Raw genomic sequence first — 54214 nt, forward strand, 5'->3', positions numbered from 1 at the left:
GATTCCGGCCACGGATCATCACCGTATCGGCGTGCATATCGGCTCGCCCGTGCGCGCCGATTGCGTGTGCGACGGTGAACGCGTGTCGCGCATCCAGGCGCACGGCGACATCGACGTGATTCCAGCCGGCCTTCCGGGCCAATGGACCGACAGTGCCGACTGCCGGATCCTGCACGTCATGCTCAGCGATGCGTTCGTGCGGCGCACGTTCGAGCAACTCGAGCTGAAGCCGTCGCAGGCGCAGATCCGTCGGCGGCTGCAGGTGCGCGATCCGCGCCTGCAGCACATCGCATGGGCGATGGCCGCCGAACTCGAAGCGGAAGACGCATCGGACCCGCTCTATGCGGAGAGCCTGTGCACGGCGCTCGTCGCGCGACTGGTCGACGGCCAGCCCATGTTCCGCGAGCGCCGGCGTACGCTCGCGCCGAAGGCGGCGGCGCGCGTGATCGACTACGTCGAGGCCAATCTCGAACGCCGCATGACGCTTGCCGAGCTCGCGGCGCTCGTGTCGATCAGCGTGCCGCATTTCAAGGTGCTGTTTCGCGAGACGCTCGGGATGCCGGTGCATCAGTACGTGGTGCGGCGCCGGGTCGAGCGCGCGAAGGCGTTGCTGCTAGAAGGGCGGCTGAGCATCACCCAGATCGCGCTCGAAGCCGGATTTGCGCATCAGAGCCATATGGCGAACTGGATGAATCGCGTGCTGGGCGCGACGCCGACGGAGGTCGCGCGGTCCGGGGCGCGGGGCGGGCTGCGGCTCGCTTACGACGGCGAAGACGATACGGCGTCGTCGGGCCGATAGCCGCTGACGAACCGGTGGGCCGCGCGATCCGTGCGCGGCCCCGCATCCGGTCATCCTTTCCTGTTCACATCATCCACTCCTGCGCGCCTTCCCGTTCGCGCTCGCCGACAATCGCCGCACCTTCATCGTCCAGGAGCGGATCGTGTTCGTGATTTTCGGAGCATCAGGCAACGTCGGCTCGTCGACCGTGACGACCCTGCGCCACGCAGGCCATCCCGTGCGCGCGGTGCTGCGCGACACGCGCCATCGCGAACGTTTCGTGCAACTTGGCTGCGAAGTGGCGATCGCCGACTTGACGGACGCAAGTGCGATCGCAGCGGCTATCGACGGTGCGCAAGCCGTGCAGATGCTGTGTCCGGTGCCCGTCGCCGACAGCGACCCGGCCGCGACGATGGCGCGCACGCTCGACATCGTGACCGGCGCACTCGTCGCGAATCCGCCGCCGGCACTGCTTGCGTTATCGGACTACGGCGCCGAGCTCGACGGCAACACGGGCATCACGCGGCTCTTTCATCGTCTGGAAGAAAAGTTGAAGACGGTTCCGACCACGCTCACGCTGCTGCGCTCGGCCGAACACCTGCAGAACTGGACGCGCGTGCTGCCGGTGGCGCTTGCAACCGGTGTGCTGCCGAGTTTTCATCATCCGGTCGACAAGGTGTTTCCGACGGTGTGGGCACCCGACGTGGGTGTCGCGGCGGCGCGGCTGCTGCTTGAACCCGCCGAATTCGGCAACGGGCCGCGCATCGTCAGCATCGAGGGGCCGCGGCGCGTGAGCGTGCGGGATATCGCGCAGACGCTCGGCGCGGCCGCGGACCACGAGATCGTCGCGCGCGAACTGCCGCGCGACGCGTGGACCGCGACGCTGCTGCGCGCGGGGCTCAGCGAGCGTCATGCGCAACTGATCGTCGATCTGTACGACGTGCACAACGCGGGGCGGATCGACGTCGAGGCCGGCGTGTCGGAGCGGGTGCATGGCACGACGACACCGGAAGAGGCGCTCGCTGCGCTGGTGCGCGGGCACGCGCGGTGAGCGGCGCGACGGCGCGAAGCGCGCGATGCGTGCTATGCCGGCCGCCGCACCCTGCTCAACACCGCATACGCGACCGACCCGATCACGATTCCCCAGAACGCGGACCCGAGCCCGAGCCACGTCATTCCCGACGCGGTTGCAAGGAACGTGATCACCGACGCTTCGCGATGGTCCTCGTCCTCGAAGATCCCGTGCACGTTCGCGCCAATCGCACCGATCAGCGCGAGCCCGGCGAGAATCGCGACGAACGCTTTCGGCAGTGCAAAGAACAGCGTGACGATCGTTCCCGCGAAGAGTCCGCCGATCAGGTAGATGACGCCGTTCGCGATGCCCGCGATGTAGCGCCGGTCCGGATCCTCGTGCGAATCCTTGCCGGTGCACAGCGCCGCGGTGATCGCCGCGACGACGATCGTGATCCCGCCGAAGCACGCGACGGCGAGCGACATCACGCTGGTCGCGGTGATGATCGGCCGCGCCGGTGTGTGATAGCCCGATACGCGCAGAATCGTCATGCCTGGCAGGAACTGGCCGGTGAGACTCACGACGACGAGCGGCAGGGCGAGGCTGAGCGTGGTGCCGAGCGTCCATTCCGGGGCGATGAAGATCGGCCGCGCGATGCTCGGCGACACGTTGCCGAGATGCGCCATTCCGAGCAGCGTCGCGAGCGCGGCGCCCGTGAGCAGCACGAGCACGATGCTGTAGCGCGGCAGCACGCGCTTGAAGATTACGTACGCGGCGATCATCCCGAACCCGAGCACTGGCTGCGCGGTCGCGGCGGAGAACGCACGCATGCCGAACGGCAGCAGGATGCCGGCCATCATCCCGCACGCGATGCCGCGCGGAATGTGGCGCACGAGCCGGTCGAAATAGCCGGTGATGCCGATCACGAGGATGATCAGCGCGGCCGTGATGTACGCGCCGACGGCCTGGTTCAGCGTCAGTTGCGGAAAGAGGCCGACGAGGAGCGCGGTGCCGGGCGCCGACCATGCGGTCACGATCGGCACCTTCAGTTTCCAGCTCGCGAACAGCCCCGACACGCCCGCACCGATCGAGATCGCCCAGACCCAGGACGCCACCATCTCGTTGGATACATGCGCGGCCTGCGATGCCTGGAAGAAAATCGCGAGCGGGCCCGCATAGGAAATCAGCACCGCGAGAAAACCCGCGGTGATCGCGGAGACGGACCAGTCATTGCCGATCGAGCGGATCGCGCCGGGCGAGGTGTTCGGTTGCATCGTCGTAGGGGAAGTGCGGCGCGCGGCCGGTAGACTGAGCCGGGGCGGATGATTGTTGGAGGCCCCGGACGATCCGTCATTCTGGGCATTGCCGCCGAAATTGGCAATTTGCCGATGGAGATCGGCGTTGTTGGTTTTTTGTAAGGAATGTGCGTCGGCGCCGCCGTGCGGCCTTGCGCGCGCGTCGCTGCATGGAGCGGCTTCGAGGCGAAGCACGGCTCGCTCGGGCGTTACGTACTGATCTGAAGATATCCGTCGACCGCGGCGATCTTCGCACCACTGCCCGTCGACAGCGACGCCGTGCCGCGATCGAACGGATGTACGGGCGTGTCGGTCGGCGTCCATGCGTGGCGCGCCAGCAGTTCGCGATACCCGCCGCGGATCACGAAGCCGCCGCATTTGTCCGCATATGCGTCACGCCGCATCCGGTACGCGCGCGGCAGGTCGTACCACGGCAGCCTCGGCAGGTCGTGATGCACGAGGTGATAGTTGTTGTTCAGGTACAGCAGCCGCATCGCGAAGCCGGCCTCGTTGATCGCGATGCGCGCTTTCGGATGCCGTGCGGCGCGGTGCTCGAACAGTGAGCGGATCATTGCGAGCGATAGCGCGGGCCACGTGACCGCCAGCAGGTAGTACCACCACGGCACGCCGATCGCCCATTGCAGCCATGCGAGTAGCGCGCCCACGCACACGCCGTGCGTCACCCACATCCGCAGATAGCGGAAGTCGGCGCGCCGGAACGCGGCGAATGCGTCGGCGAACATCGCGGCGACGCTCGTCGGCGGCCCGAACACGAGACGTCCGACGAAAGTGGTGCGCGCAACGGTCAGTGCGCGACGCCAGCGCGGCAGCCGCGCCCACTGTGCGCGCGACACGTAGTTCGTTTCCGGGTCGACGCCCGGCACGGTCAGGTCCTCGTCGCGGTGATGGTCGAGGTGCGTGTCGCGATAAAGCGTGTACGGATACCAGATCGTCAACGGCGGATAGCCGAGCAATCGATTCACGAACGCGGAACGCGTCGGATGGCCGTGCAGAAGCTCATGCTGCAGCGACATGTGCCACGCGCCGAGGAGGATCAGCGGCGGCGTCGCGGCCGCGAGCGACACGCGCTCGGCGCGCACGAGCAGCAGCACGGCGAGCCAGCCGCCGTAGATCGCGACGACCAGCAGCCACGTCGGCCACTCGGTGCGTGCGGTGAAGCGGGCATCGAGCGCGGCGATCGCGCGCGCGTGGTCGACGTCGAAGTATTCGGCCATGGTGCTGGGGCGGAATGAAGCGGGTGAGACGGGGGCTGCGCGCGTAACGGATAGCGGACGATCGCGCCGGCGCGGGCCGCGATGCAGTTGGCCGACATGGGTCACGGCTCGCCGTGCGCCACGATGAACAGCGACTTGCGACGGTGTCGCGACATCGGAACGCTAACCGGATCGCGTAGTCAGGCCAACCAAGCAATTCGCATTTGCTTATCGCTGCGTGACCGATAAGCATTGACTGCCCCGCCGCGTGCCGGATCCGCGCGAAACGCGAGCGAACGGGCTTTCGCCAATGCACCGCCGATGCGTAGAATGCGCGCATGAGCTCATGGATCGCCGGACTGCCGATGTACAACGTGACGCCGCGCCACGCTACCCTGTGGCGCGCGTTGCTGCGTGACGCGCTCGATGCGTTCGCGCATGCCGGCGGGCCGGCCGGCGTCGCGCTGCTCGACGAGCCGTTCGGGGATCTTCACGGGCTGTGGCGCCACGACGGCTTGCTGTTGTCGCAGACATGCGGTTATCCGTACCGGATGCTCGGATTGCGCGATGCCGTGCACCTGATCGCGACACCGGCATTCGACGCGCCAGGCTGCGACGGCGCGCGCTACAGCAGTGTGCTGGTGGTGTCGGCGCGTGTGCATTCGGGCGGTGCGACGACGCTGGCGGCCTGTCGCGGGTTGCGGGCCGCATACAACGGCGCGGATTCACACAGCGGGATGAACGCGTTCCGGCATGCGGTCGCGCCGCACGCACATGACGGGCGTTTCTTCGGTTCGGTCGTGTCGTTCGGCTCGCATCTGAACGTGTTGCGCGCGCTGGCCGCAGGCGTTGCCGATTGCGCGGCGATCGACTGCGTGACGTTCGCGTACGTGCGTGATGCACTGCCGGAGCTGTTGAAGGACATCCGGATCATCGGCATGACGGCGTCGGCGCCAGGTTTGCCGTTGATTGCATCGAAGACGCTGGAAGCGCGGCTCGTGGCGGCGCTGCAGGATGCGCTCGATCACGCGGTTACGGCCGATGCGCAGCGGGCGAGCACATTGCGGCTCAACCGGTTCGAGCGCCTCCCGCCGAGTGCATACGACACGATTGCCGATCTCGCGCGGGACGCGGCCGCGCACGGGTATCCCGAGCTGGCGTGAGTGCACCCTGCCCGGCGATGCCTAGAACGGCAAGGTGCCGGGCGGCGCGTTGCGTACCACGGCGAGCGTCGTGCCGATATGGTCCTCGAGCGCGAGTGCGGCGCGCGCATCGGCGCGGCGCATCGCGGCCTCGAACAGGCACGTGTGTTCCGCATGCACGTCGCGCTTCGAATCGCCGAGCCCGATGCACACGCGCCGATAGCGCTCGCTTTGCTGCGACAGCATGCGCAGGATCAGGTACGTCCACGGCGTGGCGGCCGCCGAGATCAGCGCTTCGTGAAAGCGCCGGTTGCATGCTTCCCATGCGGCGCGGTTTTCGATGGACACCGGCTGCTCCCACGCCGACAGCATGTCGAAACTCTGCCGCACGCGCTGCGCCCATGCGTCGTCGCCGCGCCGCACGGAATCGCGCAACGCATCGACCTCGATATGAATGCGCAGCCGCGTGATCGCTTCGAGATCGTCGACCGACATCGGCGTCACGCGAAACCCGCGCTGCCCTTCGGCCACGACCAGCGCATCGCTGACGAGCCGCGTGAGCGCCTCGCGCAGCGTGCCCGCGCCGACGCCGTACACGTCCTTCAGATGCTCCACGCGCAGCTTCGTGCCAGGCGGGTAATGTCCTTCGATGATGTGTTGCCGGAGCTGGTGGTACGCATGTTCGCTGAGTGTGCGGGCATGCGGCTCGGCGGCGTCGTCGGCGGCCGGTTCGAGTGCCGGCGGCGGGGAGTCGAGCGCATGGGCGGGCAGGATGGTGTTCATGTCACGCGTCCTCCTGGTCCTGTTTGCGGTTGAGCCGATAGCTGAGCTGTGCGCGCGTCAGGCCGAGCAGGCGCGCGGCGGCCGACAGGTTGCCGTTCGCGCGGTCGACGGCCTCGTGCAGCAGCGCGCGCTCGAGGCCGTCGAGCCCGCCGCCGCCCTGCAACCGGTCGAGGATGGCGCCGCAGTCGATCGACATCGCGGCCGCCGGCCGGATCTGCCCGGCCCGGTCGACCGTCGCGCCGCCGGGCGAGCCGACGCCGGGGAACAGGTCCTTCGCATCGACCGGACGGTTCGGGCGCGACAGGATCACCGCGCGCTCGATCAGGTTCTCGAGCTCGCGCACGTTGCCGGGCCAGCGATACCCGCGCAGCGTATCGTACGCATAGTCGGTCAGCGTCGGCGCCGGCTTGCCGTGCACGGCCGCGAAGCGTTCGAGCATGGCGTCCGCGAGCGGCGCGATGTCGTCCTGCCGGTCGCGCAGCGGTGGAATCAGCACCGGGTAGACGTTGATCCGGTAATAGAGATCGGCGCGAAAGGTGCCGTCGCGCACGGCCCCCTCGAGATCGCGGTTGGTCGCCGCGACGACGCGGACATCCACCTTCCGGCCGTCGGTTGCGCCGAGCCGCTCGACCTCGCCCTCCTGAAGCACGCGCAGCAGCTTCGCCTGCACGTCGAGCGGCAGCTCGCCGATTTCGTCGAGAAACAGCGTGCCGCCGTCCGCGCGCTCGAAGCGGCCAGCGCGCACTGCTTGCGAGCCGGTGAATGCGCCTTTCTCCGCACCGAACAGTTCGGACTCGATCAGCGCATGCGGGATGGCCGCACAGTTGATCGCGACGAACGGTTTCTGCGCGCGCGGGCTGAGGCTGTGCAGCGCACGCGCGAAGCGTTCCTTGCCGACGCCCGTTTCGCCGGTGAGCAACACGGCGACCTTGGTCGGCGCGGCGGTCTCAAGCAGCGCATACGCGGCACGGAACGCGTCGGAACGTCCGACGAGCCGGGTCCGGCCGTCGTCGGGCGTCATCTCGAGGCGCAGCGATTCGACTTCGGTCTGCAGATCGCGGATCGTGTTGATCAGCGAGTCGGCCTTGAACCACGACGAGATCTCTTCCGCGTCTGGCCATTCCTCGGCCGGCTTGCCGACGATCGTGCAGTGTGGATCGTGCATGCCGACACAGGTCGTTTCCTTGAACAGGATCGTCCGGCCGATGAACGCGCTGGTGTAACCGGTCGCATAGCCGATCAGCATCCAGCACACCGGCTCGGGCTGCGGCCCGAACGTGCGGCGGTGCACGTCGGCCTCCCATGAATGCTCCCAGCGGTATTCGCAGTAGAACGCGCCCGTCGCGGGATCGGCCTCGAACCGCAACGGCGTGACCTGCACGGCGCCTTCAAGCATGTGCAGTTGCGGGCCGACATGGAACATGTCGAACAGCGACGCGCCGCTTCGAATCTCGCGCGCGAGCGCGGCGTCCCGTTCGCCGGCGGCGAAGCCGACCCGCGTGAAGAAGCGTCGCGTCTGCGCCGGCCCGACACTCTCCATCAGTTCCTGGCGCAGCGTCGCCAGTGCGCCGGCATGCAGCAGCACCATTCGCTGACCGGCCAGCCAGATGCGACCGTCGCTTGCCGAAAAGTGGATCAGCTTGCGCAGGTCGGTGTCCGGCGGCAATGGGGGCAGGCTGGGCCGCGTCATGTCTCCTCCGTCGAGATTTCTCGTGATTTTCAAGGTTTTCGCCAGCGGCGTCGCGGCGGGCGGATCGATTTGATCATTTCATCAAATGCGCGCGACCGGGTTGCTCAAATGATGAAAAGTGCCGCCGGATATGGCTTCAGGCGTGGTCGCAGTCGGGCGGTTTCCGTTCTGGTTAACCGCCATTGTGGATCGCGAATTTGAACTTCGCGTCAGGGCTTTCCCTGAATTATCGAGATTTTTTCGGTGTGTGGCCGGACGTGGCACGGATGCTGCATTGAAGTCCGGCATGGAGGCGACACCGATCATGAATCAGCATCCGACCGATCTTTCCCCGCTCGATCCCGGCCGCAAGTGTGTTCGCGTGACCGGCACGAACGTGCGCGGTTTCGTCGAATTCGAGTTTTCGCTCGGCGGCGCGCCGGATCTGTTCGTCGAGCTGACGTTGTCTCCTGCCGCCTTCGACGCGTTCTGCCGCGAACAGCAGGTCACGCGGCTCGACGTCGAAGCGAACCCATGACCTTGAGGAGCAAGAAGTGACCATCGAGCTGAAGACAGTCGACATCAAGCCGCTCCGGCACACCTTCGCGCATGTCGCGCAGAACATCGGCGGCGACAAGACGGCGACGCGCTACCAGGAAGGCATGATGGGCGCGCAGCCCCAGGCGAACTTCCATTACCGGCCGACCTGGGATCCGGACCACGAGATCTTCGATGCGTCGCGCTCGGCGATCCGGATGGCGAACTGGTACGCGTTGAAGGATCCGCGCCAGTTCTACTACGCGTCGTGGGCGACGACGCGGGCTCGCCAGCAGGACGCGATGGAGTCGAACTTCGAGTTCGTCGAATCGCGCCGGATGATCGGCCTGATGCCAGACGACGTGGCCGCGCACGCACTCGACGTACTGGTGCCGCTGCGCCATGCCGCGTGGGGCGCGAACATGAACAACGCGCAGATCTGCGCGCTCGGATACGGCACGGCGTTCACGGCGCCCGCGATGTTTCATGCGATGGACAACCTCGGCGTCGCGCAGTACCTGACGCGCGTCGCGCTCGCGATGGCCGAACCCGACGTGCTCGATACGGCCAAGGCGAGCTGGACGAACGACGCCGCATGGCAGCCGCTGCGCCGCTACGTCGAGGACACGCTGGTCGTGACCGACCCCGTCGAGCTGTTCATCGCGCAGAACCTGGCGCTCGACGGCATGCTGTATCCGCTCGTCTACGACCGCTTCGTCGACGAACGTATCGCGCTCGCGGGCGGCTCGGCGGTCGCGATGCTCACCGCGTTCATGCCGGAATGGCACGCCGAGTCGAACCGCTGGATCGACGCGGTGGTGAAGACCATGGCCGCCGAATCCGACGACAACCGCGCGTTGCTCGCCCGCTGGACCCGCGACTGGTCCGCACGGGCCGACGCGGCGCTCGCACCGGTCGCGGCGCGTGCGCTGCGGGACGCAGGCCGCGCGGCGCTCGACGAAGTGCGCGAGCAGTTTCATGCACGCGTCGCAAAGCTCGGCCTCGCGCTCTGACGCCGCGCCAATTCCATCAACCCAAGGAAAGCCAGCATGTCGAACGTATTCATCGCCTTTCAGGCCAATGAGGACTCCAGATCGATCGTCGACGCGATCGTCGCCGACAACCCGCGCGCGGTGGTGGTCGAGTCGCCGGGGATGGTCAAGATCGATGCGCCGGACCGGCTGACGATCCGTCGCGAAACGATCGAGGAACTGACCGGCGCGCGCTTCGACCTGCAGCAACTGCAGGTGAACCTGATCACGCTGTCCGGCCACCTCGACGAGGACGACGACCAGTTCACGCTGAGCTGGTCGCACTGAACGCCGCGCTACACGCACCGACAACACCGGAGACACGAATGGACACGCCAACGCTCAAGAAAAAGCTCGGCCTGAAGGACCGCTACGCGGCGATGACGCGCGGCCTCGGCTGGGAGACGACCTATCAGCCGATGGAGAAGGTCTTCCCGTACGACCGTTACGAAGGCATCAAGATCCACGACTGGGACAAGTGGGTCGACCCATTCCGCCTGACGATGGATGCGTACTGGAAATACCAGGGCGAGAAGGAGAAGAAGCTGTACGCGGTGATCGACGCGTTCACGCAGAACAACGCGTTCCTCGGCGTGACCGACGCGCGCTACATCAATGCGCTGAAGCTGTTCCTCCAGGGCGTGACGCCGCTCGAATATCTCGCGCATCGCGGCTTCGCGCACGTCGGCCGGCACTTCACCGGCGAGGGCGCGCGCATTGCATGCCAGATGCAGTCGATCGACGAGCTGCGGCACTACCAGACCGAAACGCACGCGATGTCGACGTACAACAAGTTCTTCAACGGCTTCCATCATTCGAACCACTGGTTCGACCGCGTCTGGTACCTGTCGGTGCCGAAGTCGTTCTTCGAGGACGCATATTCCGCGGGGCCGTTCGAGTTCCTGACCGCGGTCAGCTTCTCGTTCGAATACGTGCTGACGAACCTGCTGTTCGTGCCGTTCATGTCGGGCGCCGCGTACAACGGTGACATGTCGACGGTCACGTTCGGCTTTTCCGCGCAGTCGGACGAATCGCGGCATATGACGCTCGGCATCGAGTGCATCAAGTTCATGCTCGAGCAGGACCCGGACAACGTGCCGATCGTGCAGCGCTGGATCGACAAGTGGTTCTGGCGCGGCTATCGGCTGCTCACGCTGGTCGCGATGATGATGGACTACATGCAGCCGAAGCGCGTGATGAGCTGGCGCGAGTCCTGGGAGATGTACGCGGAGCAGAACGGCGGCGCGCTGTTCAAGGATCTCGCGCGCTACGGCATTCGCGAGCCGAAGGGCTGGCAGGACGCGTGCGAAGGCAAGGACCACATCAGCCACCAGGCATGGTCGACGTTCTACGGCTTCAACGCGGCCTCGGCATTCCACACCTGGGTGCCGACCGAAGACGAGATGGCGTGGCTGTCAGCGAAGTATCCCGATTCGTTCGACCGCTACTACCGCCCGCGCTTCGACTATTGGGGCGAGCAGGCAAAGGCCGGCAACCGCTTCTACATGAAGACGCTGCCGATGCTGTGCCAGACCTGCCAGATCCCGATGCTGTTCACCGAGCCCGGCAACCCGACGAAGATCGGCGCGCGCGAGTCGAATTACCTCGGCAACAAGTTCCATTTCTGCAGCGATCACTGCAAGGAAATCTTCGACCACGAGCCGCAGAAATACGTGCAGGCGTGGCTTCCCGTGCACCAGATCCATCAGGGCAACTGCTTCCCGGCCGATGCGGACCCGAGCGCCGAAGGTTTCGATCCGCTCGCCGCGGTGCTCGATTACTACGAAGTGCAGATGGGCCGCGACAACCTCGATTTCGACGGTTCGGAAGACCAGAAGAATTTCGCGGCCTGGCGCGGGCAGGCCACGCGCAACTGACAAGCAACCGATCAGCAACCTTGAAGAAGGCCCGCGCGCGCTGCCGCGCGAACGCGGGCCGACAGGAGACAAACATGGCCGTCATCGCGCTCAAACCCTACGACTTCCCGGTGAAGGATGCGGTCGGGAAGTTTCCGGCGCCGCTGCTTTACGTGTGCTGGGAAAACCACCTGATGTTTCCGGCGCCGTTCTGCCTGCCGCTGCCGCCCGACATGCCGTTCGGCGCGCTCGCCGACAGGGTGCTGCCGCCGGTCTACGGCTATCACCCGGATTTCGCGAAGATCGACTGGAACCGCGTCGAGTGGTTTCGCTCCGGCGAGCCGTGGGCGCCGGATGCGGCGAAGAGCCTGGCCGACAACGGACTCGGGCACAAGGACCTGATCAGCTTCCGCACGCCGGGCCTCGACGGCCTTGGCGGCGCGAGCTTCTGACCGCTACGCGGACGAGCGAACCATCATGAGCCACCAACTTACCATCGAGCCGCTGGGCGTGACGATCGAGGTCGAGGAAGGACAGACGATGCTCGATGCCGCGCTGCGCCAGGGCATCTACATTCCGCATGCGTGCTGTCACGGCCTGTGCGGCACCTGCAAGGTCGCAGTGCTCGACGGCGAAATCGATCTCGGCGACGCGAACCCGTTCGCGCTGATGGATTTCGAGCGCGAGGAGGGCAAGGCGCTCGCGTGCTGCGCGACGCTGCAGGCAGACACCGTGATCGAGGCCGACGTCGACGAGGAGCCGGACGCGGAAATCATTCCGGTCAAGGACTTCGCGGCCGACGTGACGCGCATCGAGCAGCTCACGCCGACCATCAAGTCGATCCGGCTGAAGCTGTCGCAGCCGATCCATTTCCAGGCGGGCCAGTACGTGCAGCTGGAGATTCCCGGGCTCGGGCAGAGTCGCGCGTTCTCGATCGCGAACGCGCCGGCCGACGTCGCGGCGACCGGCGAGATCGAGCTGAACGTGCGCCAGGTGCCGGGCGGGCTCGGCACCGGCTATCTGCACGAGCAACTGGCAACCGGCGACCGCATGCGCCTGTCGGGCCCGTACGGCCGCTTCTTCGTGCGCCGCTCGGCGGCGCGGCCGATGATCTTCATGGCAGGCGGGTCGGGGCTGTCGAGCCCGCGCTCGATGATCGCGGACCTGCTCGCGAGCGGCGTCACAGCGCCGATCACGCTCGTCTACGGCCAGCGCAACGCGAAGGAGCTGTACTACCACGACGAATTCCGCGCGCTGGCCGAACGTTACCCGAACTTCACGTACGTGCCGGCGCTGTCCGAAGGCGCGCCGGATGCAGGCGGTGACGTCGCGCAAGGGTTCGTGCACGACGTCGCGAAGGCGCATTTCGATGGCGACTTCTCGGGGCATCAGGCGTACCTGTGCGGACCGCCCGCGATGATCGACGCGTGCATCACGACGCTGATGCAGGGCCGCCTGTTCGAGCGCGACATCTATCACGAGAAGTTCATCTCGGCGGCCGACGCGCAACAGACGCGCAGCCCGCTGTTCCGGCGGGTGTGACATGGACGCGGGCCGCGTATGCGGGACGGTCACGATCGCGCAGACCGACGAGCGCTATGCGTGCGTGTCCGGCGAATCGTTGCTGGCCGGCATGGCGAAGCTCGGCCGGCGCGGCATTCCGGTCGGCTGCCTGAACGGCGGGTGCGGCGTATGCAAGGTGCGCGTGCTGCGCGGCGCGGTACGCAAGCTCGGACCGATCAGCCGCGCACACGTCAGCGCGGAGGAAGAGTACGACGGCTATGCGCTCGCATGCCGTGTGGTGCCGGACGGCGACGTCGAACTCGAAGTGGCGGGCCGGCTGAAAAAGCCGTTCTTCTGCGGCGCGGCCCGTGCCGGCGCGCCGGCGATCGACAAGTAACCAGGAAACCAGGAGGAGACACATCATGGGTGTGATGCGTATTGGTCATGTCAGTCTGAAGGTGATGGACATGGAAGCGGCGTTGCGTCATTACGTGCGCGTGCTCGGCATGCAGGAGACGATGCGCGACGCGGCGGGCAACGTTTATCTGAAATGCTGGGACGAGTGGGACAAGTATTCGCTGATCCTGTCGCCGTCCGACCAGGCGGGGCTCAAGCACGCCGCATACAAGGTCGAGCACGATGCCGATCTGGACGCGTTGCAGCAGCGTATCGAGGCATACGGGATCGCAACCGAGATGCTGCCCGAGGGTGCGCTGCCGGCGGTCGGCCGTCAATTGCGGTTCCTGCTGCCGAGCGGGCACGAGTTGCGGCTGTTCGCGAAGAAGGCGCTGGTGGGCACCGCGGTCGGCTCGCTGAACCCCGATCCGTGGCCCGACGACGTTCCGGGCTCGGCCGTGCACTGGCTCGACCACTGCCTGCTGATGTGCGAACTGAACCCCGAAACCGGCGTGAACCGTGTCGAGGAGAACACGCGCTTCATGGCCGAGTGTCTCGACTTCCATCTGGCGGAACAGGTGATGGTCGGCCCCGGCAACACGATCCAGGCCGCGACGTGGATGTTCCGCAGCACGACGCCGCACGACATCGCGTTCGTCGGCGGCCCGAGCAACGGCCTGCATCACATCGCGTTCTTCCTCGACGACTGGGCCGACGTGCTGAAGTCGGCCGACGTGATGGCGAAGAACAAGGTGAAGATCGACGTCGCGCCGACGCGCCACGGCATCACGCGCGGCACCACCATCTATTTCTTCGATCCGAGCGGCAACCGCAACGAGACCTTCGCAGGGCTCGGCTACCTCGCGCAACCCGACCGCCCGGTCACGACGTGGACCGAGGAGGAGCTCGGGCGCGGGATCTTCTTCCACTCCGGCGAGCTGAACGAAGCGTTCACGACCGTCTACACCTGAGCCGCGAGGAGTCCAGCGTCATGGATCGAAACGACACGAACCGGAGCATCGACACGCGCACGATCGACTGGCCGGCCGCGGCGCGTGCGGCGCACGCTGCGGCCGACGCCGCCGAACGGCTCGGCGTGCGCGTGAACGTCGCGGTCGTCGATGCGGCCGGGCTGCTCGCGGCATTCGTGCGCATGCCCGGCGCACCGCTGCATTCGATCGATATCGCGATCGACAAGGCGTACACGGCCGCGAGCTTCGGCCTGGCCACCGACGCATGGCACGTCGCGCTGGCATCGCACTCGGATGCGGTGCGGCAGGGCCTCGTGCTGCGGCCGCGCTTCGTCGCGTTCGGCGGCGGGCTGCCGATCGTCGAGGGCGGCGCGTTGATCGGCGGCATCGGCGTATCGGGTGGCAGCGAGGCGCAGGACGCGCAATGCGCGCACGCGGGGCTCGACGCGGCCGGCTTCGGCGGGCCATGACGCACGGCACTTGAACGCGCTCCACGAACCCACGGATTCACGACTATCGGCACACACATCATGTACGACACCGAACCCATCGCCGCGACGCGCGGCCCCGCCGGCGGGCAGCCGGACCCGCGGCTCGTCCGCAACTTCATCGACGGCGGCTATCGCGCGAGCGAACGCTGGTTCGACAAGCGCTCGCCGCTCGACAACGCGCTGATCGCGCGCGTGGCCGAAGCGAGCCGCGCGGATGTCGACGCGGCCGTGCAGGCCGCACGGGCGGCGCTGGCCGGCCCGTGGGGCGACCTGACGGTCGCGCAGCGCGTCGAGCTCCTGTATGCGGTGGCCGACGGCATCACGCGCCGCTTCGACGATTTCCTCGCAGCGGAAGTGGCCGACACCGGCAAGCCGGTGAGCCTCGCGAGCCATATCGACATCCCGCGCGGCGCGGCGAACTTCAAGGTGTTCGCCGACGTGGTGAAGAACGTGCCCGGCGAAACCTTCGAGATGGCGACGCCGGACGGCGCGGGCGCGCTCAACTACGCGATCCGCCGGCCGGTCGGCGTGGTCGGTGTGATCTGCCCGTGGAACCTGCCGCTGCTGCTGATGACGTGGAAGGTCGGGCCCGCGCTCGCCTGCGGCAACACGGTGGTCGTGAAACCGTCGGAGGAGACGCCGCAGACGGCCGCGCTGCTCGGCGAAGTCATGAACGCGGCGGGCGTGCCGCATGGCGTCTACAACGTCGTGCACGGCTTCGGGCCGGGTTCGGCCGGCGAATTCCTGACGACGCACCCGGGCGTGAACGCGATCACGTTCACCGGCGAGACGCGCACCGGCGCGGCGATCATGAAGGCGGCCGCCGACGGTGCGCGGCCCGTCAGCCTCGAGATGGGCGGCAAGAACGCGGCGATCGTGTTCGCCGATTGCGATTTCGACGCGGCTGTCGAAGGCACGTTGCGCTCGTGCTTCGCGAACGCGGGGCAGGTTTGCCTCGGCACCGAGCGCGTGTATGTCGAGCGTCCGCTGTTCGAGCGTTTCGTCGCCGCGCTGAAGGCCGGTGCCGAACGCCTGCGGCCCGGCCGTCCGGAAGCGGAGTCGACCGGTCTCGGCCCGCTCATCAGCCAGGAGCATCGCGACAAGGTGCTGTCGTATTACCGCAAGGCGGCCGAACTCGGCGCGACGGTCGTGACGGGCGGCGGCGTGCCCGACATGCCCGAGGACCTGCGCGGCGGCGCGTGGGTGCAGCCGACGATCTGGACCGGCCTCGGCGACGATTCGCCGATCGCGCGCGAAGAGATCTTCGGGCCGTGCACGCTGGTGATGCCGTTCGACTCCGAAGCCGAGGTGATCGACCGCGCGAACGCGAACGCGTACGGGCTGTCGACGGCGATCTGGACGACCAACCTGTCGCGTGCGCACCGCGTCGCGGCATCGATCGACGTCGGCATCGCGTGGGTCAATTCATGGTTCCTGCGTGACCTGCGTACCGCGTTCGGCGGCGCGAAGCAATCGGGCATCGGTCGCGAGGGCGGCGTGCATTCGCTCGAGTTCTACACGGAGCTGCGCAATGTGTGCATCAAGCTCTGATCCACCCGTAAATGACCGGAAAACTCTTATGGACTCCACGTTGATTACCACGCTGGGCGACCGGCTGTACGACGCGATGACCTCGCGCGAGCCCATCGCGCCGCTGACGTCGCAGCACGAGGACCTGTCGGTCGACGACGCGTACCGGATCCAGCAGCGCTTCGTGCAGCGCCGCCTGGATGCCGGCGAAACCGTCATCGGCAAGAAGATCGGCGTCACGTCGAAGGCGGTGATGGACATGCTCGGCGTCTACCAGCCCGACTTCGGTTACCTGCTGTCGGGCATGGTGTACGGCGAGGGCGAGTGCATCGCGCTCGATACGCTGATCCAGCCGAAGGCCGAAGGCGAGATCGCGTTCGTGCTGAAGCGCGACCTGCTCGGCCCGGGCGTGACGAACGCGATGGTGCTCGCCGCCACCGAATGCGTGATGCCGTGCTTCGAGATCGTCGACTCGCGCATCCGCGACTGGAAGATTCGCATCGGCGACACGGTGGCCGACAACGCGTCGTGCGGCGTGTTCGTGCTCGGCGACCGGGCGGTGAGCACGCGCAGCGTCGATCTGTCGACGTGCGGGATGGTGCTCGAGAAGAACGGCGACGTGATCGGCACCGGCGCCGGCGCGGCCGCGCTCGGCTCGCCGGTGAACGCGGTCGCATGGCTCGCCAATACGCTCGGCCGCCTCGGCATTCCGCTGAAGGCGGGCGAAGTGATCCTGTCCGGCGCGCTCGCCGCTATGGCGCCCGCGGCGCGCGGCGACAACTTTCGTGTGTCGATTGGCGGGATCGGCGCGTGTTCGGTGCGGTTCGCGTAAGCGTCGCCCGTTCCCTTTTTCAAGCAAACGAGGAATTCCCCATGACCCGAAAGATCCGTTGCGCGCTGATCGGCCCCGGCAACATCGGCACCGACCTGCTCGCCAAGCTGATGCGCAGCCCCCTGCTCGAACCCGTGTGGATGGTCGGCATCGATCCCGATTCCGATGGCCTGAAGCGCGCGCGAGAACTCGGCCTCAAGACCACCGCGGACGGCGTCGACGGCCTGCTGCCGCACGTGCAGGCGGACGGCGTGCAGATCGCGTTCGACGCGACGAGCGCATACGTCCACGCGGAAAACAGCCGCAAGCTGAAAGCGCTCGGCGTGCTGATGATCGACCTGACGCCGGCGGCGATCGGTCCGTATTGCGTGCCGCCGGTCAACCTTAAGGATCACATCGGCTCTGGCGAGATGAACGTGAACATGGTCACGTGCGGCGGCCAGGCGACGATTCCGATGGTGCGCGCGATCTCGCGCGTGCAGCCGGTCGCGTACGGCGAGATCGTCGCGACCGTGTCGTCGCGCTCGGTCGGCCCGGGCACCCGCAAGAACATCGACGAATTCACGCGCACGACGGCCGCGGCCGTCGCGCAGGTCGGCGGCGCGAACGAGGGCAAGGCAATCATCGTGATCAACCCGGCGGATCCGCCGCTGATCATGCGCGACACCGTGCATTGCCTGACGGAAAGCGCGCCCGACGAAGCGCGCATCGTCGAATCGGTGCACGCGATGATCGCCGACGTGCAGCGTTACGTGCCCGGCTACCGGCTCGTCAACGGGCCGGTGTTCGACGGCAATCGCGTGTCGGTCTATCTCGAGGTCGAAGGCCTCGGCGACTACCTGCCGAAATACGCGGGCAACCTCGACATCATGACGGCCGCCGCCGCGCGCACGGCCGAGATGTTCGCCGAGGAAATGCTGGCCGGCCGCCTCACGCTCGCATCGGCCGCACAGGCGGCCTGACGCCCGCAGACGCGCCCCCCACGACCGGACGAAAGGAACGGAAATGAATCTCAAAGGCAAACGAATCACCGTCCACGACATGACGTTGCGCGACGGCATGCACCCGAAGCGTCACCAGATGACGCTCGACCAGATGCGCGCGATCGCGAGCGGGCTCGACGCGGCCGGCGTGCCGTTGATCGAAGTCACGCACGGCGACGGCCTCGGCGGCTCGTCGGTCAACTACGGCTTTCCCGCGCATACCGACGCGGAATATCTCGGCGCGGTGATCCCGCTGCTGAAGCGCGCGAAGGTGTCCGCGCTGCTGCTGCCGGGCATCGGCACGGTCGATCACCTGAAGGAAGCGCACGCGCTCGGCGTGCATACGATCCGCGTCGCCACGCACTGCACCGAGGCGGACGTCTCCGAACAGCACATCGCGATGGCGCGCAAGCTCGACATGGACACCGTCGGCTTCCTGATGATGAGCCACATGAACAGCCCCGACGGGCTGGTGAAGCAGGCGAAGCTGATGGAGTCGTACGGTGCGAACTGCATCTACATCACCGATTCGGCCGGCTACATGCTGCCCGACGACGTGAAGGCGCGCCTGGGGGCCGTGCGGGACGCGCTTAAACCCGAAACGGAACTGGGCTTCCACGGTCACCACAACCTCGCCATGGGCGTCGCGAACTCGATCGCGGCGATCGAGGCCGGTGCGAACCGGATCGATGGCGCGGCGGCGGGGCTCGGCGCCGGCGCCGGCAATACGCCGCTCGAAGTGTTCGTCGCCGTCTGCGAGCGGATGGGCATCGAGACCGGCGTCGACGTGTGGAAGATCCAGGACGTCGCCGAGGATCTCGTCGTGCCGATGATGGACTTCCCGATCCGCATCGACCGCGACGCGCTGACGCTCGGTTACGCGGGCGTGTACGGCTCGTTTCTGCTGTTCGCGAAGCGCGCGGGCGAGAAGTACGGGATTCCCGCGCGCGACATCCTCGTCGAGCTCGGCCGGCGCGGGATGGTCGGCGGACAGGAGGACATGATCGAGGACACCGCGCTGACGCTCGCGAAGGCGCGCTCGGCGCAACCGAAGCGGGAGGCCGCATGAACCTGACGACCGACATGATCGAGTCGCTGGCCGCGCATCTCGACGACTGCATGCGCGACGCGCGCGACACGCCGAAGATCACCGACCGTCATCCGGAGATGGACTGGGACGACGCCTACGCGGTGCAGGATGCGATCCGCCGCCGGCAGCTTGCGCGCGGCGCGCGGATCGTCGGCTACAAGGCCGGCCTGACGTCGCACGCGAAGATGCGGCAGATGGGTGTGGACGCGCCCGTGTTCGGCTTCCTGACCGACGTCCATGACTTGCCCGATGGCGGCGAGTGCGATACGTCCGCGCTGATTCATCCGAAGGTGGAGCCGGAGATCGCGTTCGTGACGAAGGCCGAACTGAAGGGGCCCGGCTGCCATGTCGGCGCGGTGCTTGCCGCGACGGACTTCGTCGTCGCCGGGATCGAGGTGATCGACAGCCGCTACCGCGACTTCAAGTTCGACCTGAAGAGCGTGGTGGCCGACAACACGTCGGCCGCGCGCTTCGTCGCGGGCGGCCGGCCGCTGGCCGTGGACGGCGTCGACCTGCGCACGCTCGGCATCGTGCTCGAGAAGAACGGCTTGCCGGTCGCATTCGGCGCCGGCGCGGCCGTGCTCGGCCACCCGGCGGCCGCGATCGCGATGCTCGCGAACCACCTCGGCGCGCGCGGCGAATCGATTCCGGCGGGCAGCCTGATCCTGTCGGGCGGCATCACGGAGGCGGTGGCCGTCGCGGCCGGCGACAACGTGACGCTGCGCGTGCAGGACATCGGGTCGGTCGGCCTGCGATTCATCTGAACGTTCGAGACGCAAAGGGAGGCCATCGTGCCGATAGCACATCTGTACATCCTGGAAGGCCGCGACGACGACAAGAAGGAACGCCTGATCGCCGAAGTCACCGAAGCCATCCATCGCTCGCTCGACGCACCGCTCGAATCGGTGCGCGTCATCATCACCGAGATGCCGAAGGCACACTTCGGCATCGGCGGGCAGAGCGCGAAGAAGCGCGGGCGCTGACGCGCCGCGCACCACCGAAATCGACTGGAGGAGCGTCATGTCAGCCAATCCCGAACTGGGCCGCCGGATCGTCGCGGGCGGTCTCGACACCAACTATCACGACCTCGGCGACGGGCCGCCCGTGCTGCTGATCCACGGCTCGGGGCCGGGCGTCACGGCCTACGCGAACTGGCGGCTCACGATGCCGGCGCTCGCCGGGCAGTTTCGCGTGATCGCGCCGGACATGGCCGGATTCGGCGAAACCGAGCGGCCGCGCGATTACGTGTATTCGATGGACCACTGGGTCGACCACGCGCTGGGCCTGCTCGATGCGCTTGGCGTCGAACGTGCGCACGTGATCGGCAATTCGTTCGGCGGCGCGCTCGCGCTCGCGCTGGCCATCCGCGCACCCGACCGGGTCGGCCGCCTCGTGCTGATGGGCGCGGCAGGCACGCGCTTCGCGCTGACCGAGGGGCTCGATGCCGTGTGGGGCTATACGCCGTCGATCGCGAACATGCGCGCCCTGCTGGACATCTTCGCGTTCGATCGCACGCTGGTGAACGACGAGCTCGCGAAGCTGCGCTACGACGCGAGCGTGCGACCCGGCTATCAGGAGGCGTTCGCCAACATGTTTCCGGCGCCGCGCCAGCGCTGGGTCGATGCGCTCGCGAGCGACGAGGCGAAACTGCGCGCGTTGCCGCACGACACGCTGATCGTCCATGGCCGCGAGGACCGCGTGATTCCGCTCGACAGCTCGATGAGGCTGCTGGAACTGCTGCCGAATGCGCAGCTGCACGTGTTCGGTCGCTGCGGACACTGGACGCAGATCGAGCATGCGGCACGCTTCAACCGGCTCGTGATCGAGCACTTCAACGAATAGACGGGCTGACAGCTGTGCCGCACGACCATAAAAAATCAATTCAGTAGAACGAATATTGAAGACATCGATGAAACGAAAGGCTGCATTCGGACTGGTCTCGCTCGCAGCGTGCGCGGGCATGGCGCTGAGCACCGGCGCATCGGCAACGGAGGGCGGCGGCGACACGATCGGCGAGGGCGCGGAGGCGTTCTTCGCCGGCGCGCTGCCGCCGGCGGGGCTGTACGGACTGTTGTACTACACGCATTACCATGCGTCGCGCTTCAACGATTCGCACGGCAACGGCTCGGTGCCGGGTTTCAAGCTCGATGCCGACGTGCTGATTCCGCGCGTCGTGTGGATGTCGAACCTGTCGGTGCTCGGCGGGCGCTACGGCGCGTATGCGGTGCTGCCGATGGAGCACCTGGCGCTGGATGCGGGCGGCGCGTCGTTCGACCGCACCAATCTCGGTGACCTGATCGTCAGCCCCGCGCTGATCGCATGGGGATCGGGGGCGCTGCGCACCGTCGCGGCGATCGAGTTCGTGTTTCCGACCGGACAGTACGATGCACACGCGGCGTTGAACACCGGGAAGAACTATTACACCGCGCGGCCCGTGTTCGGCGTGTCGTGGTTGCCGAACGACAAGATCGAGGTATCCGCGAAGATGACCTACAGCTTCAACTCGCCGAACAACGACACCCATTACCACTCGGGGAACCTGTTCCACATCGATTACTCGGCGAGCTATGCGATCACGCCGAAGGCGCGCGTCGGACTGTCCGGGTACTTTGTCAAGCAGACCACCGACGACATGCAGAACGGGCAGCCGGTCGCGGGCGACGGCTTTCGCGGACAGACGTTCGCGATCGGGCCTGGTTTCCGTTACCAGTTCGGCAAGATCAGCGTGGAGGCGCGCGTCGTGAAGGAGTTCTTCGTGCGCAACCGGCCCGCCGGCGAGGCCGTGTGGGCGAAGGCCGTCATTCCGTTCTGACGGCGCCGCACAGCGCGGAGGGCCGCGGGCCGATCGAGCGCGTGACGCCGCCATCGCGTGGCGTCACGCTGCACGCCGTCGTGCGTTACCGCGCGAGGGCGGCGAGGCGCGGGAACAGCGGCAGCGCGTTTGCCCGGTTGATCGCGGCGTGACGGTCTGCGTCAAGTGCCGCATACGCATCCTGCGCGTGGGTGAAGGACGTCCCGACGGCGGCTGGCGCATACGGGAAGTCGCTGCCGTACAACACGCGATCGGGTTGCGCGAACGCCGTGAGGCTCGGCAGCGCGGACGGCGACGACAGCGCGGTGTCGAAGTAGAACGTGCGCAGCAGGTCGAGCAGCCCGTCGCGATCCGGCACATCGTTGCGCACGCCCGGCGCGAGTTCGGCAAAGCGGTATGCCGCATACGGCAGAAAGCCGCCGGCGTGCGACAGGATGATGCGCACGTTCCGGTAGCGCGCGACCACGCCGTTGAGCACGAGCTGCAGCGCGGTGCGTGTCGTATCGAACGGATAGTCGAGCAGCGGGCCGGGCATGCCGGCCAGGACGTCGATCGCGGGCTTGGCCGGATGAATGAACACCACCGCGTGACGGCGATCGAGTGCGGCCCAGATGGCTTCGAATGCCGCATCGCCGAGATAGACGCCGCCGTAGTTGCTGAGCAGCACGACCCCGTCGGCGCTCAGCGTGTCGAACGCATGGTCGATTTCAGCGAGCGCGCCGTCGACGTCGGGCAGCGGCAGCGTCGCGAAGTTGCCGAAGCGGGTCGGCCGTTTCGCGACGAGGCCGGCCACGTATTCGTTGACCTGACGTGCCATGTCGCGTTTTGCGTGGCCGTTCCAGCCGTGCACGCCGGGCGCGGTCAGCGACAGCACGCCGGTCTGGATCTCCAGTGAATCCATGAACGCGAGCGCCGCGTCAGGGCTCCAGACGGGGCTGCGCCAGCCCGACGGGTCGCCGCCGTGCGCGGGCAAGGCGTCGGCCCAGAACGGCGGGACGACATGTTGATGAACGTCGATACGGTTGCGGTCCGACATGGTTGGGGCTCCTGTGAAGGTCCGACGGGCTGCAGCGGATAGTCATCAGGATGCGCGCGGTTGATTTTTCATTCCAATAGATTAAATTTCGGGATTAATCGTTACGCGTGATCAATCGACTTCATGGACCTTCGCCATTTGCGCTACTTTCTCGCGGTTGCCGAAGAAGGGCATTTCGGCCGTGCGGCGGAACGGCTGCATATCGTGCAGCCCGCGTTGAGCGCGCAGATCCGCGCGCTCGAGGAGGAACTGGGCGTAACGCTGTTCGAGCGCACGACCCGCAAGGTGCTGCTGACCGACGCGGGCCGGTTGCTCGTCACTGAAGCGCGACAGACGCTCGAGCAGGCCGAGCGCGCGAAGACGGTGGTGCAGCGCGCGGCACGCGGCGAAACGGGCGTGGTGCGGATCGGCTTCGTCGGCAATGCGGTCGCGACGGGGCGGCTGTCCGACGATCTGACCGCGTTTCACGCGGCCTGGCCGGAGGTGACGCTCGACCTGCACGAAATGGCGCCGGCCGCGCAGCAGGACGCCATCCTGGCGGGCCGCCTCGACATCGGCTATTGCCCGGCCTTCGGCGTGGCATTCGATCCGAAACTGGCCGTGCGGACGGTCGGCAGCTGGGCCTGGGACGTGATGATGAGCGACCGGCACGCGCTCGCGAAGCGGCGCTCGGTGAGCGTCGCGGCGCTGACGGACGAACCGTTCATTTTCTATGCGGCCGACGGCGACGACGAAGGGCAGCTTGCGATCCTGCGGCGGGTGCTCGGCCGGACGCCGCGCATCGCGCACAAGGTGAGCAGCACGCTGTCCGTGCTCGCGTTGACGGGGGCCGGTCTCGGCGTGGCGCTGGTGCCGGCGCCGCTCAGCCGGATCGCGGCGCCGAATGTCGTGTATCGGAAACTCGCGGGCGACGTGCCGGGCTCCGAACTCGTCGCGCTCAGCCGGATCGGCGGGGAATGGGGAGCGGTACGGGAGTATCTGGCGATGCTGGGCGGGCGCGCCGCGTAAGCGTTGCGGCCCGCGCCGGCATCACTGCGTCATTCCTCGTCCATCAACCGGACCTTGACCCGCTTGCCCTTGATCTTCCCCGCATTGAGCTTGCGCAGCGCATCGCGCGCGACGCCGCGCTCGATCGCGACGTAGGTCGAGAACTCGGTCACGTTGATCTTGCCGATCTGCTTGCCGTCGAATCCGGCGTCGCCGGTCAGCGCGCCGAGCACATCGCCCGGACGGATCTTGTCCTTGCGCCCGCCGAGGATCTGCAGCGTTTCCATTGGCGGCAGCAGCGTGTCGTTGCTGGCCGGCTTCAGTTCCGCGAGCGGATGCCATTCGACCTCGCGCTTCTGCGCCTGCTCGATCGCGCCGACGCGCCCCATCTCGTCCATGCTGGCGAGGCTCAGCGCCCAGCCTTCCTGATCGGCGCGGCCGGTGCGGCCGATGCGGTGCACGTGCACTTCGGGGTCAGGCGTCACGTCGACGTTGATCACCGCCTCGAGCTGGGCGATGTCGAGCCCGCGTGCGGCGACATCGGTCGCGACCAGCACCGAGCAGCTGCGGTTCGCGAACTGGATCAGCACCTGGTCGCGTTCGCGCTGTTCGAGTTCGCCGTGCAGCGCGAGCGCGTGGAAGCCCTGTGCGTGCAGCACGTCGAGCAGGTCGCGGCATTGCTGCTTGGTGTTGCAGAACGCGATCGTGCTCACCGGCCGATAGTGGTTCAGCAACTGGCCTACTGCGTGCAGCCGCTCGGTTTCCGTCACTTCGTAGAAGCGCTGGCGGATCTTGCTGTCGTCGTGCCGCTCCTCGAGCTTCACTTCCTTCGGATTGCGCAGGAACTGCTGGCTCAGCTTCGCGATGCCGTCCGGATAGGTCGCCGAGAACAGCAGCGTCTGGCGCGTCGTCGGGCACATCCGCGCGACCTTCGCGATGTCGTCGAAGAAGCCCATGTCGAGCATCCGGTCGGCTTCGTCGAGCACGAGCGTGTTCAGCGCATCGAGCTTCAGGTTGCCACGGTCGAGGTGATCCATGATGCGGCCCGGCGTGCCCACGACGATGTGCGCGCCGTGCTCGAGGCTCTGCGCCTGCGGGCGCATCGGCGTGCCGCCGCACAGCGTCAGCACCTTCACGTTTTCCTCCGCGCGCGCGAGGCGACGCACTTCCTGCGCGACCTGGTCGGCGAGCTCGCGCGTCGGGCACAGGATCATCGCCTGCACGTCGAAGCGGCGCGCGTCGAGGCGCGCGAGCAGCGCGAGCGAGAACGCCGCGGTCTTGCCGCTGCCCGTCTTCGCCTGCGCGATGAGGTCCTGGCCGGCCAGCGCGATCGGCAGGCTCGCGGCCTGGATCGGCGTCATGTCGACATAGCCGAGCTGCGCGAGGTTCGCGAGCGTGGCGGGCGTCAGCGGCAGTGCGCTGAACGGCGTGGCGGTCGATTGAGTCATGTCAGGAGAGATCTCCGAGGTAAGGGCGGCCTTCCATCTGTTCGTAGAGGACGTTGCCTTCATCGTCCTCGAAGCGTTCGAGATAGTTGCGTGCGCCGCACAGCGGGCAGCGGAACAGCAGCCCCTGGCCTTCGTCCTTGATGACGACGTCGGACGTTTCCCACTGCGTGCCGCAGCTCTGGTTTCGGCAGGTAAACACGGTCTTTCTCCAGCTGAATTCGGTTGGTGGCGCGCCCGGCGGGCGCGGCAACGGCGTGCGGCGCTCGCGCGGCTGGGCGCGGGCCGCACCGGCGGTCGCTTGGACCGCGTCGATGCGGATGGTGGATCGGGTGGCGACGGCGTCGCGCGTGCCCGCAATTCTAGCGGATGCGGGGGGCCGGCAGTGGGCGATGCGGCGCGCGCCGGCCGGCTTCGGACGAGCGTCCTTGCGGGGCCGGTGGAGGCGCCACCGGCGAGTGCGCGCGGCACCGCCCGCGCCCGCCATGAAAAACGGCCGCCCCGAAGGGCGGCCGTGCGATGCGAAACGGGGCCGGACGCGTTACAGCGCCATGTCGGCCGATGCCTTCGCGGGGCGCGCCGGGGCGGTGCCCGTCGCCTGCGACGGCGCCGTCAGGTCGATCTTCGGCGGCGGCGAGAGCTGCAGCACGTCGCTCGTGTAGGTCCATTCCTCGACGACCTTCGCCGGGCTGTCGTTCAGCTTCGTGCCGTAGCTCGGCACGATCTGGCGGATCTTCTGCTGCCATTCGGGCGTCGCGACCTTGTCCTTGAATACCTTCTGCATCAGGTTCAGCATGATCGGCGCGGCCGTCGACGCGCCCGGCGATGCGCCGAGCAGGCCCGCGATGCTGCCGTCCTGCGAGCTGACGATCTCGGTGCCGAGCTTCAGCACGCCGCCCTTCTTCGGGTCGCGCTTGATGATCTGCACGCGCTGGCCGGCTTGCCACAGGCGCCAGTCTTCCTTCTTCGCGTCGGGGAAATATTCCTTGAGTGCGTTGAAGCGGTCGTCGTCGGACAGCATCAGCTGGCCGGCGAGGTACTGGACGAGCGGAAACTCGTCGATGCCGACCCGCATCATCGGGGCGACGTTGTGCACGTTGGTGCTCTTCGCGAGGTCGAAGTACGAGCCGTTCTTCAGGAACTTGGTCGAGAACGTCGCGAACGGCCCGAACAGGATGATCTTCTTGCCGTCGATGATCCGCGTATCGAGGTGCGGCACCGACATCGGCGGCGAGCCGACCGACGCCTTGCCGTACGCCTTCGCGAGGTGGCGCTTCACGACCTCGGGGTTGTCGGTCACGAGGAACGAACCGCCGACCGGGAACGCGCCGTAGTCCTTCGCCTCGGGGATGCCCGAGGCCTGCAGCAGGTGCAGCGCACCGCCGCCCGCGCCGATGAACACGAATTTCGCGTCGACGGCCTGCGGCGGTTCATCCGAATGCAGCTTCACCCACGACACGTGCCACGTGCCGTCCGCGTTGCGCGAGATCTCGCGCACTTCGCTCGACAGCGACAGCGTGAAGTTCGGCTGCGTCTTCAGATAGCCGACGAACTGGCGCGTGATCTCGCCGAAGTTGACGTCGGTGCCGATCGGCGTCCACGTTGCCGCGACCTTCTGGTTGCGGTCGCGGCCTTCCATCATCAGCGGCACCCACTGCTTGATCTGGTCGTAGTCTTCCGAATACTGCATCCCCCGGAACAGCGGGCTCGCCTGCAGCGCGTCGTAGCGCTTCTTCAGGAAGCGGACGTTGTCGTCGCCCCACACGAAGCTCATGTGCGGCGTCGAGTTGATGAACGAGCGCGGGTTCTTCAGCACGCCCTGCCGGACCTGCCAGGCCCAGAACTGGCGCGAGATCTGGAACGACTCGTTGATCTCGATCGCCTTCGAGATGTCGATCCTGCCGTCCGCCTTCTCCGGCGTGTAGTTCAGTTCCGCGAGCGCCGAGTGGCCGGTGCCCGCGTTGTTCCAGCCGTTCGAGCTTTCCAGCGCGACGCCGTCGAGGCGTTCGACCATCGTCATCGACCAGTCGGGCTGAAGCTCGTGCAGCCACACGCCGAGCGTCGAGCTCATGATGCCGCCGCCCACCAGCAGGACGTCGACCTTCTTCGTATCGGCGGCATTCGCGGACGACGCCGCGACGCACAGCGCGAGCGCCGACAGTATTACCCGTAACGTTTTGATCACAGCAGATCCCTTTTTCAACTTGGATGCATCGGTTTGCCATGCCGCCCGGCCGATGCGGATTCGCGTTCGGCCCGCGCATCCGGAGATCCGGACCGCGAATCCGGAATTCCGGACCGGCCGCGTTCGCCGTTGCATTTGCGCACGCGACGCCGTTGCGAAGGACACCTTCGGATCGGCTTCATGCGGTGGCGCAATCGCGTGCTTCACGGTCGTGCCGCGCGCGCGGGCCCGTGCCGCAGGCCTCGCCGGACGCGGCTTCAGGCTGCGTCGAAAGAGGCTGCGCGCGATACGTTCCACGAGGGCGGGATGGCAAGGGGCGCGTAATATAACCGAACTCGATTGCCGTGTCCCACACGCGGAATATCCTTGTTTTCGTGGGGTTTTTTACGTGTCCGGGTTTCCGGAACGACGGTGCGCGGAACGGGAAAAAGGCGGGGGCAGGAGGGGCGCGACGCGCGCGAAATCGATACTTCATCCGGACCGCGGCGTTGCACCGCGATCCGGTTCCGGTCACGGCATCAGTTCGACGCACCGCTCCGGCAGAATTGCGCGTATCCCTGCGCCGAATTCGCGAAGCCATGCGCCTTCGCGAGTTCCCACGGGCGCTCGCATTGCTGCGTTCGTTCGCACCATGCGTAGCCTGCCGAACCGATGCAGCCGTGCGCATCGCGATCGCCGCCGACGAGCGGCGGCGCGGCTTGTCCGGCTTGCGCGGTCTGCGAGGCCGGGGTGTTCTGACCGGCGACATCGGGCGGAAGCGGGGAAGCAGGCTCAGTCGCGCACGCGCCCAATGCAAGCGCGCAGGCGACCATCGCGGCAATCGCTGCGGAACAAGTGAAAGGCTTCATACGGTAGCGCTCCATGGGATGAGGTTCGACGGCGGATGCCCGCGAACGGGTCCTTGAACGATTCGATCACGCATCCGGCACCGGCACGCGCGACGAGAACTTGACCTCGCGCAGCGCGAGGCTCGACTGGATCGACGACACGCCGGCCTGCTTCCTCAGCACGCGTTCGACGAAGTCCGCATACGTGTCGAGATCGGCGGCGACGACCTGCAGGATGTAGTCGGCCGCGCCGGTGATCTTGTGGCACGACGTCACTTCGTCGTGACGCCGCATCACGTCTTCGAAGTGGTCCGAATCCTGGTCCGAATGCATGTTGAACGTGACCTGCACGAACGCGAATACGTTCATCCCGAGCGCGCGGCGGTCGAGGTTCGCCTGGTAGCCGGTGATCACGCCTTCGTCCTCGAGTCGCTTGCGCCGCCGCCAGCACGGCGTGACGCTCAGCGACAGCCGTTCGCCGAGCGTCGCGTTGGACAGCGCGCCGTCGTCCTGCAGCAGGCGGAGCATCGCGCGGTCGACGCCGTCCAGTTCCACCGAAGCGCGATTTTTGCTCATTCCAGGGTCTCCGTAGGCTGTTTTCTCAAAATTGTATGAAACGGAGAAGTGAAAAGCAAAGCAATTGCCGGCTGGCGTCAATAGACTGTTGCCACCCCCTTGAAGCGCTCACTGCAACGGTCAACCATGCTCACGGTCTACAGCAGCGATCACCATCTGCATCGCGGCGTCGAACTGAAGGACGGCGCGATCACCGATTCGTTCGAGAACCCCCTTCGCGCCGAGACGGTGCTCGCGCAGGTCCGCGCGGCCGGCCTCGGCGACGTGATCGCGCCGCGTGCGTTCGACCGCGCGTGCTATGCCGGCGCGCACAGCGCGCGCTATGTCGAGTTCCTCGCCGGCGCCTGGGACGAATGGGCCGCGACCGGCCGCACCTGCCAGGCGCTGCCGCTCGTATGGCCGGTGCGCGCGATGCCGTCGGCCGCGACGCTGCCCGACTTCATCGACGGCAAGCTCGGCTTCTTCGCGATGGATGCCGGCGCGCCGATCAACGCCGGCACGTGGGGCGCGGTGAGCGCGAGCGCGAATTCGGCGCTCACCGGCGCCGATCTGCTGTCGAACGGCGGCGCGCGCGCGGCGTTCGCGCTGTGCCGCCCGCCCGGCCACCATGCGGGCCGCGAGTACATGGGCGGCTACTGCTACCTGAACAACGCGGCGATCGCCGCGCAGCACGGCATTGCGAGCGGTGCCGCGCGCGTCGCGGTACTCGACGTCGATTTCCACCACGGCAACGGCACGCAGGACATCTTCTACGAGCGGCCGGACGTGCTGTTCGCGTCGCTGCACGGCGAGCCGGCCGCATCGTACCCGTACTTCTCCGGTTACGCACACGAGCGCGGCGCGGGCGCGGGCGAAGGTTTCAACCTGAACCTGCCGCTGCCGAAGGGCACGCAGTGGGACACCTACGCGGCGGCGCTCGGCAACGCCGCTGCCGCGATCGTGAAGCACGCGCCCGACCTGCTTGTCGTGTCGCTCGGCGTCGACACGTTCGAACACGATCCGATCAGCCATTTCAAGCTGCGTTCGCCCGACTACCTTCGAATCGGCGAGGCGCTCGCGCGCCTGAACCTGCCGACGCTGTTCGTGATGGAGGGCGGCTACATGGTCGAGGAAATCGGCATCAACGCGGTGAACGTGCTGCTCGGCTTCGAAGGGCGCGTGTGACGGCATCGCTTCGCCTGCAATCAACGACGGTTTGGACCACGAACCAACAGCGACGAGGAAGGAGACGAACATGAGTCGACATCGGAAGAAAACGGCATGCGCGACCGCGGCCGTGCTGGCATGCACATTGCCTGCGTTGTCCGCGCACGCGGACGACATCGTGCGCATCGGGCACGTCGCGCCGCTGACCGGCGCGATCGCGCACCTCGGCAAGGACAGCGAGAACGGCGCACGGCTCGCGGTCGAGGAGATCAACGCGAAGGGGCTCGTGATCGGCGGCAGGAAGATCACGCTGCAACTCGACGCGCAGGACGACGCGGGCGACCCGCGCACCGCGACGCAGGTCGCGCAGCGGCTCGTGGACGACAAGGTGGTCGGCGTCGTCGGCCATCACAACTCGGGCACGTCGATTCCGGCGTCGCGCGTCTATCGCGATGGCGGCGTCGTGCAGATCTCGCAGGCCGCGACCAACCCGACGTATACGCAGCAGGGCTTCAGGACGACCTACCGCGTGGTCGCGACCGACGCACAGCAGGGGCCCGCGCTGGCGATGTATGCGGCCAGGTACATGGGCATCCGGACGGTGGCCGTGGTCGACGATTCGACCGCATACGGGCAGGGTCTCGCGACCGAGTTCGAGAAGGCGGCGAAGTCGGCCGGAATGAAGGTCATCTCGCGCGACGCGACCAACGACAAGGCGATCGACTTCCGCGCGATCCTCACGAAGATCAAGGGCGCGAACCCCGACGCGATCATGTACGGCGGGATGGACGCGACCGGCGGCCCGCTCGCGAAGCAGGCGCGCCAGCTCGGCATGCGCGCGAAGATCCTCGCCGGCGACGGCGTGTGCTCGACCGACCTGCCGAAGCTCGCCGGCCCGGCATCGGACAACGTCGTGTGCTCGGAAGCCGGCATCGCGCTCGAGAAGATGCCGGGCGGCGCGGCGTTCGTGAAGCGTTACGAGGCGCGCTATCACCAGCCGATGCAGGTGTATGCGCCGTTCTCGTATGACGCTGTGTACATCATCGTCGACGCGATGAAGCGCGCGAACTCGACGGAGCCGGCGAAGGTGCTGGCCGCGATGCCGGCGACCGACTATCGCGGCGTGATCGGCGAAACGAGCTTCACCCCGCAGGGCGATCTGAAGCACGGCGCGATCTCGGTGTTCACGTACAAGAGCGGCAAGAAGGCGCTGCTCGATATCGTCAGGATGTGACGCAGGCGGGGCGCACGGCGCGGTTCGCGCGACCGTGCGCCGGGTTGCGTCGTGACGCGCGTCACGACACTTGAATACGGCGAATGCGGTCGCGCCGCCCCGCGCCGTCGGCCAGCGTCGATGCGGATCGCCACGCCGGACGGCGTGGCGACGATCGACAGGATAGCGCCGCCTAGCCCAGCGGCCAGTTCAGGATCGCGATGCCGTCGTTGTAGTCACCGTCCGTGCCGTCTTCCGAGCCGACCAGCCCGAAATAGGTTTTCTTGAAGATGTCGACCTGGCGCGAGCCGATCTTCGATGGCTTGCCGTTGGCCGTCACGACCACGCGCACCTTTCCCTTGCCCGAGTTCACGATCTGCGTGTTCAGGTTCGCGTCCTGCGTGCCGGCGCCCTGGAAAGTCGCGGCCGGCTTCGGGTTGTCGTCGACATAGACGTCGATCGTCTGCTGCGCCGACGAATTGACCAGCGCCGTCACGCCGAACGCGATGTTCGGCGGCAGGTTGAAGATGCCGTCGCGCTCGCCGCCGGTCGTCGCGGGTTTCGGCTGCGCGGGTTGCGGCGTCGCCTTCGAGAAGTAATTGACCACCGCGCCGACGCCGAACTTCGCCGCCGCGCCGGGCAGCACACCGGGCGCGCCGGCCCACGTCACCGTGCACGCGATTACCTGGCCAGCCGCGTCGGCCTTCACCTTGTTCTGCCAGCTGCCGACGTCGAAGCTGTACGGAATGGTCGCGATGTCGACGAACACATCGTATTGCGGCAGTTTTTCCACGAGCTGCGCGGTCATGAACTGACGCATGCGGTCGAGCACCGCCTGGTCGCCGTTCGCCTGTACGGCGGTTGCGTCGTTGCCGGCGAGCTGCAGCAGCGCATACAGGTCGTCGTGGGTAAAGGGTTGTGTCATGTCGTCCTCGTCTTGATGGATGGTCTTGCGTGACGCGGCCGGCGATCGGATTTCGCCGTGTCGCGCGTGGTGCGGCGCGCGGGACAGCCGATGGAGGCCCGCACGGATCGCAATGCGCGGTTGGCGCCGTCGTCAATGCGATCCGGACCGCGGCGCGCTCGGCATGCCGCGCCGCGAATCTCCGTCAGCGTTCATTCGTCAGCCGATCGGCCATTGCAGCACGACGATGCCGTCGTTGTAGTCGCTGTCGTGCCCGTCTTCCGACACGACGATTCCGAAGTTGACCGTGAACGGCGAGCCGTCCGATTTCTTGCCGTTGATCGGCGCGAGGCGTGCATCGGTGGCCGACGTCTTGCCGTTCACCGTCACTTCGAAGCGGAGCTTGCCGTTGCCGGAATTCAGCGTGGCTTCGCGCGGGCCGTCGCGCGTGGTCAGCTTGTGATAGGCGGCGGGTTCCTTGCTGTCGCCGATGAACAGCTTGATGTGCTGCTGCTCGGCGGCATTCGCGAAGAAAATCGCGCGGAAGTCGGTGTTCGGCGGAATCGAAAACTCGCCGGCGCGATTCGAGGACGTTTGAGAGTCGGCCATGCTTGCCTCCTGAAGTTTGGTGGATAAGGCGTTTTGTGCGTCGCGCAAACGTTTGCTGTTTCAAACGCGACGCGGCCAGCATGGCGAAAAATAAATAAGAAAATATTCGACCAGGAATGGAAATTGTCCAGAAAATCGGAGATCGAAACAGTTCGATTTAATGATGAATGTTTAATTGAATATGATTGAAAATATCCGTGAAATGATATCGCGGCGCGTCGCGATTTTTTGAATAATGAATGCGATGCGCGGGCGGGCCGGGCTACGGCGCGTGTCGGCGCGGACTGATCGCATTCGATATCGCGGCGCGCGCCTGATACACCTGACAGGCGATCAATTTCGAGATTAGCGGTATCGTGCACGGAGCGCGCGCGCTCGATATTCGGCGGCTTTTATTCAATCGGCCCGTTGGACGGGCCCTCACGAGGACAGTGCGATGACGAAACCCGATATTCTGAAAGGCGAGATCAAGGGGCAGGCTCAGGACGCAGACCGTCACAACCTGGCGCGGCCGGCGGTGAATGGCGCGTTGTGGGCGCGCGGCCTGACGACGCAGCGCGTGGCCGACCTGTTCAGAACCCTGCCGGGCCTGCCGGGGCACTGGATGCAGCTGCAAAACGAAGTCAACGCAGGGAACCGCTATTTCTACGGTGTCCAGAACGGTCACCAGACGACCGACGAAGGAAAGGAACTGATCCGCTGGATCGCCGACGCGGTGGTCAGCGCCGCGCAGAAGGCGGGATTCGATTTTCCGTTGCAGCAGCTTCGGTTCACCGCCGACACGGGTTGGTTGAAGCTTCAGCGCGTGTCGGGGCGGGTGATGGTGTTGTCGAGGCCGTAAGCGCGGCGGGTGGTTGTCGACGTGCCGGCTTGTCGCCGGGTGGGGCGGCCGCGCCGGCAGAAACGCGCTCCGCCATCGACGATCGATCCCGGCTTCCAGCCGGCTGGCGACGGGATCACTGACCGAAGCGCTGCGCCACGGCGTCCTTCAATCGCGCGGCGGTGATCTCGCCCATGTGCGATTCGACGAGTGCGCCCTTCGCATCGAAGAACAGCGTCGTGGGCAGCCCGCGCGACCCGTACGCATGCATCGCACGCAACGGCGGATCGAGCAGCACGTTGTCGAAACGCAGCCCCTGCTGTTCGAGGAACGTGCGCACTGCTTGCGCGTTTTCCCCCTGGTTGAGCATCAGCACCGTGATGCCGGGATGCTCGCGCTGCGCCTGTTCGAGTATCGGCATCTCGCGCCGGCAAGGCGCGCACCACGTTGCCCACAGGTTCACGACGACCGGTTTGCCGGCAAAGCGTTGCGGCGGCACGGACGTCGAATCGAGTGCTTCGAGCTGCATTGCTGCGAACGGCGGCGCCGCGTGCTGCAGCGTTGCCAGCGTGCCTTGCGCGATGCCCCATGCGGCGAGACCCGCGACGATGCCGGCCGCCACCGGGCGGCGCAACGCGGGCAGGCGGCGCAGCCGCCACACGGCGAACATCAGCGCGGCGGCGACGCCGATGCGCCAGTCGAAGCCGCCGTCGCCGAGCGCGACGATGGACCGTGGCGCCGCTGCATACTCACGCCACCATTGCGCGACATAGCCGACGCGCGCGGCAACCAGCCCGACCAGCAGCGCGTCGAGAATCAGGCTCGACGCGGTCTTGTGCTGGCCGTCGGGTGGGCGGCGCTGGATGAAGCGGGCGACGAGCCACGCCAGCAGCGCGGCGGCGGCTACCGCGACGACGCGGATCGAGAAGGGACCGATGCTCAACATGGGAAGAAAGAGGTGCGGGATCGTGGGTCGACCGGTGAAGGCGGCACCGTTGCCGGTCATGTGGCGATTCGACCCCGAGCGACGCACGCGGGTTCCCGTTCAGACCGCGCGACATGCGTCGTGCGTTGCGTGCGCGAATTGCACGCCCAGTACCGGCATTCAGGACGACGTTGCTTTCGCCGACGCTTCACGAAGCGTCAGGTCGACTGACGATCTCGCGGCGCCGGTAATTACTGCCTGTGTCCGCCGGGGCCGGGCGATGCGCCGCCGAGCCGGTACGCGGTGAAGAATTCGTACCATGGCGAACCCTGAGCGACGGGCACGCCGAGCGCCGACGTCCGCTGCTTCAATGCCGCGAACACGTCGTTGATACGCGCGGCCTGAGCGGCATCGCCGAATGGACGCGGCTTCGCCCTGCCCGCCGCGAATGCGCCGTAGGCGATCGCGAGCAGACGCGCGCTGTCGTCGATCGAGAAGATCGATCCGCTGATCGCTTCGACGAGGCGCGGCCGGTCCTCTTCGCGCGATGCGGCGATGCACTGGAACACGATCGCCGACACTTCGCGCAGATCGTTCGCGCGCAGCAAAGACGGCAGGCGCGCGGCGATCCGGTCGACCGGTTCCTCATGCAGCGCGGCGCCGAAGTCGAGCACGGCGGCCATCGGGTTGTCGTCCTGCTTCACGCGATCGAGCGCCGATGCGGGCGCGGCCGCCGCAGCATGCGCGACGTCGCCGGGCGCGGCGCGCAGCACGTCCGCCACCTGCTGCCGCCACTCCGGAAAGATCATCCGTACATTGCCGAACTGCTCGCCGCCTTGCGCGGCCGGATTCCATCGGTAGACGATCGTGCCGCCATGAATGAACGGCGAATACAGATGCTCGGGCGTTTGCGGCAGCGGCCGCCGGTTGATCGGCAGCCATGCGAGAGTCAGCCAGTCGTAGCGCCCGGTGGCGGGCACCGACGGGCTCGCACTCGCGACGACCTGCCAGGTGCCGCGGTTCACATAACGCCGGCGCGCGTCGGGCACCGCGACGGTTTGCTGTTTCGCGGTATCGAAGTAGGTCGTGCCGGTCACGTTTTCGCCGCTGTCCGGGGCCGGCGTGAGGGTGGCGATGACCCACGATGCGCCGTCGGCCGAACGATAGTCCGACGGCTGCAGCGTGGCGACGTCATGCACCATGCGCGTTTCGGCGGCGACGGGGCTCGGCGGAAGGTGGGCGGGACCGGCGACGATACTCGGCATGGACGTTCCTCGGAATCGGGTGCGTATCGGCGGACGCGAACCGAACGTGAAAGTTGGCAGCGTCGCATGTCGTTTCTCGTAACTGTAGAACGCCGCTGCCGGAAACGGAAACCGGCCGCGGCGGCTCCGGCTCGCGCAACGCGCACACGCACACGCACACGGCCGCTTCGGCTTACCATGCGCATCCTGGGGCAGCACGCCGCACACCGACCGGGAGCGCACATGACCGACGCGAAAGCCATTACGGAACACTGGACGCACGTCGCCGACCAATGGATCGACTGGGCCGGCAGGCCGGGCCACGATGCATTCTGGAAGTATCGCGAGGGGCTGGCGGCTTACCTTGGCCGCGGCAGCGGCCACGCACTGGAAATCGGTTGCGGCGAGGGCCGTGTGAGCCGCGAACTGAAGGCGCTCGGCTACGACGTGACCGCGAGCGACGCGGTGCCCGCGATGCTCGACGCCGCACGTCGCGCGGATTCCGCGCACCGTTACGCACTCGCCGACGCCGCCGCCTTGCCGTTCGATCCGGCCAGCTTCGACATCGTGATGGCATACAACGTGCTGATGGACCTCGACGACATGGCCGCCGCGTTGCACGAGGCGCGCCGCGTGCTGAAATCGGGCGGGCTGCTGTTCGTGTCGCTCGTGCATCCGTTTCGCGATCGTGGCCGTTTCGCGGGGCCGCAGCCCGACGCGCCGTTCATGCTCGAAGGCACGTATTTCGGCAGTGCGCATTTCGAAGGCGTGGAAGCGCGCGACGGGTTGTCGATGCATTTCGCGGGCTGGTCGCTGCCGCTGCAGGCCTACATGGATGCGCTGGAGGCGGCCGGCTTCGCGATCGTGTCGCTGCGCGAGCCGCTGCCTGACCGCGCCGACACGGACACGCTGAAGCAGTGGTCGCGCGTGCCGCTGTTCCTGTGGATCAAGGCGCGTCCGTTGGCGTGAAGCCGCCGCAGCGGCGGCGCGTGCGGCACGATCAGCGCGGCAAGACCTTCCGGTAGATCACGAATCCGGTTTTTTCGGCGATGGTGTCGTAGAGCCGCATCGCCGTGTGATTCGTCTCGTGCGTCTGCCAGTACACGCGTTCGGCGCGTTGCGCGTGCGCGGCGTCGTACACGGCTTCGATCAACGCGCGGCCCACGCCCTTGCCGCGTTCGCTCTCGAGCGTGAAAAGATCCTGCAGATAGCAGGTCGGCCCGATCAGCGTCGTGCTCCGGTGATACAGGAAATGAACGAGCCCGACGAGCCGACCGTTGCGCTCCGCGACCCGCGCATGGACGGGCTCGGCGCCGTCGAGGAAGCGCGACCACGTGAGCTGCGTGATCTCGCGCGGCAGCGCGGTGTCGCCGAAGCGGCCGTAGAAGCGGTTGTAGCCGTCCCACAGCGGCAGCCAGTTGTCGAAGTCGTCTTGCCGCACGGGGCGGACGGACAGGCCGGTGTCGGCAGCGTTCATGGTCGCGAACCTTTCGAGGATGGATGAAATGAAGCGTTGCCGGCGCGCCGGCAACGAGAACAGACATCCACGATAGGAACTTCGTGGCACCATGTATAGACCCATGACATCCTCACATTCTGGAGCCACGATGGATTACGCGGTGCTGCTGTCGACCTTCGAGCGCGAGGCGCGGCCGCACGCGGTCACGCGGATGTCGCAGCAGCAGCGGCTCTACGCGTGTCTGCGCGATGCGATCCTGAGCGGCCGGATCGCCGAAGGCGCGCGGCTTGCCGCCTCGCGCACGTTGGCCGACAAACTCGGCATCGCGCGCAACACGGTGCTGTACGCGTACGAGCGTCTTGCATCGGAAGGGTTCGTGATCGGCACACGGCAGGGCACGGTCGTCGCCCGGATGGGCTTGCGCGGGTCGCGGATCGCCGCTGCGGGGCCCGCCGGCGATGCGGCGATGCTGTCGCGGCGCGTGGCGCAGGCCGAGCGCGCGACGAGCGGCCTCGACGAATCGCTGCCGTTCATGCCGGGCGTGCCGGCCGTCGACGAATTCCCGCTCGCACAATGGCGGCGCTGCGTCGAACGCGCATGGCGCGCGGCGGGGCCGGCGCAGCTCGGCTATCAGTCCGCGGAAGGCGACGCGGTGTTGCGCGACGCGATCGCCGGTTATCTGCGCGCGTCGCGCGGCGTGCGTTGCGACGCCGCGCAGGTGATCGTCACCGACGGCACACAGGGCGCGCTCGACCTGTGCGCCCGCGCGCTGGCGGACGCGGGCGACGTCGCATGGATCGAGAACCCCGGCTACCACGGTGCGCGCAACGCGTTCTTCGCGGCCGACCTGCGGGTCGAGCCGATCGGCGTCGATGTGCAGGGGCTGGCGCCGCATCCGGACGACTGGCGCGATCGTGCGCCGAAGCTCGTCTACATCACGCCGTCGCACCAGTATCCGCTCGGCGCGGTGATGAGCCTCGAACGGCGGCTCGCGCTCGTTGCACGGGCACGCGCGGCCGGTGCCTGGATCATCGAGGATGACTACGACAGCGAGTTTCGCCACCACGGCACGCCGCACGCGGCCGTGCAGGGGCTCGCCGACGATGCACCGGTGATCTACCTCGGCACGTTCAGCAAGGTGATGTTTCCCGCGTTGCGGCTCGGCTTCATGGTCGTGCCGCCCGTGCTCGCGCAGCCGCTGCGCGATGCGGCGGGCGCGCTGATGTTGCAGGGCCGCGCGGTCGAGCAGCGTGCGCTCGCGGATTTCATCGAGGCCGGGCATTTCACGCGGCATCTGCGGCGCATGCGCCGCGTGTACGCCGAGCGGCGCGACGCGCTGCACGATGCGCTGGCGCGGCGATTGAGCACGCGGCTGACGGTGTCGGGCGGCGCAGGTGGCATGCATCTGTCGGCGCGGCTCGACGTGCCGGTGGCGGACACGGAGCTGAGCCGCGTCGCGCAGGCGCACGGGCTGATCCTGCGGCCGCTGTCGTCGTTCTGCCTGCCGGGCGCCGCGCACGGCTACAACGGGCTCGTGCTCGGCTACGGCGGCGTGCCGGCCGAGCGGATGGACGCGCTCGCGCGGCGGATCGGCGAAATGATCGACCGCGCGCTGGTCGCGCGGTGACGACCGTCGGGTCGCGCCGCCGTTGCATCGGGCCGCGACGGGCTGCGGGGCTGCTCATCCGTGCATCGGCGGATTGAGCCGCTCGAACGCGTCCTGCCGGCGATCAGGGAAGGACCGAGACGGCGCTTCGATTGCACGCGCCGCATCGAGCTTCGCTGGCCGAAGTCGATCCGCAGATCGACTATCCAGGCGGTGTCGTACAGCCGCGGCGCGCGGGCGCTGATCGCAATGCTTGCGGAGGTGCTGGTGGGCGCGTGATGGGCCGTCGGAAACGTTCGTACCCGACAGACGGAATCGCGACGGGGCCCCGTCACCGGAAAGCCGACGGCGGGCCGATCAGCGCGTCCGTCGGCGGTGTTATCGCTTCTTCGTGAAGCGCGCACCCTTCATCGTGAACTCGGCGTCATAGTCCTTGTAAAGCGCGAGGACGACCGTCAGTCCGATCACGGCGATAAAGAAGATGGTGGCGAGTTCCATCCCCGTCAGCGAGGCGACGGGGATGAAGCCGACTGTCGATAGGCCGCCTGTTGGAATGGCCGCAACTGCGACGGCACCGAGTGCCGCCAGCGCAACCGGGCCCAACGTCATGATCGTGCGGGTCTTTTTGAGCTTGTCCGCTAGTTCGCCGATCACGAGAAATTCGGCGACACCGGACTTTTGTGCCTGCTTCAGTTCGTCAACGGTGGTGATAATGACAGGTTCCATGCGGGTGGTTGCCTTCACGAGTGTGTGGAAGAGGAATCTACGCGACCGCCTCGAGCGGGCTGGCTCGACGACCGTATCCGGCCGGTTTCGATGCGGGATCGCCTGCTACAACGGCATGGATGCGGGAAACTTTAGAAAGTGATCTGACGAGCGCGGCCGGCCGGTGCGCTCGCGCGCACGTGATGGCCTGATCGCATTTCGCCGGTTGTACACGTTTCGTCATTTAGCTAATATTCAAAACGTCAAACGAGGCCGAACCCATGGACGACGTCACCCGCATCAGCGCACTGGCCAATGAAAGCCGTCTGGCCGTGATGCGCTGGCTCAAGCAGCCGCGCAAGCATTTTCCGCCGCAGCCGCATGGCGACTTCGACGAACTCGGCGTGTGCTGCACGTACATCACCGAGAAGCTCGGCATCGCGCCGGCGACGACCACGCGCCACATGCGCATCCTCGCGGATGCCGGACTCGTGCGAGCGACGCGCGTCGGCAAGTTCACGTACTACAAGCGGATCGACGATGCGCTGCATCAGTTGGGCCGCGATCTCCTGCAACTCTGATCTTCACAGAGGCAAACGACATGGATGAACTCGCCCTGCTGGCCGACGCCGACCGGCGCGCGCACGCGTATCTCGCAGCGACCGGCGAACGGCGCGCCTACCCCGATGCGGCCGCGCTCGCCGATCTCGCTGCTTTCGACGAACCGCTGCCCGATACGGGCTACCCGGCCGACGACGTGCTGCGCTTGCTCGACGAGCGCGGCACGCCCGCGACCGTCGCATCGAACGGCCCGAACTACTTCGGCTTCGTGATCGGCGCGACGCTGCCGGCCGCCGCGGCGGCCGAGCGGCTGATGCTCGCGTGGGACCAGTGCGCGTCGTCGTTCGCGAACTCGCCGGTGGCCGCGACGATCGAGCGGCAGGCCGCGCGCTGGGTCGCCGACGTGCTCGGGCTGCCCGAAGACAGCGCGGTCGGCTTCGGCACGAGCGCGACGGCCTGCACGCTGGTCGCGCTGGTCGCCGCGCGGCGTGCACTGCTCGCACGCAAGGGCTGGGACGTCGACGAGGACGGGCTGATCGGCGCGCCCGAGGTCAAGGTCGTGCTCTCCGAGCTCGCGCACGTCACCGTGAAGAAGGCGCTGCGGGTGCTCGGCTTCGGGATGAAGCGCCTGATCGTCGCGCCGGTCGACGCGCACGGCCGCATCGATCCGGCGCAATTGCCGCCGCTCGACGACATGACGATCCTCTGTGTGCAGGCCGGCGAAGTGAACACGGGCGAGTTCGATCCGTTCGCGACGCTGATTCCGCGCGCGAAGGCCGCCGGCGCATGGGTGCACGTGGATGGCGCGTTCGGGCTGTGGGCGCGCGCGTCGTCGAAGCGCGCGCTGACCGACGGCATCGACGGCGCGGACAGCTGGACCACCGATGGCCACAAGTGGCTCAACACGCCGTACGACGGTGCGATGGTGATCTGCCGCGACGCAGCCGCACTCGCGACCGCGATGAACAGCGATGCCGTCTACCTGAGCGGTGCGCGGGACGCGCAAAAGAACCTCAACCTCGAGTTCTCGCGGCGGGCGCGCGGCATTCCGGTGTGGGCCGCGCTGCGCGCGCTCGGTCGCGCCGGCGTGGCGACGCTGGTGGAGCGGCATTGCGCGCAGGCGCAGCGCGTCGCCGACGGCCTGCGCGCGGCCGGCTACGACGTGCTGAACCGTGTCGTGCTGAACCAGGTGCTTGTGCGCGCCGGCACCGACGACGAGACGATCGCGATCCTTCAGGCCGCGCAGGATTCGGGCGACGCATGGTTCGGGCAGACCGTGTGGCAAGGGCGCCCGGCGTTCCGGATCAGCGTGTCGTCGTGGCGCACGGAGGACGAACACATCGATCGCCTTGTCGCGTTGCTGACGAAGCTGCGCGGCGTGCACGTGGGCTGAGCGACGTCGCCAGGCAGTGGTGGGCGAGCATCATGCCGGTGATCTCGTCCGCGTGAAAATGTCGGACAATGACGCGGCATGCACGCCGCGCCCGCCTGGGCGGCGCGTTCAACCGCTGCATTGACGCCGACGAGATCCCCATGTCCACGACATCTCCCCGTGAACTGCTAAAAGCCGCCGACATTGCGAAGATGGAACCGACCCGCGAGGTGCATTCGCTCAATCCAAACGCCGTTCGCCTCAAACGGCAGCTCAGCGATCTGACCGGCCTCACGCAGATCGGCTGCCACCTGCTCACGCTGATGCCCGGCCACGAGTCGGCCGAGTATCACCGCCACCTGTACGAGGAAGAATGCGCGTACGTGCTGTCCGGCACCGGCACGGCCACGATCGGCGAACGCGTGTGCGAAATCGGGCCGGGCGATTTTCTCGGCTTTCCGCGCGGCGGCGATGCACACACGTTGCAGAACACCGGCGACGTGCCGCTGGAACTGTTCATTCTTGGCCAGCGCCTCGAACATGACGTGTGCGAATACCCGAGAATCGGCAAGCGGCTTTACATCGCCGGCGACCTCGAGGATTTCGTCGAGCTGCCGAAACGGCCGTAGACGGCACGCATCCGCATCGGCCGTCGTCATGCTTATGATGCGGGAACGCCACTGACAGGATTCCACGCCATGGACGCGCCGCATCCGCCGATGAATGCCCCCATCTCCGAAACGGAACCTGAAACCCAGACCGTCGCCGAGCCGCGCGCGTCGCGCGTGCAGCGGCCCGTTGCGCTCGTCACCGGATCGACGTCGGGGATCGGCGCGGCCATTGCACGACGCCTGGCGGCGGACGGTTATGCGGTGATCCTGCATTCGCGCAGCTCCGCCGAAACCGGTCGCGCGATGGCGCGCGAACTCGGCGCGGCCTACGTGCAGGCGGATCTCGCCGACGATGCGCAGCGCGTGCGGCTGATCCGCGATGCGCTCGCGGTGCACGGCCGCCTCGACGTGCTGGTGAACAACGCGGGCGTGAGCCGCGTGATTCCGCATGACGATCTCGCGGCGGCCACGCCCGACGTGTGGCGCGAGATGTACGAGATCAACGTGATCGCGCCGTTCCGGCTCGTTGCCGAAGCGCAGCCCGCGCTGCTCGAAGCAGCATCGGGCGGGCGCGCCGGTTGCGTGATCAACGTCAGCTCGCATGCGGGCGTGCGGCCGAAGGGCGCATCGATTCCGTACGCGGCGGCGAAGGCCGCGCTCAATCACACGACGCGCTTGCTGGCGCGCACGCTCGCGCCGGCGATTCGCGTCAATGCGGTGGCGCCGGGGCTCGTCGATACGCCGCTGACCGCCGACTGGACCGACGCGCGGCGGCTCTGGCGCGAGCGCGCGCCGATGCGCCGCGCGGCGACGCCGGACGACGTCGCGCAGACGGTTGCGATGCTCGTCGCATCCGATTACGTGACGGGTGAGATCGTGATGCTCGACGGCGGATTGAACCTGACCTGACCGCGGATACGTGATGCGGTCGGCGCGGCGGCCTCGTACCGGCGGCGAAGCCGCCTGCCGGTCTCGCCGATCACCGGCCGCGCGATCAGCCGAGGTTCGACCGCAGCCGCGCGAGCGCGTGGTCGTGCGTGCGTTCGAACTTCAGCGGCGTGACCGCGATATAGCCTTCGCCAAGCGCGATCGTTTCCGAATCGGCATCGTCGTCGCGCGGCGCGCGCGCCAGCTTAAGCCAGTGATAGTCGATCTCGCGCGGATCGCGCCCCGACACGATTTCGACGCCCTGCAACGTGCCGGCGCCCTGGTTCGTCGCCTTCAGGCCGCGCACGTCGTCGGCCGGCCGCGCCGGGAAATTCACGTTGAGACATGCATCGCTGTCCCAGCCGGCCGCGATCAGCCGCCGAATCACGTCCGGCGCATGCGTGCGCGCCGTATGCCACGGCACCGCGTTGCGGTCGATGAAGGCCTGGCTCAGCGCGATCGCCGGCACGCCGACCAGCATGCTCGTCATCGCGGCGCCGACCGTGCCGGAGAACACCGTTTCGGTGCCGAGGTTCGCGCCGCGATTCACGCCGGACAGCACGACGTCGGGCCGTGCATCCTTCATCAGGTGACTGACCGCGGTCGCGACGCAATCGCCCGGCGTGCCGCGCACGGCGAAGCGGCGCTCGCCCTTGCGATGCACGCGCAGCGGTTCGTGCAGGCTCAGCGAATGCGACGTGCCGCTCTGGTCTTCCGCCGGCGCGACGATCCACACTTCGCGCGCCAGTTGCGTGGCGACCTGTTCGAGCACTTCAAGGCCGGGGGCGTCGAATCCGTCGTCGTTGGTGAGCAGGACGCGGTCGAACAGCGGGCGGGTTTCTGACATCGGGACGATCCTCGCAGATAGGCAATGAGGGAAAGGACAGCGCGGGTACCCGCAAGGCTAGCATCCGGTCGCGACGCGTGTCGCGTCGTGCAGCGCCGCACCTGCGCGCGAATGCGAAAACGGGCGCATGATGCGCCCGCTCTCTCCGGCTCGACGTGCTGCCCGCATCGCGGGTCGGAACCGCGCGGCCCGCGTGCCCGATTACCCGAGCAGATACCGCAGCAATCCGGCCGACACGACGCCGACGATGACGGTCGGCAGGATCGACAGGCGGGTCGCCGCGGCCAGCGTGACGGCGAGCGCGAGCAGATCGGCCGGGCGCGTCGACACGAAGGCCGGCGCGATCACCGAGATCAGCACGCAGCCGGGCACGTTCTCCATCACCGATGCCATCCGCGGGCTCAGCGTGCGGTTGCGCAGCAGCACGTAGCCGAGCACGCGCGACAGGTAGGTCGTCGACGCCATCAGCACGATGGTCGCGACCGTCGCGAAATCAGGCAGCATCGCGCGGCTCCCACAGCAGCGCGGCGATCAGGCCCGCGCACGCACCGGCCGGAACGTACCACGCGCCGGGCACGGCCAGGTGCGTGGCGGCCGCGACGACCAGGCTCACGAACCACGGCCGGCTCGCGCGCATGCCTTTCCACATCCCGCGCAGGAGCACCAGAAACACGGCCGTGAACGCCATGTCGAAGCCGTACTGCTCGACGTTGCCGATCGTCGGGCCGACCGCCGCGCCGAGCGTCGTCATCGAGATCCACGTCAGGTACAGCCCCACGCATATGCCCGCGTAATAGGGGACGCTGATGTGCGTGGCCGAGCGCGAGCGCGCGTCGGCGAGCGACATCGCCCAGCTTTCGTCGCACATGAAGAACAGCGCGGCGAACGCGCGGCGGCGCGGCAGGCGCCGGATGTAGGGCGCGAACGCCGCGCCCATCAGGATGTGGCGCGAATTCACGAGGAACGACATCGCGACGATCAGCGCGATGTGCGGCGGCGACGTCCACAAATGGATCGCCGCGAATTCCGAGCCGCCGCCGAAGTTCAGGCCCGTCATCATCGGCACCTCGAACAGGCTCAGCCCTTTTTGCGCGGCCTGCGCGCCGAGCACCAGCGCGAACGGCACGAAACCCAGCATGACGGGCAGCGCCACGCGCAATCCGCGGCCCATCTCTGCGACATAGGCGGGCTTGTCGCGAAGCCCGGACGACGTTGAAACGCTACTGCTCATTACTCCTCCTTCGGGGGAGGGGGATTGTCTGCTTTTTTGACTCGAATCGGGTTGCGTTGCCGATCGAAATTCATAAGAATTTGGCATTGAGCGCGTGATTTGCGATTTTTTTGGAATTTGATGCCAATGAAGCTTGATGCTATCGACCGACGGATCCTGAGCGCGCTGCAACGCGACGGCCGCATGCAGAACGTGGAACTCGCGCACGAGGTCGGGCTGTCGCCGTCGCCGTGCCTGCGGCGCGTGCGGCTGCTCGAGGAGGCGGGCGTAATCGAGAAATACGTGGCCGTGCTGAACCCGGCGAAGGTCGGCAAGGGTCTGACGATCTTCACGCGCGTGTGGCTGAAGGGGCAGGACGCCGAATCCGTGAACCGCTTCGCCGAGGCGGTCCAGCAGATGCCGGAAGTGGTCGAATGCCATCTGATGGCCGGCGACTGCGATTTCCTGCTGCGCGTGGTCGCGGCCGACATCGACGACTACCGGCGCTTCCAGATGGAATACCTGACGCGCATCCCGGGCGTGCTGAGCGTGAAGACCGACATTCCGATGCAGAAGATCAAGCTCACGTCGGCGCTGCCGACGTAACGCGGCACGGGCGCGTGACGACGATTCGGCGAATCGTCACCGGCCGGTGACATTTGGCCGATACACTGGGAGGACGAGCCGCTTCGCCACGCACCGGCTGCGTCACGGTGCGATTTCGATGCGCAAGCAACTAACGGTCAACCGCGACGGGATCCATGAATACGCGCGCTGCGCGCAATGCGATCCGCCGCGCGGTGCGTCATTCTTGTCGAGCCATTCATGCAGCCATTCAACAATCCGTGGAATTCGCTGGAAATCGTCAAGCTCGTGCTCGGCGTGCTGACGCCGTTGTCGGTCGCGTGTCTCGGCTGGCTCGTCGCGCGCCGGCTGAAGCGGCTCGAGCTCGTGCAGTGGACCAACCAGCGGCTGATCGAGAAGCGGCTCACGCTGTACGACACGGTCGCGCCGCAGCTCAATGCGCTGCTGTGCTTCTACACGTGGATCGGCTACTGGAAGGACATCTCGCCGGACGACGTGATCCGCGCGAAGCGCGAACTCGATCGCACGTTCCACATCTACCGCTACCTGTTCGACGACGACGTGTACGACGCGTATCACACGTTCATCCACGCGTTGTTCGAGATGCATACGGGGCCGGGGCGCGACGCGCGGATTCGTTCGCTGATCCAGGCCCCGGACGGCGACCGCAGCGTGCACGGCACGTACGAGTGGAAGGCCGCGTGGTCCGAGCGGTTTTCGACTGCGAACGTGACGGACAAGGCCGAGGTGGTGCGGCACTACACGCAGCTGATGGAGCGGCTGCGCGTGGCGCTCGGCGCGAATCGCTGACGTGTGCGGATGCGCGCCGATAGTCGATTTGCTAGCGGGCGATGCGCATTGATCCCGACATGCACGCAGCGGATGCGCGATGCGCGTCGCGGCTGACATGCTCGCGGCGATGTTCATTCACGTAAAGTTCGCCGGCTGATCGACATGGGTTTCGATCGCGCGTCGCGCCGGCCGTGCACACGACGGGTGACCAGGAACGACGCATCAAGCGAGCGAGATCACGAGTTTCTTGCCGCAAGCTGCCGCGTACTTGCGCAGCGTATCGATGGATGGTGAATGCTGGCCCGTCGCGAGCGCGCGCTCGAGTCGCGTCACCGCCGGTGCTTGCGTGCCCATGCGCTCGGCTACGTCGGCTTGCGACAGGCCGGCGTCTCGCCGGGCAGCCAGCATCATGTCGAGCAGTGCGAGTTCTTCGCGGTTCAGTCGCTCGTATTCGGCGTGCACCTCGGGGTCAGACAAGGCACGCTCGCGTAGCGCCTTATACGTTGCCATCTTGAACCTCCTTGAGTCGTTGGCGTGCGATTTTCAGTTCCTTCCGGGGCGTCTTTTGCGTCTTCTTCACGAAACAATGCAGCATGACGATACGCCGGTCGACGATCGCGCAGTAGAACACCCTGGCGATGCCTTCGGCGCCCTTCAGTCGCATTTCGTACAGCCCGTTTCCCATCGACAAGGTGTGCGGCTCGCCGAGATTCGGGCCGTACTGTTCCATGCGATCGGCGAGCGCAAAAAAACGAGCACACAGCGTTGTCGGCAACGCGATGACGGCTGTTTCCACGCGTGCATTGAAGAAATGAATTTCGTATCCGTTAGCCGGCATAGTAACAAATATGTTATATCGATGCAAATGCGTAGTTGGACCGCGACGGTGGACGCGGTCGGACGTTCGGTTCGTCGAAGCGTCGTTACGTCTGCGGTGGATTGCGATCAGGAAGGCGGCGTCCGACGGGCATCGGGCGATCTGAATCGGGCAACGTGCGCGATTCGGTGTCGGCGCGGGGAGCGCAGGTCGGAAGCGCCGGCGTGGAGAGGTGGAATACGGAAGTCTCCCCGTGCCGAAGCAGCGTGAAAGGGAGGTCAGTTTGGGTGCGTGCGTGATGCGGGTCAATCGACCGGACGACCGATGTTTCGATGTGGCGCCGCGGCCGATCGCCAACGGATTCGCGCCGTTTCGCCGGGACAACGAACGCATGCCGTGCGATCCGGCGTGAACGAACTGGCGCGCGTGTCGATGCGACACCCGCGCCGATCAAGGCTTTCGGCAAGCCACCTGATAATCGATCACGGCGTTCGCCGATGGCGTATCCGGCTCGCCGCCGGCCGTCGTCACACCGAGCACGCCGGCCGCGCTGCGATACCGCAGCGCGCAATATCCCATGCCGGTGCCCGAGCACGCTTCGGCTTCGATGATCCCGTGTTTCGCGAGCGTGGCTGCTCCGTCCATCGGGTCCGGCTTCTCGCGCGGGCGCAGCGGCTGCCAGCCACGCGAGATCAGGATCTTGCGCGCAGCATCGAGCGGCTTGCCGTATACGTTGGGCACGACTGCACGGCCGTGGCAGAACGTGCGCTCGGCGGCGACCGCGGTCAGCCGCAAGCCGCCATGTTCGTCGCGCAGCTCGCCGATGGGCGCCGACGGGCCATCGCCGCCCCAGACCAGCAGCGCGCCGCTTTCCAGCGGCTCCACCGAGCCCAGCTGCCAGCCGGCCGAGCGCGCCGTGTAGCCGAGCGCGACGAGCATCGTGCCGTCGAAGACCCCGACGTTCGCATTGCGCGCATAACAGATCGCGCTCGTCCCCGGCTTGAAACCGCTCGCGAACGTAACGACCGTGTAGCGACCAAGCGGCGCTTCCGACGTCACGATCCAGCCGAGCTTCGCGACGTCGCGGCCGGCCGCGGTTGCGGTCTTCGCACGATATTGCGCGCAGAACGCGTCGAGCGTGCCGTTCTCCGGCGAGCGCGGCAACGCGCCGAGCGGAACCAGCGACGCGCCCGCGATATCGGAAGCCGTGCGCAACGTATCGGCGAACGCCGCGCCGGCGAGCGCGACGCCCGCGACGGCGGCGATCGATGCGACGAGGCGGGAAAACGGCTGAACCGTCATGCGACGCATGGGAATGGACGCGGGAAAAGAACGGGCATCGACCGTTTGCGTGCGTGCCCGTCGCCGGGCATTCAAGCCTTCGCGATCACGTCGATCCGCAGCGCGTCGCCGCCGTCGACGATTGCCAGCAGGCGATCGACGTTCGGGTGTGCGCCCGGGCGGTTGCGCGCATCGGCGGTGTGCTCCGCGAACACGGCGAGGCCGTGCTCGGCGGCCTTCGCGTCGAGCGTGCCGAATGCCTGCTTCAGATAGTTGTACACCGCGAGCGAGCCCTGCTTGCCCGGCTGGTTCTCGATGCTGGCGACCACGTCGCCGTTCGCGGCGACGAGATCGATGCGAGCGACACCGTCGATGGCCGGCAGTTGCGCGAGGTTGTCCTTGAATACGTGGGTCGGTTGAATCACTGAAACACTCCGTCGGTTCGATCATGGGTCAATCGGCCCGTATCTTATCCGATCGACATGCCCGCTTCGCGCGCGCGATCGATGTCGGGGCTGCGATAGGCGCGCTCCGGAATCTCGGCGAGCCGCGACGCATGCACCTGATGCGGCGCGAGGCCATAGAACTTCTGAAAACTCATGATCAGCGGCGACCACTTGTCCGGATCGATGTGGTCCGGACGGCCGTCCATCAGCAGGTCCGGATGGACGTGAACGCGCTGGATGCGCACCTCGAACACGCGGATGCGGTCGCGCAGGTCGGGTGCATCGTCGCCGATGCCGTGCGTGGCGGCGACCACCGCTTCCAGATGCACCGGACATTCGAGCGCGCGCGGCGGTGCGATGGTCTGCGATGCCGTTTCGGTGAGCCCGGCGGTGCCGAACTTGTCCGGCTCGTATACGTAGCCGCGTGCCTGCTTCGACTCGGGCACCGGATGCGTGCCCGTCGTGCGCGCGATGCGATCGACAGCCGGCGCCTGTGCGGCCGACGGCAGGTTCAGCACGCATTCGCCGGTGCGCATCAGGTTATGCGTCGTCTGCGAGCTGGCGGCGAGCCCGAGCATGCAGCGCCAGCCGAGCCAGAACGCGGACGACATCGGCGCAAGATTGGCCGTGCCGTCCGGATTCAGCGTGCTGATCAGCACGACGGGCGTGCCGAAATAGAGGATGTTGGGTTCGGTGACGCGATGCGGAGCATTCATGGTCGGTCCTTCGTTGACGGGATCAGTTCACATGCTGATCGCATCGCGGCCTCGCGGCGCTCCGATTCTTGTCATGTCATTCGAGCGGCGCGGTGCGCACGGCCGCTTGCTCGGCGCGCCCGCCGCCGGCATCGCGCGTGCTTTTCCGCTAGAGTGGGAAATCGAAGGTCGCATGTGCCGCCCACGCCGGCACGCGGCGGCCACGTTCCACCGTTCCACCATTGCACACGAGGGCCCGATGGACATCGAGCAACGCTACACCGCCAACGCGCCGACGCGCGCGGAAGTCGACGCACTGGCCGGTGCGACCGTCATCGAATTCGGCGCGAACTGGTGCGGAATTTGCGCGGGCGCGCAGCCCGCGATCGCCGCGTCGTTCTCCGCGCATCCGGCCGTGCGGCACCTGAAGATCGAGGATGGCCCGGGCCGGCCGCTCGGCCGTTCGTTCGGCGTGAAGCTGTGGCCGACGCTGGTATTCCTGCGCGACGGGGTCGAAGTCGCGCGCGTCGTGCGCCCGACCGATGCCGGGCAGATCGAGGCCGACGGCTTCGCCGCGCTCGCCTGAGGCCGTCATGCAACAGGCCATCACGCATATCGGCGTCGACGCGCGCGGTAGCGGCCTCGTCGAGTTCACGCCGCAAGTGCGCGCGTTCGTCGACCAGCAGGCGATCCGCACCGGGCTGCTGACCGTGTTCTGCCGTCATACGTCCGCGTCGCTGCTGATCCAGGAAAATGCGGATCCTTCCGTGCAGCGCGATCTCGAACGTTACTTCGCGACGCTCGCGCCCGAGGACGACACGCGCTACGAGCACGACACCGAAGGGCCCGACGACATGCCGGCGCATCTGCGCACGGCGCTTACGCAAGTGCAACTGTCGATCCCGATCGAGCATGGACGCATGGTGTTCGGCACGTGGCAGGGCATCTATCTGTTCGAGCATCGCCGCGCCGCGCATCGGCGCGACATCGTGCTGCATTTGATCGGCGAGTAAGCGGGAACGCGCAACGGGTGGCCAGAAGGCGTCCGTCACGCATCGCGGCCACGCTCAGCCGAGCAGCTTCTCGACGAGCGCGCCGAGTTCGCGCAGGTGAACGGGCTTCGGCAGGAATTCGTCGAACACCCGCTGGTTCTCGCGCAGCGCTGCGGACTCGTATGCGCTGACACCGAGAATCGACGGAAACTTTCCGTCGTCGTTCGGTTGCGCGACCGTCCGGATGCGGCGCGCGACTTCGAAGCCGCTCAGGTCCGGCAGTTCGAGATCGAGCACGACGAGGTCGTAATGCGTTTCGCCGAAACGGGCGACGCCCTCCTGCCCGGTGCCGCACAGATCCGCGTCGAGGCCGAGCGCCGACAGCATCGCCCCGAGCGTTTCGCGCGCGTTGTCGTTGTCGTCGACCACGAGCGCGCGGCGGTTGCGATGCGCGGGGGCGGCCGGCCATGCGGGCGCGTCGCCGGTCGTTTCGCCGGCATCCGGCACCTCGGCCGGCAGCGTCACGATGAACTCGCTGCCTTCGCCGACGACGCTGCGCACGTCCACGTGGCCGCGCAGCGTCGTCACGATCTCGCGCACGACCGCGAGTCCCATCCCGATTCCGTCCACATGCAGGCCGACCGCATCGTTCGCGCGGTAGAACGGCTCGAAGATTTTCGACAGATGCTGCTTCGCGATACCGGCGCCCGTGTCCCGCACGGCGAGTTTCAGTTGCCGGCCGGCCGGCGCGTCGACGAGCATGATCGAAACGTCGATCGATCCATCGACGGTGTATTTCACCGAATTCTCGATCAGATTCGACAGCACCTGGCGCAACAACTTGCGATCGGAGCGGATCGCGAGGTCGCGAGGCTCGACGCGCTGCGCGACGGCGATCCGCTTGGCCGCGATCTTCTCGCGCAGCGGATCGAGCACCTCGGCGAGCAGCGAGGCCATGCCGACCGTTTCGGTTTCGGCGAGGCGCTTGGTCGAGCGCAGCTTGATGTAATCGGTCAGATCCTTGACCAGCGCTTCGAGCGACGACGCGGAATTCTGCAGCCGCCGGATCGTCTTCAGGTTCGCGTCGGACTGCGGCCGCGCGAGCAGGATCTCGATCGAACCGCAGATCGCCTGCAGCGGCGTGCGCAGTTCATGGCTGACCATCCCGAGGAACGCGTTCTTCGCCTCGATCATCTCGAATGCGCGATCGGATGCCTTGCGCTCCGCATCGAGCGCCGCGTCCTGTCGTTCGAGCAGGTCGTCGCGCGTGCGCATCGTATAGAACAGCAGCAGGAACAGCGCGCACAGGATCACGCCGAGGATGATGCCGAGCGACAGGATCGCCCGCTGCTTTTCCTTCAGCTGATGGAACGTGAAGTCGCGCTGCGCCATCTCGATCGCGCGGAAATAGTTCGCGAGGCCGTTGACCTTCGGCCAGTACGCGCTGACGTCGTCGATCACGTGCGGCGCATCCTTTGGCGCGTCGCGCAGCAGCGGCACGTCGTGCTTCAGGCGCGCCATGAATGCGCCGAGCACCGCGATTTCGGCACGCGCGCGCGGGATGCGCAGCCAGTATTCGGACACTTCGGACGGCCGCTGCAGGAACCCGAACGACACCGACAGGCTGTCGAGCTGCATCTGCACGTGGTCGAAGTCGTCGTCCACATGCGTCGAGTAGAGGATCAACTGGCGCTCGAAGCGCGTGTAGGCGTTGCGATATTGCGCGGCCGTCCAGAACACGCCTTCGCGCGGTCCTTCGAGCACGCCCTCGTTGACCGAGGTCGCGAGCAGGTCCCACAGCAGGAATGCCCATGCGGCGAATCCCAGGATCCACAACGATCCCAGGATGAGAATGAGTTTTCTGTTCTTCCACCGCCCGCGCATCATGTCGCGCGCTTACTTCACGGTCAGGCCGATGATCTGCCATGCGAACTTGGCTTCGCCGAGCGGCGTCTTCAGCTCGTCCGGATACTGGTCGCGCGGATACATGATCCACAGCGGGCCGTAGTTGTCGTTGCCGAGCACCTTGCCGTTCATCGTGCGCGCGAGGATCACGCCGTACTTGTCGGCATCCGACACGGGGATCGTGAACGTATATTCGTCGATGCAGCGGAACTCGATCTGTGTGCCGTGCGCGTCGACCGTCTTCAGCACGTCGGACAGGCGCGGGCCGGTGAAGGTCGCTTTTGGCGTCCAGCTCGTCGACGTGACGATCGTGTGCTGCGGCAGCGCCATCAGCGCCTGCTCGGTAAAGACGAACGTCGTCTTGCCGGGCTGGTTGCTGCGGCCGATCTTGCCGTCGACGGTGAACGTGAACGACGCGGCCCAGCTCGCGGCGGCCATGCCGAGCAGGCCGGCCATGACCAGGCTCTTGATCCAGATGGTCGAAATTCGCATGTGTTTCCCCTTGATCGTGTTCGTGTGGTGGTCTGTTCGTTTGGTGGTCTCAGCTCGCGGCGGCGGCAGTGGCGGCCGGCAGCGTGATCTTCAGTTCGCGCGCGACTTCGGCGAACAGAATCGGCAGGCGCACAGGCTTTTCCTCGCAGCGCGCGTTGTAGTGCGACACGATGTGCGCGATCTCGTCCTCGCTCGCTTCGCCGGTGGAGATCTTGCCGGTCAGCAGGAAGATCGGCGCGCCGCCGTTCTCGCTCGAGCGGATGCCGCGCACGAGCTCGGCGGCCGTCTGGTCGCCCAGCATCCAGTCGAGGATGTAGCCGTCGAAATCCTCGACTTCCAGCGCCTTGCGGAACGACGCGCCGTCATGGTACGGAATCGCGTTTACGCCTTTTTCGATGAAGTATTCGCACACGGTTTCGGCGACGTCCCGCGAATCGTCGACCACCGCGATCCGCGCCGCGTACACGGTCGGCTGGCTCGAGCGCAATTCGATGACGTCGACCGGATAGAGGCGGCCTTCGCGCGCGTGCTGGCGTTCGGTGACGATCCATTCGCCCTGCCACTGCAGCGCGACGAAATCCGTTTCGATCTGGCTGCTGGCCTTCGCCGAGATCGCCGCGCGGCAGCGGAGACGGCGCGACTCGATCACGAGTGTCGCGTCGATCATCTCGGCGGCGGCCGGCTGCGTGCCCTTGTCATCGAGCAGGATCGCGGGCGGCACGCCGAAGTGCGTCGCGATGTCCTGCAACTGCGACAGGTTCCACGGGATCAGGCCTTTCATCTTGCGCGTGACGACCGAGAAACTGAGACCCAGCACGTTCGCGATGGTCGTGTTGTGACTGCGCGGCGGGATGCCGTTGCGCGTCAGCAGATCGCGCACCTTGGTTGCGGTAATAAGATCGGCATTGGCCTGCTCGCTATTGGGCATTTCGACGGGGTCTCCTGGTTTTAGCGACGAAGAGCATATTCAAAAGTGACGCGATGTGCAAACTTTGAAATCGCGAATCATCTTGACATGCCATTTTTCTCCATTATTATTGCTCACCGCGTCACTATTGTTTGTTGCGTC

61 protein-coding genes (1 of these 61 running past the window's edge) are annotated in these 54214 nt (G+C 66.9%); 34 read left to right on the forward strand and 27 right to left on the reverse strand.

The window, feature by feature from the left end; all coding sequences use genetic code 11:
• Both WI26_RS15910 and WI26_RS15915 read left to right on the forward strand, forming a co-directional pair.
• Nucleotides 1–799, forward strand: partial view of an AraC family transcriptional regulator gene (locus WI26_RS15910; RefSeq protein WP_069226490.1) — the 3' portion only. It extends 125 nt beyond the left edge of the window; only the last 799 of its 924 coding nucleotides appear in the window; its start codon lies off the left edge, out of view; it ends in the stop codon at nt 797–799.
• Nucleotides 800–941: 142 nt separating this feature from the next.
• Nucleotides 942–1829: an NAD(P)H-binding protein gene (locus tag WI26_RS15915; protein ID WP_069226491.1), complete on the forward strand. Its 888-nt coding sequence runs from the start codon at nt 942–944 to the stop codon at nt 1827–1829.
• Nucleotides 1830–1861: 32 nt separating this feature from the next.
• Here the strand turns inward: WI26_RS15915 and WI26_RS15920 are convergent, their stop codons facing one another.
• Complete coding sequence (locus WI26_RS15920; protein ID WP_059464912.1) at nt 1862–3064, reverse strand: benzoate/H(+) symporter BenE family transporter; 1203 nt, start codon at nt 3062–3064, stop codon at nt 1862–1864.
• A gap of 230 nt (nt 3065–3294) precedes the next feature.
• Entirely contained in the window at nt 3295–4320 is a 1026-nt protein-coding gene (locus WI26_RS15925) for a fatty acid desaturase (protein ID WP_059464913.1), read from the reverse strand.
• 317 nt (nt 4321–4637) lie between these two features.
• Here WI26_RS15925 and WI26_RS15930 point away from each other — a divergent pair, with 317 nt between their 5' ends.
• A complete protein-coding gene (locus WI26_RS15930; protein ID WP_069226492.1) occupies nt 4638–5462 on the forward strand; it encodes a phosphate/phosphite/phosphonate ABC transporter substrate-binding protein in 825 nt (274 codons plus the stop codon).
• Between the two features lie 21 nt (nt 5463–5483).
• On the opposite strand, the gene WI26_RS15935 is transcribed toward WI26_RS15930, so the two are convergent.
• Both WI26_RS15935 and WI26_RS15940 read right to left on the reverse strand, forming a co-directional pair.
• Complete coding sequence (locus WI26_RS15935) at nt 5484–6224, reverse strand: GntR family transcriptional regulator (protein ID WP_059509889.1); 741 nt, start codon at nt 6222–6224, stop codon at nt 5484–5486.
• A 1-nt stretch (nt 6225) separates the two neighbouring features.
• Nucleotides 6226–7914, reverse strand: coding sequence for a sigma-54-dependent Fis family transcriptional regulator (locus tag WI26_RS15940; RefSeq protein WP_069226493.1), 1689 nt, complete (start codon nt 7912–7914; stop codon nt 6226–6228).
• Between the two features lie 118 nt (nt 7915–8032).
• On the opposite strand from WI26_RS15940, the gene WI26_RS33020 reads away from it, so the two are divergent.
• The 17 genes from WI26_RS33020 to WI26_RS16025 all read left to right on the forward strand — a co-directional run bounded on the left by WI26_RS33020 (nt 8033) and on the right by WI26_RS16025 (nt 21925).
• Nucleotides 8033–8431 (forward strand): phenol hydroxylase subunit, encoded by a 399-nt coding sequence (locus WI26_RS33020; protein ID WP_236849343.1) that lies wholly within the window; start codon nt 8033–8035, stop codon nt 8429–8431.
• A gap of 16 nt (nt 8432–8447) precedes the next feature.
• Complete coding sequence (locus WI26_RS15950) at nt 8448–9443, forward strand: phenol hydroxylase (RefSeq protein WP_059536228.1); 996 nt, start codon at nt 8448–8450, stop codon at nt 9441–9443.
• Between the two features lie 36 nt (nt 9444–9479).
• Complete coding sequence (locus WI26_RS15955; RefSeq protein ID WP_060325896.1) at nt 9480–9749, forward strand: MmoB/DmpM family protein; 270 nt, start codon at nt 9480–9482, stop codon at nt 9747–9749.
• A gap of 38 nt (nt 9750–9787) precedes the next feature.
• Nucleotides 9788–11338, forward strand: coding sequence for an aromatic/alkene/methane monooxygenase hydroxylase/oxygenase subunit alpha (locus WI26_RS15960; RefSeq protein WP_059464920.1), 1551 nt, complete (start codon nt 9788–9790; stop codon nt 11336–11338).
• A 74-nt stretch (nt 11339–11412) separates the two neighbouring features.
• Nucleotides 11413–11769 carry a phenol hydroxylase subunit P4 gene (locus WI26_RS15965; protein ID WP_069227742.1) on the forward strand — a complete coding sequence of 119 codons (357 nt, stop codon included), beginning with the start codon at nt 11413–11415 and terminating at the stop codon, nt 11767–11769.
• Between the two features lie 25 nt (nt 11770–11794).
• Entirely contained in the window at nt 11795–12859 is a 1065-nt protein-coding gene (locus tag WI26_RS15970; protein ID WP_059914610.1) for an NADH:ubiquinone reductase (Na(+)-transporting) subunit F, read from the forward strand.
• 1 nt (nt 12860) lies between these two features.
• Nucleotides 12861–13217 carry a 2Fe-2S iron-sulfur cluster-binding protein gene (locus WI26_RS15975; protein ID WP_059464922.1) on the forward strand — a complete coding sequence of 119 codons (357 nt, stop codon included), beginning with the start codon at nt 12861–12863 and terminating at the stop codon, nt 13215–13217.
• A gap of 25 nt (nt 13218–13242) precedes the next feature.
• Nucleotides 13243–14187, forward strand: a complete 945-nt coding sequence (locus tag WI26_RS15980) for a catechol 2,3-dioxygenase (protein WP_059509893.1) — start codon at nt 13243–13245, stop codon at nt 14185–14187.
• A gap of 20 nt (nt 14188–14207) precedes the next feature.
• Entirely contained in the window at nt 14208–14657 is a 450-nt protein-coding gene (locus WI26_RS15985; protein WP_069226494.1) for a GlcG/HbpS family heme-binding protein, read from the forward strand.
• 60 nt (nt 14658–14717) lie between these two features.
• A complete protein-coding gene (locus WI26_RS15990) occupies nt 14718–16229 on the forward strand; it encodes a 2-hydroxymuconic semialdehyde dehydrogenase (RefSeq protein ID WP_069226495.1) in 1512 nt (503 codons plus the stop codon).
• A 28-nt stretch (nt 16230–16257) separates the two neighbouring features.
• Complete coding sequence (dmpE, locus tag WI26_RS15995) at nt 16258–17040, forward strand: 2-oxopent-4-enoate hydratase (RefSeq protein WP_059509896.1); 783 nt, start codon at nt 16258–16260, stop codon at nt 17038–17040.
• A 41-nt stretch (nt 17041–17081) separates the two neighbouring features.
• Nucleotides 17082–18002, forward strand: coding sequence for an acetaldehyde dehydrogenase (acetylating) (locus tag WI26_RS16000; RefSeq protein WP_069226496.1), 921 nt, complete (start codon nt 17082–17084; stop codon nt 18000–18002).
• A gap of 43 nt (nt 18003–18045) precedes the next feature.
• Nucleotides 18046–19092 (forward strand): 4-hydroxy-2-oxovalerate aldolase, encoded by a 1047-nt coding sequence (gene dmpG, locus WI26_RS16005; protein ID WP_059464928.1) that lies wholly within the window; start codon nt 18046–18048, stop codon nt 19090–19092.
• Nucleotides 19089–19877 carry a 2-oxo-3-hexenedioate decarboxylase gene (dmpH, locus tag WI26_RS16010; protein ID WP_059509897.1) on the forward strand — a complete coding sequence of 263 codons (789 nt, stop codon included), beginning with the start codon at nt 19089–19091 and terminating at the stop codon, nt 19875–19877. Before dmpG ends, dmpH begins: the two co-directional genes overlap by 4 nt.
• 24 nt (nt 19878–19901) lie before the next feature.
• Nucleotides 19902–20096, forward strand: coding sequence for a 2-hydroxymuconate tautomerase (locus WI26_RS16015; protein ID WP_257130074.1), 195 nt, complete (start codon nt 19902–19904; stop codon nt 20094–20096).
• A 37-nt stretch (nt 20097–20133) separates the two neighbouring features.
• Nucleotides 20134–20955 (forward strand): alpha/beta fold hydrolase, encoded by an 822-nt coding sequence (locus WI26_RS16020; protein ID WP_069226497.1) that lies wholly within the window; start codon nt 20134–20136, stop codon nt 20953–20955.
• A gap of 67 nt (nt 20956–21022) precedes the next feature.
• On the forward strand, nt 21023–21925 hold the full coding sequence (locus WI26_RS16025; protein WP_059464932.1) for a SphA family protein: 903 nt from the start codon (nt 21023–21025) through the stop codon (nt 21923–21925).
• An 85-nt stretch (nt 21926–22010) separates the two neighbouring features.
• On the opposite strand, the gene hndA is transcribed toward WI26_RS16025, so the two are convergent.
• A complete protein-coding gene (gene hndA / locus WI26_RS16030; protein ID WP_069226498.1) occupies nt 22011–22961 on the reverse strand; it encodes a 2-hydroxy-1-naphthoic acid nonoxidative decarboxylase in 951 nt (316 codons plus the stop codon).
• A gap of 123 nt (nt 22962–23084) precedes the next feature.
• Between hndA and WI26_RS16035 the strand changes: the two genes are divergently transcribed.
• Nucleotides 23085–23969 (forward strand): LysR substrate-binding domain-containing protein, encoded by an 885-nt coding sequence (locus tag WI26_RS16035; protein ID WP_069226499.1) that lies wholly within the window; start codon nt 23085–23087, stop codon nt 23967–23969.
• Nucleotides 23970–23998: 29 nt separating this feature from the next.
• Here WI26_RS16035 and dbpA read toward each other — a convergent pair whose 3' ends face one another.
• The 5 genes from dbpA to WI26_RS16060 form a co-directional block, all read right to left on the reverse strand.
• The gene (gene dbpA / locus WI26_RS16040; RefSeq protein WP_059464935.1) at nt 23999–25396 is read right to left on the reverse strand and encodes an ATP-dependent RNA helicase DbpA; all 1398 of its coding nucleotides are present in this window, start codon (nt 25394–25396) and stop codon (nt 23999–24001) included.
• Nucleotide 25397: 1 nt separating this feature from the next.
• A complete protein-coding gene (locus WI26_RS16045) occupies nt 25398–25595 on the reverse strand; it encodes a hypothetical protein (protein WP_059447636.1) in 198 nt (65 codons plus the stop codon).
• Nucleotides 25596–25934: 339 nt separating this feature from the next.
• The gene (gene mqo, locus WI26_RS16050; RefSeq protein WP_196480716.1) at nt 25935–27596 is read right to left on the reverse strand and encodes a malate dehydrogenase (quinone); all 1662 of its coding nucleotides are present in this window, start codon (nt 27594–27596) and stop codon (nt 25935–25937) included.
• Between the two features lie 500 nt (nt 27597–28096).
• On the reverse strand, nt 28097–28426 hold the full coding sequence (locus tag WI26_RS16055) for a hypothetical protein (protein WP_060189403.1): 330 nt from the start codon (nt 28424–28426) through the stop codon (nt 28097–28099).
• Between the two features lie 66 nt (nt 28427–28492).
• Nucleotides 28493–28981, reverse strand: a complete 489-nt coding sequence (locus WI26_RS16060) for an Lrp/AsnC family transcriptional regulator (protein ID WP_059464937.1) — start codon at nt 28979–28981, stop codon at nt 28493–28495.
• Nucleotides 28982–29107: 126 nt separating this feature from the next.
• On the opposite strand from WI26_RS16060, the gene WI26_RS16065 reads away from it, so the two are divergent.
• Nucleotides 29108–30145 (forward strand): histone deacetylase family protein, encoded by a 1038-nt coding sequence (locus tag WI26_RS16065; RefSeq protein ID WP_069226500.1) that lies wholly within the window; start codon nt 29108–29110, stop codon nt 30143–30145.
• A gap of 70 nt (nt 30146–30215) precedes the next feature.
• The gene (locus WI26_RS16070; protein WP_069227743.1) at nt 30216–31361 is read left to right on the forward strand and encodes a branched-chain amino acid ABC transporter substrate-binding protein; all 1146 of its coding nucleotides are present in this window, start codon (nt 30216–30218) and stop codon (nt 31359–31361) included.
• Between the two features lie 172 nt (nt 31362–31533).
• Here WI26_RS16070 and WI26_RS16075 read toward each other — a convergent pair whose 3' ends face one another.
• On the reverse strand, nt 31534–32265 hold the full coding sequence (locus WI26_RS16075; RefSeq protein ID WP_069226501.1) for a fucose-binding lectin II: 732 nt from the start codon (nt 32263–32265) through the stop codon (nt 31534–31536).
• A 198-nt stretch (nt 32266–32463) separates the two neighbouring features.
• Nucleotides 32464–32853: a fucose-binding lectin II gene (locus WI26_RS16080; protein WP_057926312.1), complete on the reverse strand. Its 390-nt coding sequence runs from the start codon at nt 32851–32853 to the stop codon at nt 32464–32466.
• 436 nt (nt 32854–33289) lie between these two features.
• Between WI26_RS16080 and WI26_RS16085 the strand changes: the two genes are divergently transcribed.
• Complete coding sequence (locus WI26_RS16085) at nt 33290–33694, forward strand: hypothetical protein (RefSeq protein ID WP_057926447.1); 405 nt, start codon at nt 33290–33292, stop codon at nt 33692–33694.
• Nucleotides 33695–33809: 115 nt separating this feature from the next.
• On the opposite strand, the gene WI26_RS16090 is transcribed toward WI26_RS16085, so the two are convergent.
• The gene (locus WI26_RS16090; protein WP_069227744.1) at nt 33810–34619 is read right to left on the reverse strand and encodes a TlpA disulfide reductase family protein; all 810 of its coding nucleotides are present in this window, start codon (nt 34617–34619) and stop codon (nt 33810–33812) included.
• A 230-nt stretch (nt 34620–34849) separates the two neighbouring features.
• Nucleotides 34850–35863: a hypothetical protein gene (locus WI26_RS16095; RefSeq protein WP_069226502.1), complete on the reverse strand. Its 1014-nt coding sequence runs from the start codon at nt 35861–35863 to the stop codon at nt 34850–34852.
• A 222-nt stretch (nt 35864–36085) separates the two neighbouring features.
• Here WI26_RS16095 and WI26_RS16100 point away from each other — a divergent pair, with 222 nt between their 5' ends.
• Nucleotides 36086–36811: a class I SAM-dependent methyltransferase gene (locus tag WI26_RS16100; protein ID WP_069226503.1), complete on the forward strand. Its 726-nt coding sequence runs from the start codon at nt 36086–36088 to the stop codon at nt 36809–36811.
• Nucleotides 36812–36842: 31 nt separating this feature from the next.
• Here the strand turns inward: WI26_RS16100 and WI26_RS16105 are convergent, their stop codons facing one another.
• Nucleotides 36843–37319, reverse strand: a complete 477-nt coding sequence (locus tag WI26_RS16105) for a GNAT family N-acetyltransferase (RefSeq protein ID WP_059464943.1) — start codon at nt 37317–37319, stop codon at nt 36843–36845.
• Between the two features lie 130 nt (nt 37320–37449).
• Here WI26_RS16105 and WI26_RS16110 point away from each other — a divergent pair, with 130 nt between their 5' ends.
• Entirely contained in the window at nt 37450–38928 is a 1479-nt protein-coding gene (locus WI26_RS16110) for a PLP-dependent aminotransferase family protein (RefSeq protein WP_069226504.1), read from the forward strand.
• A 357-nt stretch (nt 38929–39285) separates the two neighbouring features.
• Here the strand turns inward: WI26_RS16110 and WI26_RS16120 are convergent, their stop codons facing one another.
• Nucleotides 39286–39633, reverse strand: a complete 348-nt coding sequence (locus WI26_RS16120; protein WP_069226506.1) for a hypothetical protein — start codon at nt 39631–39633, stop codon at nt 39286–39288.
• Nucleotides 39634–39893: 260 nt separating this feature from the next.
• On the opposite strand from WI26_RS16120, the gene WI26_RS16125 reads away from it, so the two are divergent.
• From WI26_RS16125 to WI26_RS16140, 4 genes are all read left to right on the forward strand, one after another.
• Nucleotides 39894–40193, forward strand: coding sequence for an ArsR/SmtB family transcription factor (locus WI26_RS16125; protein ID WP_059605012.1), 300 nt, complete (start codon nt 39894–39896; stop codon nt 40191–40193).
• Between the two features lie 20 nt (nt 40194–40213).
• Nucleotides 40214–41566: a pyridoxal phosphate-dependent decarboxylase family protein gene (locus WI26_RS16130; RefSeq protein ID WP_069226507.1), complete on the forward strand. Its 1353-nt coding sequence runs from the start codon at nt 40214–40216 to the stop codon at nt 41564–41566.
• A 140-nt stretch (nt 41567–41706) separates the two neighbouring features.
• Complete coding sequence (locus WI26_RS16135) at nt 41707–42174, forward strand: cupin domain-containing protein (RefSeq protein ID WP_069227745.1); 468 nt, start codon at nt 41707–41709, stop codon at nt 42172–42174.
• Between the two features lie 69 nt (nt 42175–42243).
• Nucleotides 42244–43065, forward strand: a complete 822-nt coding sequence (locus tag WI26_RS16140; protein ID WP_069226508.1) for an SDR family NAD(P)-dependent oxidoreductase — start codon at nt 42244–42246, stop codon at nt 43063–43065.
• A gap of 85 nt (nt 43066–43150) precedes the next feature.
• Here WI26_RS16140 and surE read toward each other — a convergent pair whose 3' ends face one another.
• The 3 genes from surE to WI26_RS16155 all read right to left on the reverse strand — a co-directional run bounded on the left by surE (nt 43151) and on the right by WI26_RS16155 (nt 45161).
• Entirely contained in the window at nt 43151–43930 is a 780-nt protein-coding gene (surE, locus tag WI26_RS16145; protein WP_069226509.1) for a 5'/3'-nucleotidase SurE, read from the reverse strand.
• A gap of 201 nt (nt 43931–44131) precedes the next feature.
• Entirely contained in the window at nt 44132–44434 is a 303-nt protein-coding gene (locus WI26_RS16150) for an AzlD family protein (RefSeq protein WP_059464949.1), read from the reverse strand.
• Nucleotides 44424–45161: an AzlC family ABC transporter permease gene (locus tag WI26_RS16155; RefSeq protein WP_069226510.1), complete on the reverse strand. Its 738-nt coding sequence runs from the start codon at nt 45159–45161 to the stop codon at nt 44424–44426. The genes WI26_RS16150 and WI26_RS16155 overlap by 11 nt, the downstream gene beginning before the upstream one ends.
• Nucleotides 45162–45287: 126 nt before the next feature.
• Here WI26_RS16155 and WI26_RS16160 point away from each other — a divergent pair, with 126 nt between their 5' ends.
• Entirely contained in the window at nt 45288–45746 is a 459-nt protein-coding gene (locus WI26_RS16160; RefSeq protein ID WP_059447568.1) for an Lrp/AsnC family transcriptional regulator, read from the forward strand.
• 219 nt (nt 45747–45965) lie between these two features.
• Complete coding sequence (locus tag WI26_RS16165; protein ID WP_069226511.1) at nt 45966–46535, forward strand: hypothetical protein; 570 nt, start codon at nt 45966–45968, stop codon at nt 46533–46535.
• A 204-nt stretch (nt 46536–46739) separates the two neighbouring features.
• On the opposite strand, the gene WI26_RS16170 is transcribed toward WI26_RS16165, so the two are convergent.
• The 5 genes from WI26_RS16170 to WI26_RS16190 form a co-directional block, all read right to left on the reverse strand.
• Entirely contained in the window at nt 46740–47027 is a 288-nt protein-coding gene (locus WI26_RS16170; protein ID WP_059593657.1) for a helix-turn-helix domain-containing protein, read from the reverse strand.
• Nucleotides 47014–47727: a type II toxin-antitoxin system RelE/ParE family toxin gene (locus WI26_RS33325; protein ID WP_335622149.1), complete on the reverse strand. Its 714-nt coding sequence runs from the start codon at nt 47725–47727 to the stop codon at nt 47014–47016. Before WI26_RS33325 ends, WI26_RS16170 begins: the two co-directional genes overlap by 14 nt.
• Before the next feature lie 57 nt (nt 47728–47784).
• Nucleotides 47785–48636: a hypothetical protein gene (locus tag WI26_RS16180; protein WP_420480789.1), complete on the reverse strand. Its 852-nt coding sequence runs from the start codon at nt 48634–48636 to the stop codon at nt 47785–47787.
• Between the two features lie 71 nt (nt 48637–48707).
• The gene (locus WI26_RS16185; RefSeq protein ID WP_059464954.1) at nt 48708–49040 is read right to left on the reverse strand and encodes a DUF2322 family protein; all 333 of its coding nucleotides are present in this window, start codon (nt 49038–49040) and stop codon (nt 48708–48710) included.
• Nucleotides 49041–49084: 44 nt separating this feature from the next.
• Entirely contained in the window at nt 49085–49777 is a 693-nt protein-coding gene (locus tag WI26_RS16190) for a flavin reductase family protein (protein WP_069226514.1), read from the reverse strand.
• 238 nt (nt 49778–50015) lie between these two features.
• Between WI26_RS16190 and WI26_RS16195 the strand changes: the two genes are divergently transcribed.
• Both WI26_RS16195 and WI26_RS16200 read left to right on the forward strand, forming a co-directional pair.
• The gene (locus WI26_RS16195; RefSeq protein WP_069227746.1) at nt 50016–50342 is read left to right on the forward strand and encodes a thioredoxin family protein; all 327 of its coding nucleotides are present in this window, start codon (nt 50016–50018) and stop codon (nt 50340–50342) included.
• A 7-nt stretch (nt 50343–50349) separates the two neighbouring features.
• Nucleotides 50350–50769, forward strand: a complete 420-nt coding sequence (locus tag WI26_RS16200) for a secondary thiamine-phosphate synthase enzyme YjbQ (protein WP_069226515.1) — start codon at nt 50350–50352, stop codon at nt 50767–50769.
• Between the two features lie 54 nt (nt 50770–50823).
• Here WI26_RS16200 and atsR read toward each other — a convergent pair whose 3' ends face one another.
• Genes atsR through WI26_RS16215 form a run of 3 tightly spaced genes read right to left on the reverse strand, consistent with a single transcriptional unit; the run spans nt 50824 to nt 54073 of the window.
• Nucleotides 50824–52635, reverse strand: coding sequence for a hybrid sensor histidine kinase/response regulator AtsR (gene atsR / locus WI26_RS16205; RefSeq protein ID WP_069226516.1), 1812 nt, complete (start codon nt 52633–52635; stop codon nt 50824–50826).
• Nucleotides 52636–52644: 9 nt separating this feature from the next.
• Nucleotides 52645–53145 carry a molybdopterin-dependent oxidoreductase gene (locus WI26_RS16210; protein ID WP_059464959.1) on the reverse strand — a complete coding sequence of 167 codons (501 nt, stop codon included), beginning with the start codon at nt 53143–53145 and terminating at the stop codon, nt 52645–52647.
• A gap of 49 nt (nt 53146–53194) precedes the next feature.
• Entirely contained in the window at nt 53195–54073 is an 879-nt protein-coding gene (locus WI26_RS16215; RefSeq protein WP_059464960.1) for a response regulator, read from the reverse strand.
• Nucleotides 54074–54214 lie beyond the last annotated feature (141 nt).

Source organism: Burkholderia diffusa (genome assembly GCF_001718315.1).
Lineage (GTDB): Bacteria > Pseudomonadota > Gammaproteobacteria > Burkholderiales > Burkholderiaceae > Burkholderia > Burkholderia diffusa_B.

What these genes read in the sequence shown, in the direction of transcription:
- WI26_RS15920 (WP_059464912.1), bottom strand. Translation starts at nt 3,064, where the DNA reads ATGCAACCGAACACCTCGCCCGGCGCGATCCGCTCGATCGGCAATGAC.
- WI26_RS15925 (WP_059464913.1), bottom strand. Translation starts at nt 4,320, where the DNA reads ATGGCCGAATACTTCGACGTCGACCACGCGCGCGCGATCGCCGCGCTC.
- WI26_RS15930 (WP_069226492.1), top strand. Translation starts at nt 4,638, where the DNA reads ATGAGCTCATGGATCGCCGGACTGCCGATGTACAACGTGACGCCGCGC.
- WI26_RS15935 (WP_059509889.1), bottom strand. Translation starts at nt 6,224, where the DNA reads ATGAACACCATCCTGCCCGCCCATGCGCTCGACTCCCCGCCGCCGGCA.
- WI26_RS15940 (WP_069226493.1), bottom strand. Translation starts at nt 7,914, where the DNA reads ATGACGCGGCCCAGCCTGCCCCCATTGCCGCCGGACACCGACCTGCGC.
- WI26_RS15955 (WP_060325896.1), top strand. Translation starts at nt 9,480, where the DNA reads ATGTCGAACGTATTCATCGCCTTTCAGGCCAATGAGGACTCCAGATCG.
- WI26_RS15960 (WP_059464920.1), top strand. Translation starts at nt 9,788, where the DNA reads ATGGACACGCCAACGCTCAAGAAAAAGCTCGGCCTGAAGGACCGCTAC.
- WI26_RS15965 (WP_069227742.1), top strand. Translation starts at nt 11,413, where the DNA reads ATGGCCGTCATCGCGCTCAAACCCTACGACTTCCCGGTGAAGGATGCG.
- WI26_RS15970 (WP_059914610.1), top strand. Translation starts at nt 11,795, where the DNA reads ATGAGCCACCAACTTACCATCGAGCCGCTGGGCGTGACGATCGAGGTC.
- WI26_RS15975 (WP_059464922.1), top strand. Translation starts at nt 12,861, where the DNA reads ATGGACGCGGGCCGCGTATGCGGGACGGTCACGATCGCGCAGACCGAC.
- WI26_RS15980 (WP_059509893.1), top strand. Translation starts at nt 13,243, where the DNA reads ATGGGTGTGATGCGTATTGGTCATGTCAGTCTGAAGGTGATGGACATG.
- WI26_RS15985 (WP_069226494.1), top strand. Translation starts at nt 14,208, where the DNA reads ATGGATCGAAACGACACGAACCGGAGCATCGACACGCGCACGATCGAC.
- WI26_RS15990 (WP_069226495.1), top strand. Translation starts at nt 14,718, where the DNA reads ATGTACGACACCGAACCCATCGCCGCGACGCGCGGCCCCGCCGGCGGG.
- dmpE (WP_059509896.1), top strand. Translation starts at nt 16,258, where the DNA reads ATGGACTCCACGTTGATTACCACGCTGGGCGACCGGCTGTACGACGCG.
- WI26_RS16000 (WP_069226496.1), top strand. Translation starts at nt 17,082, where the DNA reads ATGACCCGAAAGATCCGTTGCGCGCTGATCGGCCCCGGCAACATCGGC.
- dmpG (WP_059464928.1), top strand. Translation starts at nt 18,046, where the DNA reads ATGAATCTCAAAGGCAAACGAATCACCGTCCACGACATGACGTTGCGC.
- dmpH (WP_059509897.1), top strand. Translation starts at nt 19,089, where the DNA reads ATGAACCTGACGACCGACATGATCGAGTCGCTGGCCGCGCATCTCGAC.
- WI26_RS16020 (WP_069226497.1), top strand. Translation starts at nt 20,134, where the DNA reads ATGTCAGCCAATCCCGAACTGGGCCGCCGGATCGTCGCGGGCGGTCTC.
- WI26_RS16025 (WP_059464932.1), top strand. Translation starts at nt 21,023, where the DNA reads ATGAAACGAAAGGCTGCATTCGGACTGGTCTCGCTCGCAGCGTGCGCG.
- hndA (WP_069226498.1), bottom strand. Translation starts at nt 22,961, where the DNA reads ATGTCGGACCGCAACCGTATCGACGTTCATCAACATGTCGTCCCGCCG.
- WI26_RS16035 (WP_069226499.1), top strand. Translation starts at nt 23,085, where the DNA reads ATGGACCTTCGCCATTTGCGCTACTTTCTCGCGGTTGCCGAAGAAGGG.
- dbpA (WP_059464935.1), bottom strand. Translation starts at nt 25,396, where the DNA reads ATGACTCAATCGACCGCCACGCCGTTCAGCGCACTGCCGCTGACGCCC.
- WI26_RS16055 (WP_060189403.1), bottom strand. Translation starts at nt 28,426, where the DNA reads ATGAAGCCTTTCACTTGTTCCGCAGCGATTGCCGCGATGGTCGCCTGC.
- WI26_RS16060 (WP_059464937.1), bottom strand. Translation starts at nt 28,981, where the DNA reads ATGAGCAAAAATCGCGCTTCGGTGGAACTGGACGGCGTCGACCGCGCG.
- WI26_RS16065 (WP_069226500.1), top strand. Translation starts at nt 29,108, where the DNA reads ATGCTCACGGTCTACAGCAGCGATCACCATCTGCATCGCGGCGTCGAA.
- WI26_RS16070 (WP_069227743.1), top strand. Translation starts at nt 30,216, where the DNA reads ATGAGTCGACATCGGAAGAAAACGGCATGCGCGACCGCGGCCGTGCTG.
- WI26_RS16075 (WP_069226501.1), bottom strand. Translation starts at nt 32,265, where the DNA reads ATGACACAACCCTTTACCCACGACGACCTGTATGCGCTGCTGCAGCTC.
- WI26_RS16080 (WP_057926312.1), bottom strand. Translation starts at nt 32,853, where the DNA reads ATGGCCGACTCTCAAACGTCCTCGAATCGCGCCGGCGAGTTTTCGATT.
- WI26_RS16085 (WP_057926447.1), top strand. Translation starts at nt 33,290, where the DNA reads ATGACGAAACCCGATATTCTGAAAGGCGAGATCAAGGGGCAGGCTCAG.
- WI26_RS16090 (WP_069227744.1), bottom strand. Translation starts at nt 34,619, where the DNA reads ATGTTGAGCATCGGTCCCTTCTCGATCCGCGTCGTCGCGGTAGCCGCC.
- WI26_RS16095 (WP_069226502.1), bottom strand. Translation starts at nt 35,863, where the DNA reads ATGCCGAGTATCGTCGCCGGTCCCGCCCACCTTCCGCCGAGCCCCGTC.
- WI26_RS16100 (WP_069226503.1), top strand. Translation starts at nt 36,086, where the DNA reads ATGACCGACGCGAAAGCCATTACGGAACACTGGACGCACGTCGCCGAC.
- WI26_RS16105 (WP_059464943.1), bottom strand. Translation starts at nt 37,319, where the DNA reads ATGAACGCTGCCGACACCGGCCTGTCCGTCCGCCCCGTGCGGCAAGAC.
- WI26_RS16110 (WP_069226504.1), top strand. Translation starts at nt 37,450, where the DNA reads ATGGATTACGCGGTGCTGCTGTCGACCTTCGAGCGCGAGGCGCGGCCG.
- WI26_RS16120 (WP_069226506.1), bottom strand. Translation starts at nt 39,633, where the DNA reads ATGGAACCTGTCATTATCACCACCGTTGACGAACTGAAGCAGGCACAA.
- WI26_RS16125 (WP_059605012.1), top strand. Translation starts at nt 39,894, where the DNA reads ATGGACGACGTCACCCGCATCAGCGCACTGGCCAATGAAAGCCGTCTG.
- WI26_RS16130 (WP_069226507.1), top strand. Translation starts at nt 40,214, where the DNA reads ATGGATGAACTCGCCCTGCTGGCCGACGCCGACCGGCGCGCGCACGCG.
- WI26_RS16135 (WP_069227745.1), top strand. Translation starts at nt 41,707, where the DNA reads ATGTCCACGACATCTCCCCGTGAACTGCTAAAAGCCGCCGACATTGCG.
- WI26_RS16140 (WP_069226508.1), top strand. Translation starts at nt 42,244, where the DNA reads ATGGACGCGCCGCATCCGCCGATGAATGCCCCCATCTCCGAAACGGAA.
- surE (WP_069226509.1), bottom strand. Translation starts at nt 43,930, where the DNA reads ATGTCAGAAACCCGCCCGCTGTTCGACCGCGTCCTGCTCACCAACGAC.
- WI26_RS16150 (WP_059464949.1), bottom strand. Translation starts at nt 44,434, where the DNA reads ATGCTGCCTGATTTCGCGACGGTCGCGACCATCGTGCTGATGGCGTCG.
- WI26_RS16155 (WP_069226510.1), bottom strand. Translation starts at nt 45,161, where the DNA reads ATGAGCAGTAGCGTTTCAACGTCGTCCGGGCTTCGCGACAAGCCCGCC.
- WI26_RS16160 (WP_059447568.1), top strand. Translation starts at nt 45,288, where the DNA reads ATGAAGCTTGATGCTATCGACCGACGGATCCTGAGCGCGCTGCAACGC.
- WI26_RS16165 (WP_069226511.1), top strand. Translation starts at nt 45,966, where the DNA reads ATGCAGCCATTCAACAATCCGTGGAATTCGCTGGAAATCGTCAAGCTC.
- WI26_RS16170 (WP_059593657.1), bottom strand. Translation starts at nt 47,027, where the DNA reads ATGGCAACGTATAAGGCGCTACGCGAGCGTGCCTTGTCTGACCCCGAG.
- WI26_RS33325 (WP_335622149.1), bottom strand. Translation starts at nt 47,727, where the DNA reads ATGCGTTCGTTGTCCCGGCGAAACGGCGCGAATCCGTTGGCGATCGGC.
- WI26_RS16180 (WP_420480789.1), bottom strand. Translation starts at nt 48,636, where the DNA reads ATGACGGTTCAGCCGTTTTCCCGCCTCGTCGCATCGATCGCCGCCGTC.
- WI26_RS16190 (WP_069226514.1), bottom strand. Translation starts at nt 49,777, where the DNA reads ATGAATGCTCCGCATCGCGTCACCGAACCCAACATCCTCTATTTCGGC.
- WI26_RS16195 (WP_069227746.1), top strand. Translation starts at nt 50,016, where the DNA reads ATGGACATCGAGCAACGCTACACCGCCAACGCGCCGACGCGCGCGGAA.
- WI26_RS16200 (WP_069226515.1), top strand. Translation starts at nt 50,350, where the DNA reads ATGCAACAGGCCATCACGCATATCGGCGTCGACGCGCGCGGTAGCGGC.
- atsR (WP_069226516.1), bottom strand. Translation starts at nt 52,635, where the DNA reads ATGATGCGCGGGCGGTGGAAGAACAGAAAACTCATTCTCATCCTGGGA.
- WI26_RS16210 (WP_059464959.1), bottom strand. Translation starts at nt 53,145, where the DNA reads ATGCGAATTTCGACCATCTGGATCAAGAGCCTGGTCATGGCCGGCCTG.
- WI26_RS16215 (WP_059464960.1), bottom strand. Translation starts at nt 54,073, where the DNA reads ATGCCCAATAGCGAGCAGGCCAATGCCGATCTTATTACCGCAACCAAG.